The sequence below is a fragment of the Ruminococcus sp. B05 genome (assembly GCF_003628495.1).
GTDB classification, from domain to species: Bacteria; Bacillota; Clostridia; order Lachnospirales; family Lachnospiraceae; genus Schaedlerella; species Schaedlerella hominis.
In genome coordinates, this window is sequence record NZ_RBZR01000003.1 from 1 (window position 1) to 53,761 (window position 53,761).

Annotated in this window: 74 protein-coding genes and 8 pseudogenes; 52 read left to right on the forward strand and 30 right to left on the reverse strand. The window is 37.1% G+C overall.

Going from position 1 to position 53,761, the window contains the following annotated elements:
• Together D8Q48_RS04300 and D8Q48_RS04305 are read right to left on the reverse strand one after the other, a co-directional pair.
• On the reverse strand, positions 1-122 hold a 122-nt coding region (locus D8Q48_RS04300), incomplete at its 3' end, for an rRNA adenine N-6-methyltransferase family protein (RefSeq protein WP_222358137.1).
• Between the two features lie 34 nt (positions 123-156).
• Entirely contained in the window at positions 157-501 is a 345-nt protein-coding gene (locus D8Q48_RS04305; protein WP_198957774.1) for a helix-turn-helix transcriptional regulator, read from the reverse strand.
• A gap of 222 nt (positions 502-723) precedes the next feature.
• Here D8Q48_RS04305 and D8Q48_RS04310 point away from each other — a divergent pair, with 222 nt between their 5' ends.
• Both D8Q48_RS04310 and D8Q48_RS04320 read left to right on the forward strand, forming a co-directional pair.
• Positions 724-1,860 carry a site-specific integrase gene (locus D8Q48_RS04310; protein WP_002304408.1) on the forward strand — a complete coding sequence of 379 codons (1,137 nt, stop codon included), beginning with the start codon at positions 724-726 and terminating at the stop codon, positions 1,858-1,860.
• Between the two features lie 260 nt (positions 1,861-2,120).
• Positions 2,121-2,498 (forward strand): helix-turn-helix transcriptional regulator, encoded by a 378-nt coding sequence (locus tag D8Q48_RS04320; RefSeq protein ID WP_002578940.1) that lies wholly within the window; start codon positions 2,121-2,123, stop codon positions 2,496-2,498.
• 162 nt (positions 2,499-2,660) lie between these two features.
• On the opposite strand, the gene D8Q48_RS04325 is transcribed toward D8Q48_RS04320, so the two are convergent.
• Complete coding sequence (locus tag D8Q48_RS04325) at positions 2,661-3,215, reverse strand: ImmA/IrrE family metallo-endopeptidase (RefSeq protein WP_002304410.1); 555 nt, start codon at positions 3,213-3,215, stop codon at positions 2,661-2,663.
• Between the two features lie 51 nt (positions 3,216-3,266).
• Positions 3,267-3,716, reverse strand: a complete 450-nt coding sequence (locus D8Q48_RS04330) for a helix-turn-helix transcriptional regulator (protein WP_002304411.1) — start codon at positions 3,714-3,716, stop codon at positions 3,267-3,269.
• A 286-nt stretch (positions 3,717-4,002) separates the two neighbouring features.
• Between D8Q48_RS04330 and D8Q48_RS04335 the strand changes: the two genes are divergently transcribed.
• The 7 genes from D8Q48_RS04335 to D8Q48_RS04365 all read left to right on the forward strand — a co-directional run bounded on the left by D8Q48_RS04335 (position 4,003) and on the right by D8Q48_RS04365 (position 8,809).
• Entirely contained in the window at positions 4,003-4,566 is a 564-nt protein-coding gene (locus D8Q48_RS04335; RefSeq protein WP_002304412.1) for a hypothetical protein, read from the forward strand.
• 262 nt (positions 4,567-4,828) lie between these two features.
• The gene (locus D8Q48_RS04340; RefSeq protein WP_002304413.1) at positions 4,829-5,134 is read left to right on the forward strand and encodes a helix-turn-helix transcriptional regulator; all 306 of its coding nucleotides are present in this window, start codon (positions 4,829-4,831) and stop codon (positions 5,132-5,134) included.
• A gap of 514 nt (positions 5,135-5,648) precedes the next feature.
• Entirely contained in the window at positions 5,649-6,056 is a 408-nt protein-coding gene (locus D8Q48_RS04345; RefSeq protein WP_002578938.1) for a type II toxin-antitoxin system PemK/MazF family toxin, read from the forward strand.
• Positions 6,057-6,062: 6 nt separating this feature from the next.
• A complete protein-coding gene (locus D8Q48_RS04350; protein ID WP_002304418.1) occupies positions 6,063-6,299 on the forward strand; it encodes a helix-turn-helix domain-containing protein in 237 nt (78 codons plus the stop codon).
• Positions 6,300-6,416: 117 nt separating this feature from the next.
• Entirely contained in the window at positions 6,417-7,040 is a 624-nt protein-coding gene (locus tag D8Q48_RS04355; protein WP_002304420.1) for a helix-turn-helix domain-containing protein, read from the forward strand.
• A gap of 4 nt (positions 7,041-7,044) precedes the next feature.
• Positions 7,045-8,418, forward strand: a complete 1,374-nt coding sequence (locus D8Q48_RS04360; protein ID WP_002304423.1) for a site-specific integrase — start codon at positions 7,045-7,047, stop codon at positions 8,416-8,418.
• Positions 8,419-8,503: 85 nt separating this feature from the next.
• Positions 8,504-8,809, forward strand: a complete 306-nt coding sequence (locus D8Q48_RS04365; RefSeq protein WP_002304425.1) for a hypothetical protein — start codon at positions 8,504-8,506, stop codon at positions 8,807-8,809.
• Positions 8,810-9,481: 672 nt separating this feature from the next.
• Here the strand turns inward: D8Q48_RS04365 and D8Q48_RS04370 are convergent.
• The 12 genes and pseudogenes from D8Q48_RS04370 to D8Q48_RS17770 all read right to left on the reverse strand — a co-directional run bounded on the left by D8Q48_RS04370 (position 9,482) and on the right by D8Q48_RS17770 (position 15,976).
• On the reverse strand, positions 9,482-10,651 hold the full coding sequence (locus D8Q48_RS04370) for a site-specific integrase (RefSeq protein ID WP_330514367.1): 1,170 nt from the start codon (positions 10,649-10,651) through the stop codon (positions 9,482-9,484).
• Positions 10,566-10,864 (reverse strand): annotated as a pseudogene (locus tag D8Q48_RS17455) (sigma-70 family RNA polymerase sigma factor); the annotation flags it as partial. The pseudogene D8Q48_RS17455 and the gene D8Q48_RS04370, both read right to left, overlap by 86 nt.
• 238 nt (positions 10,865-11,102) lie before the next feature.
• A complete protein-coding gene (locus D8Q48_RS04380; RefSeq protein ID WP_117990328.1) occupies positions 11,103-11,327 on the reverse strand; it encodes a sporulation initiation factor Spo0A C-terminal domain-containing protein in 225 nt (74 codons plus the stop codon).
• Positions 11,328-11,426: 99 nt separating this feature from the next.
• Positions 11,427-11,993 carry a DUF6707 family protein gene (locus tag D8Q48_RS04385; protein ID WP_330514387.1) on the reverse strand — a complete coding sequence of 189 codons (567 nt, stop codon included), beginning with the start codon at positions 11,991-11,993 and terminating at the stop codon, positions 11,427-11,429.
• 40 nt (positions 11,994-12,033) lie between these two features.
• Complete coding sequence (locus D8Q48_RS04390) at positions 12,034-12,753, reverse strand: hypothetical protein (RefSeq protein WP_117990326.1); 720 nt, start codon at positions 12,751-12,753, stop codon at positions 12,034-12,036.
• A 27-nt stretch (positions 12,754-12,780) separates the two neighbouring features.
• A complete protein-coding gene (locus D8Q48_RS04395; protein ID WP_117990325.1) occupies positions 12,781-13,410 on the reverse strand; it encodes a hypothetical protein in 630 nt (209 codons plus the stop codon).
• A 114-nt stretch (positions 13,411-13,524) separates the two neighbouring features.
• Positions 13,525-14,085 (reverse strand): annotated as a pseudogene (locus D8Q48_RS04400) (conjugal transfer protein); the annotation flags it as partial.
• Positions 14,025-14,426, reverse strand: a complete 402-nt coding sequence (locus tag D8Q48_RS04405) for a hypothetical protein (protein ID WP_117990324.1) — start codon at positions 14,424-14,426, stop codon at positions 14,025-14,027. The pseudogene D8Q48_RS04400 and the gene D8Q48_RS04405, both read right to left, overlap by 61 nt.
• Positions 14,427-14,441: 15 nt before the next feature.
• Positions 14,442-14,933: an antirestriction protein ArdA gene (locus D8Q48_RS04410; protein WP_118688778.1), complete on the reverse strand. Its 492-nt coding sequence runs from the start codon at positions 14,931-14,933 to the stop codon at positions 14,442-14,444.
• Between the two features lie 83 nt (positions 14,934-15,016).
• Positions 15,017-15,544, reverse strand: a complete 528-nt coding sequence (locus D8Q48_RS04415) for a YcxB family protein (RefSeq protein WP_121055596.1) — start codon at positions 15,542-15,544, stop codon at positions 15,017-15,019.
• 79 nt (positions 15,545-15,623) lie between these two features.
• Complete coding sequence (locus tag D8Q48_RS04420; protein ID WP_004844214.1) at positions 15,624-15,845, reverse strand: hypothetical protein; 222 nt, start codon at positions 15,843-15,845, stop codon at positions 15,624-15,626.
• Positions 15,842-15,976 (reverse strand): DUF3789 domain-containing protein, encoded by a 135-nt coding sequence (locus tag D8Q48_RS17770; protein WP_121055598.1) that lies wholly within the window; start codon positions 15,974-15,976, stop codon positions 15,842-15,844. The genes D8Q48_RS04420 and D8Q48_RS17770 overlap by 4 nt, the downstream gene beginning before the upstream one ends.
• A gap of 380 nt (positions 15,977-16,356) precedes the next feature.
• On the opposite strand from D8Q48_RS17770, the gene D8Q48_RS17465 reads away from it, so the two are divergent.
• The 4 genes and pseudogenes from D8Q48_RS17465 to D8Q48_RS04450 all read left to right on the forward strand — a co-directional run bounded on the left by D8Q48_RS17465 (position 16,357) and on the right by D8Q48_RS04450 (position 17,981).
• Positions 16,357-16,515, forward strand: a complete 159-nt coding sequence (locus D8Q48_RS17465; protein WP_243116226.1) for a hypothetical protein — start codon at positions 16,357-16,359, stop codon at positions 16,513-16,515.
• Positions 16,503-16,799 (forward strand): annotated as a pseudogene (locus D8Q48_RS17470) (ParA family protein); the annotation flags it as partial. The gene D8Q48_RS17465 and the pseudogene D8Q48_RS17470, both read left to right, overlap by 13 nt.
• Before the next feature lie 300 nt (positions 16,800-17,099).
• Complete coding sequence (locus D8Q48_RS04445; RefSeq protein ID WP_109214829.1) at positions 17,100-17,723, forward strand: hypothetical protein; 624 nt, start codon at positions 17,100-17,102, stop codon at positions 17,721-17,723.
• 30 nt (positions 17,724-17,753) lie between these two features.
• On the forward strand, positions 17,754-17,981 hold the full coding sequence (locus tag D8Q48_RS04450; protein WP_130647815.1) for a hypothetical protein: 228 nt from the start codon (positions 17,754-17,756) through the stop codon (positions 17,979-17,981).
• A gap of 193 nt (positions 17,982-18,174) precedes the next feature.
• On the opposite strand, the gene D8Q48_RS04460 is transcribed toward D8Q48_RS04450, so the two are convergent.
• Complete coding sequence (locus D8Q48_RS04460; protein WP_005602916.1) at positions 18,175-18,507, reverse strand: type II toxin-antitoxin system RelE/ParE family toxin; 333 nt, start codon at positions 18,505-18,507, stop codon at positions 18,175-18,177.
• Complete coding sequence (locus D8Q48_RS04465) at positions 18,504-18,767, reverse strand: type II toxin-antitoxin system prevent-host-death family antitoxin (protein WP_117990320.1); 264 nt, start codon at positions 18,765-18,767, stop codon at positions 18,504-18,506. Before D8Q48_RS04465 ends, D8Q48_RS04460 begins: the two co-directional genes overlap by 4 nt.
• 137 nt (positions 18,768-18,904) lie before the next feature.
• Here D8Q48_RS04465 and D8Q48_RS04470 point away from each other — a divergent pair.
• The 3 genes and pseudogenes from D8Q48_RS04470 to D8Q48_RS04480 all read left to right on the forward strand — a co-directional run.
• Positions 18,905-19,387 (forward strand): annotated as a pseudogene (locus D8Q48_RS04470) (hypothetical protein); the annotation flags it as partial.
• Positions 19,388-19,697: 310 nt separating this feature from the next.
• On the forward strand, positions 19,698-20,462 hold the full coding sequence (locus D8Q48_RS04475) for a methyltransferase domain-containing protein (RefSeq protein WP_023924069.1): 765 nt from the start codon (positions 19,698-19,700) through the stop codon (positions 20,460-20,462).
• Between the two features lie 87 nt (positions 20,463-20,549).
• Positions 20,550-20,759, forward strand: a complete 210-nt coding sequence (locus D8Q48_RS04480) for a DUF6219 family protein (RefSeq protein WP_008392833.1) — start codon at positions 20,550-20,552, stop codon at positions 20,757-20,759.
• A gap of 105 nt (positions 20,760-20,864) precedes the next feature.
• On the opposite strand, the gene D8Q48_RS04485 is transcribed toward D8Q48_RS04480, so the two are convergent.
• Positions 20,865-21,422 (reverse strand): CpXC domain-containing protein, encoded by a 558-nt coding sequence (locus D8Q48_RS04485; RefSeq protein ID WP_117990318.1) that lies wholly within the window; start codon positions 21,420-21,422, stop codon positions 20,865-20,867.
• Between D8Q48_RS04485 and D8Q48_RS17475 the strand changes: the two are divergent.
• From D8Q48_RS17475 to D8Q48_RS04550, 12 genes and pseudogenes are all read left to right on the forward strand, one after another.
• Positions 21,379-21,477, forward strand: a pseudogene (locus tag D8Q48_RS17475) (DUF6017 domain-containing protein); the annotation flags it as partial. The gene D8Q48_RS04485 and the pseudogene D8Q48_RS17475 overlap by 44 nt on opposite strands.
• Before the next feature lie 9 nt (positions 21,478-21,486).
• The gene (locus D8Q48_RS04490; RefSeq protein WP_117990317.1) at positions 21,487-21,690 is read left to right on the forward strand and encodes a hypothetical protein; all 204 of its coding nucleotides are present in this window, start codon (positions 21,487-21,489) and stop codon (positions 21,688-21,690) included.
• A 64-nt stretch (positions 21,691-21,754) separates the two neighbouring features.
• Positions 21,755-22,357: a Type 1 glutamine amidotransferase-like domain-containing protein gene (locus D8Q48_RS04495; protein WP_121055600.1), complete on the forward strand. Its 603-nt coding sequence runs from the start codon at positions 21,755-21,757 to the stop codon at positions 22,355-22,357.
• A 324-nt stretch (positions 22,358-22,681) separates the two neighbouring features.
• Positions 22,682-22,891, forward strand: a complete 210-nt coding sequence (locus D8Q48_RS04500; RefSeq protein ID WP_176815408.1) for a DUF6061 family protein — start codon at positions 22,682-22,684, stop codon at positions 22,889-22,891.
• Positions 22,892-23,388: 497 nt separating this feature from the next.
• The gene (locus tag D8Q48_RS04505) at positions 23,389-24,045 is read left to right on the forward strand and encodes a hypothetical protein (RefSeq protein ID WP_019161966.1); all 657 of its coding nucleotides are present in this window, start codon (positions 23,389-23,391) and stop codon (positions 24,043-24,045) included.
• Between the two features lie 59 nt (positions 24,046-24,104).
• The gene (locus D8Q48_RS04510) at positions 24,105-24,602 is read left to right on the forward strand and encodes a hypothetical protein (RefSeq protein ID WP_121055602.1); all 498 of its coding nucleotides are present in this window, start codon (positions 24,105-24,107) and stop codon (positions 24,600-24,602) included.
• 23 nt (positions 24,603-24,625) lie between these two features.
• Positions 24,626-25,267: a hypothetical protein gene (locus D8Q48_RS17480; RefSeq protein ID WP_029471593.1), complete on the forward strand. Its 642-nt coding sequence runs from the start codon at positions 24,626-24,628 to the stop codon at positions 25,265-25,267.
• Positions 25,257-26,118 (forward strand): annotated as a pseudogene (locus D8Q48_RS17485) (DUF6560 family protein). The gene D8Q48_RS17480 and the pseudogene D8Q48_RS17485 overlap by 11 nt, the downstream one beginning before the upstream one ends.
• 31 nt (positions 26,119-26,149) lie before the next feature.
• Positions 26,150-27,352, forward strand: a complete 1,203-nt coding sequence (locus D8Q48_RS04535; RefSeq protein ID WP_005334774.1) for a hypothetical protein — start codon at positions 26,150-26,152, stop codon at positions 27,350-27,352.
• A 33-nt stretch (positions 27,353-27,385) separates the two neighbouring features.
• Positions 27,386-27,583 (forward strand): hypothetical protein, encoded by a 198-nt coding sequence (locus D8Q48_RS04540; protein WP_005334773.1) that lies wholly within the window; start codon positions 27,386-27,388, stop codon positions 27,581-27,583.
• Positions 27,584-27,602: 19 nt separating this feature from the next.
• Positions 27,603-27,884 carry a hypothetical protein gene (locus tag D8Q48_RS04545; RefSeq protein ID WP_055057068.1) on the forward strand — a complete coding sequence of 94 codons (282 nt, stop codon included), beginning with the start codon at positions 27,603-27,605 and terminating at the stop codon, positions 27,882-27,884.
• 97 nt (positions 27,885-27,981) lie between these two features.
• On the forward strand, positions 27,982-28,713 hold the full coding sequence (locus D8Q48_RS04550) for a hypothetical protein (protein WP_005334769.1): 732 nt from the start codon (positions 27,982-27,984) through the stop codon (positions 28,711-28,713).
• Positions 28,714-28,932: 219 nt separating this feature from the next.
• Here the strand turns inward: D8Q48_RS04550 and D8Q48_RS04560 are convergent, their stop codons facing one another.
• The 4 genes and pseudogenes from D8Q48_RS04560 to D8Q48_RS04575 all read right to left on the reverse strand — a co-directional run bounded on the left by D8Q48_RS04560 (position 28,933) and on the right by D8Q48_RS04575 (position 30,717).
• Positions 28,933-29,643, reverse strand: coding sequence for a DUF6040 family protein (locus D8Q48_RS04560; protein WP_008369915.1), 711 nt, complete (start codon positions 29,641-29,643; stop codon positions 28,933-28,935).
• Positions 29,621-29,950, reverse strand: a pseudogene (locus D8Q48_RS04565) (conjugal transfer protein); the annotation flags it as partial. The gene D8Q48_RS04560 and the pseudogene D8Q48_RS04565, both read right to left, overlap by 23 nt.
• A 132-nt stretch (positions 29,951-30,082) precedes the next feature.
• Entirely contained in the window at positions 30,083-30,412 is a 330-nt protein-coding gene (locus tag D8Q48_RS04570; protein WP_005334765.1) for a type II toxin-antitoxin system RelE/ParE family toxin, read from the reverse strand.
• Positions 30,409-30,717: a type II toxin-antitoxin system RelB/DinJ family antitoxin gene (locus D8Q48_RS04575; protein WP_121055604.1), complete on the reverse strand. Its 309-nt coding sequence runs from the start codon at positions 30,715-30,717 to the stop codon at positions 30,409-30,411. Before D8Q48_RS04575 ends, D8Q48_RS04570 begins: the two co-directional genes overlap by 4 nt.
• Positions 30,718-31,106: 389 nt before the next feature.
• Between D8Q48_RS04575 and D8Q48_RS04580 the strand changes: the two genes are divergently transcribed.
• The 10 genes from D8Q48_RS04580 (at position 31,107) to D8Q48_RS04625 (ending at position 38,504) form a co-directional block, all read left to right on the forward strand.
• On the forward strand, positions 31,107-31,661 hold the full coding sequence (locus D8Q48_RS04580) for an RNA polymerase sigma factor (RefSeq protein ID WP_005334762.1): 555 nt from the start codon (positions 31,107-31,109) through the stop codon (positions 31,659-31,661).
• A complete protein-coding gene (locus tag D8Q48_RS04585) occupies positions 31,651-32,406 on the forward strand; it encodes a hypothetical protein (RefSeq protein ID WP_092073367.1) in 756 nt (251 codons plus the stop codon). Before D8Q48_RS04580 ends, D8Q48_RS04585 begins: the two co-directional genes overlap by 11 nt.
• A complete protein-coding gene (locus tag D8Q48_RS04590) occupies positions 32,397-33,263 on the forward strand; it encodes an ABC transporter ATP-binding protein (protein ID WP_005334760.1) in 867 nt (288 codons plus the stop codon). Before D8Q48_RS04585 ends, D8Q48_RS04590 begins: the two co-directional genes overlap by 10 nt.
• Before the next feature lie 4 nt (positions 33,264-33,267).
• Complete coding sequence (locus tag D8Q48_RS04595) at positions 33,268-34,434, forward strand: ABC transporter permease subunit (protein WP_117990311.1); 1,167 nt, start codon at positions 33,268-33,270, stop codon at positions 34,432-34,434.
• Between the two features lie 244 nt (positions 34,435-34,678).
• A complete protein-coding gene (locus D8Q48_RS04600; protein ID WP_117990310.1) occupies positions 34,679-35,095 on the forward strand; it encodes a YjdF family protein in 417 nt (138 codons plus the stop codon).
• A gap of 45 nt (positions 35,096-35,140) precedes the next feature.
• The gene (locus tag D8Q48_RS04605; RefSeq protein WP_117990309.1) at positions 35,141-35,521 is read left to right on the forward strand and encodes a mannose-1-phosphate guanylyltransferase; all 381 of its coding nucleotides are present in this window, start codon (positions 35,141-35,143) and stop codon (positions 35,519-35,521) included.
• Positions 35,522-35,546: 25 nt separating this feature from the next.
• Positions 35,547-36,362 (forward strand): alpha/beta hydrolase, encoded by an 816-nt coding sequence (locus tag D8Q48_RS04610; protein WP_121055606.1) that lies wholly within the window; start codon positions 35,547-35,549, stop codon positions 36,360-36,362.
• 122 nt (positions 36,363-36,484) lie between these two features.
• On the forward strand, positions 36,485-36,922 hold the full coding sequence (locus D8Q48_RS04615) for a radical SAM mobile pair system MarR family transcriptional regulator (protein WP_117990307.1): 438 nt from the start codon (positions 36,485-36,487) through the stop codon (positions 36,920-36,922).
• On the forward strand, positions 36,919-37,608 hold the full coding sequence (locus D8Q48_RS04620) for a radical SAM mobile pair protein A (protein WP_117495803.1): 690 nt from the start codon (positions 36,919-36,921) through the stop codon (positions 37,606-37,608). Before D8Q48_RS04615 ends, D8Q48_RS04620 begins: the two co-directional genes overlap by 4 nt.
• Positions 37,596-38,504, forward strand: coding sequence for a radical SAM mobile pair protein B (locus D8Q48_RS04625; protein ID WP_117990306.1), 909 nt, complete (start codon positions 37,596-37,598; stop codon positions 38,502-38,504). The genes D8Q48_RS04620 and D8Q48_RS04625 overlap by 13 nt, the downstream gene beginning before the upstream one ends.
• Before the next feature lie 163 nt (positions 38,505-38,667).
• Here the strand turns inward: D8Q48_RS04625 and D8Q48_RS04630 are convergent, their stop codons facing one another.
• Positions 38,668-39,021 (reverse strand): cupin domain-containing protein, encoded by a 354-nt coding sequence (locus D8Q48_RS04630; protein ID WP_117495883.1) that lies wholly within the window; start codon positions 39,019-39,021, stop codon positions 38,668-38,670.
• A gap of 142 nt (positions 39,022-39,163) precedes the next feature.
• Here D8Q48_RS04630 and D8Q48_RS04635 point away from each other — a divergent pair, with 142 nt between their 5' ends.
• Both D8Q48_RS04635 and D8Q48_RS04640 read left to right on the forward strand, forming a co-directional pair.
• Positions 39,164-39,496, forward strand: coding sequence for a helix-turn-helix domain-containing protein (locus D8Q48_RS04635; RefSeq protein WP_072522465.1), 333 nt, complete (start codon positions 39,164-39,166; stop codon positions 39,494-39,496).
• 57 nt (positions 39,497-39,553) lie between these two features.
• Positions 39,554-40,165 (forward strand): class I SAM-dependent methyltransferase, encoded by a 612-nt coding sequence (locus D8Q48_RS04640; protein ID WP_118225700.1) that lies wholly within the window; start codon positions 39,554-39,556, stop codon positions 40,163-40,165.
• A gap of 42 nt (positions 40,166-40,207) precedes the next feature.
• Here D8Q48_RS04640 and D8Q48_RS04645 read toward each other — a convergent pair whose 3' ends face one another.
• Positions 40,208-40,645 carry a MerR family transcriptional regulator gene (locus D8Q48_RS04645; protein ID WP_015541390.1) on the reverse strand — a complete coding sequence of 146 codons (438 nt, stop codon included), beginning with the start codon at positions 40,643-40,645 and terminating at the stop codon, positions 40,208-40,210.
• Between the two features lie 118 nt (positions 40,646-40,763).
• Between D8Q48_RS04645 and D8Q48_RS04650 the strand changes: the two genes are divergently transcribed.
• Positions 40,764-41,762: an alpha/beta hydrolase gene (locus D8Q48_RS04650; RefSeq protein WP_121055608.1), complete on the forward strand. Its 999-nt coding sequence runs from the start codon at positions 40,764-40,766 to the stop codon at positions 41,760-41,762.
• Between the two features lie 2 nt (positions 41,763-41,764).
• Positions 41,765-42,355 carry a sugar O-acetyltransferase gene (locus tag D8Q48_RS04655; RefSeq protein ID WP_117835391.1) on the forward strand — a complete coding sequence of 197 codons (591 nt, stop codon included), beginning with the start codon at positions 41,765-41,767 and terminating at the stop codon, positions 42,353-42,355.
• A 26-nt stretch (positions 42,356-42,381) separates the two neighbouring features.
• On the opposite strand, the gene D8Q48_RS17875 is transcribed toward D8Q48_RS04655, so the two are convergent.
• Entirely contained in the window at positions 42,382-43,167 is a 786-nt protein-coding gene (locus D8Q48_RS17875) for a relaxase/mobilization nuclease domain-containing protein (RefSeq protein WP_330514371.1), read from the reverse strand.
• Positions 43,168-43,536: 369 nt separating this feature from the next.
• Here D8Q48_RS17875 and D8Q48_RS04670 point away from each other — a divergent pair, with 369 nt between their 5' ends.
• The 10 genes and pseudogenes from D8Q48_RS04670 (at position 43,537) to D8Q48_RS04720 (ending at position 48,627) form a co-directional block, all read left to right on the forward strand.
• Positions 43,537-43,962, forward strand: coding sequence for a GNAT family N-acetyltransferase (locus D8Q48_RS04670; protein WP_121055610.1), 426 nt, complete (start codon positions 43,537-43,539; stop codon positions 43,960-43,962).
• A gap of 29 nt (positions 43,963-43,991) precedes the next feature.
• Positions 43,992-44,180 (forward strand): hypothetical protein, encoded by a 189-nt coding sequence (locus tag D8Q48_RS04675; RefSeq protein WP_121055612.1) that lies wholly within the window; start codon positions 43,992-43,994, stop codon positions 44,178-44,180.
• Positions 44,181-44,329: 149 nt separating this feature from the next.
• Complete coding sequence (locus D8Q48_RS04680; RefSeq protein WP_117495659.1) at positions 44,330-45,340, forward strand: helix-turn-helix transcriptional regulator; 1,011 nt, start codon at positions 44,330-44,332, stop codon at positions 45,338-45,340.
• Positions 45,341-45,444: 104 nt separating this feature from the next.
• Entirely contained in the window at positions 45,445-45,654 is a 210-nt protein-coding gene (locus tag D8Q48_RS04685) for a DUF6219 family protein (RefSeq protein ID WP_118198095.1), read from the forward strand.
• A 504-nt stretch (positions 45,655-46,158) separates the two neighbouring features.
• Positions 46,159-46,254: a TnpV protein gene (locus tag D8Q48_RS04695; RefSeq protein WP_279217516.1), complete on the forward strand. Its 96-nt coding sequence runs from the start codon at positions 46,159-46,161 to the stop codon at positions 46,252-46,254.
• 213 nt (positions 46,255-46,467) lie between these two features.
• Positions 46,468-46,797 (forward strand): DUF6442 family protein, encoded by a 330-nt coding sequence (locus D8Q48_RS04700; RefSeq protein ID WP_117525758.1) that lies wholly within the window; start codon positions 46,468-46,470, stop codon positions 46,795-46,797.
• Entirely contained in the window at positions 46,794-47,000 is a 207-nt protein-coding gene (locus D8Q48_RS04705) for a helix-turn-helix transcriptional regulator (RefSeq protein WP_003865061.1), read from the forward strand. The genes D8Q48_RS04700 and D8Q48_RS04705 overlap by 4 nt, the downstream gene beginning before the upstream one ends.
• Before the next feature lie 9 nt (positions 47,001-47,009).
• Complete coding sequence (locus tag D8Q48_RS04710; RefSeq protein ID WP_008121271.1) at positions 47,010-47,312, forward strand: hypothetical protein; 303 nt, start codon at positions 47,010-47,012, stop codon at positions 47,310-47,312.
• Positions 47,278-48,129 (forward strand): YhfC family glutamic-type intramembrane protease, encoded by an 852-nt coding sequence (locus D8Q48_RS04715; protein WP_118198247.1) that lies wholly within the window; start codon positions 47,278-47,280, stop codon positions 48,127-48,129. Before D8Q48_RS04710 ends, D8Q48_RS04715 begins: the two co-directional genes overlap by 35 nt.
• Before the next feature lie 157 nt (positions 48,130-48,286).
• Positions 48,287-48,627 (forward strand): annotated as a pseudogene (locus D8Q48_RS04720) (GNAT family N-acetyltransferase).
• 132 nt (positions 48,628-48,759) lie between these two features.
• Here D8Q48_RS04720 and D8Q48_RS04725 read toward each other — a convergent pair.
• From D8Q48_RS04725 to D8Q48_RS04740, 4 genes are all read right to left on the reverse strand, one after another.
• Complete coding sequence (locus tag D8Q48_RS04725) at positions 48,760-51,087, reverse strand: FtsX-like permease family protein (protein ID WP_121055614.1); 2,328 nt, start codon at positions 51,085-51,087, stop codon at positions 48,760-48,762.
• A 14-nt stretch (positions 51,088-51,101) separates the two neighbouring features.
• A complete protein-coding gene (locus tag D8Q48_RS04730) occupies positions 51,102-51,767 on the reverse strand; it encodes an ABC transporter ATP-binding protein (protein ID WP_008791690.1) in 666 nt (221 codons plus the stop codon).
• A gap of 151 nt (positions 51,768-51,918) precedes the next feature.
• Positions 51,919-52,950: a HAMP domain-containing sensor histidine kinase gene (locus tag D8Q48_RS04735; protein ID WP_118212819.1), complete on the reverse strand. Its 1,032-nt coding sequence runs from the start codon at positions 52,948-52,950 to the stop codon at positions 51,919-51,921.
• The gene (locus D8Q48_RS04740) at positions 52,947-53,636 is read right to left on the reverse strand and encodes a response regulator transcription factor (protein ID WP_019162604.1); all 690 of its coding nucleotides are present in this window, start codon (positions 53,634-53,636) and stop codon (positions 52,947-52,949) included. The genes D8Q48_RS04735 and D8Q48_RS04740 overlap by 4 nt, the downstream gene beginning before the upstream one ends.
• Between the last annotated feature and the right edge of the window lie 125 nt (positions 53,637-53,761).

Genomic DNA, 53,761 nt, shown 5'->3' on the forward strand with positions numbered 1-53,761 from the left:
CCTTTACCTGTTCCAATTTCGTAAACGGTATCGGTTTCTTTTAAATTCAATTGTTTTATTATTTGGTTGAGTACTTTTTCACTCGTTAAAAAGTTTTGAGAATATTTTATATTTTTGTTCATGTAATATCCCTTTTTATTTGCTGTGAATATTCGCTCATTTTTCTTCCTCAATAAAAACTCTACCAGCTAACCAACATTCGTCTAATTCATTTGGGAATAATTCAAGCTGGCGAATCATATAATGTGTACTTGGAATGTAATCAAAATAAAACAATAGTGCTAGATATAAACTCCATGGAATTGGGCGTGTCCGATTTTCGTAGGCACTATAAGTTTGTCGTGAAATACCAACAGCCGAAGCAATTTCTTCTTGTGATGCACCAACTTTTCCTCTGAGTGCGGGTAACTCAATCGCCAATTGAGTGGCCAAGTTCTCTTTCTCATCTTTACTAAAATTCCAAAACTGCTTATAAGCATCTCGCCCTACAAATTGAATCAATAAATCTCCTCCTGGGTATACTCTTTCGTAGAGTACATTACTCCACGAATCGCATTCTTCTCTGTTTTTTTTAGTTTATATCTTTATTTTACAAATTGTCGCACTGTTTGTCAATATGTTAGGGACATAAAACACGAGGTTTTGCACAAAAATCCATCTTAGAAAGTTCCAAAGTCACAATTTGCCGTCAGAATTATAGTCATATTGAAGGAGGTGTACCTTATGGCACGAAAAGGAGAAAATATTTACAAAAGGAAAGACGGCAGATGGGAAGGAAGATACATTAAGTCCCGATCTTCTACAGGCAAAGCCAATTACGGTTATGTTTATGCAAAGTCATATCGAGAAGTCAAGGCAAAACTTATCAGTCAAAGTTCGTGCACGAGTAATTCTGTCACTGTCGATCCAGAAATTAGCTCAGATCAATTTGAACAGGTTGCTATGGAATGGTTTCAAGCTATATGTCCTAAAGTGAAGGAATCTACAAGCAACAAATATAGGAATCTTCTCAGCTCGTATATACTTCCTGTGTTCGGAAGCAAACAATTGCGTGATATAACACACGAGTTTATTGAAACGCAGTGTAATTTTTTCCTTGTTTCTGGTGGATTAAAGGAGAATGGACTTTCCTCTAAAACTGTTTCAGATATTTTATCTCTAATTCGAAATGTCTTACAATTTGCCACCCGAAACGGGAAAGCCATTTCTTGTGACGCACGATCTATACAGATAAAACGTCAAACGAAGGAAATGAGAGTTTTGAGTCGTGCTGAACAGGAAAAATTATGCCAATACTTGTATTCTAATCTTGATTCCTGCAATATTGGTATATTAGTATGTTTATTCACTGGTCTCAGAGTAGGTGAAATTTGTGCGTTACGATGGGAAGATGTTTCATTCTCAGATTACACAATCCACGTGCATCAAACGCTCCAGAGAATCCAAGATAGAACCAACAGTGAATACAAGACAAGGATTGTTGTTACCACACCAAAAAGTGCTTGCTCCATCCGTACTATTCCAGTACCCCATGGCTTAATGACTATTCTTACAGCACACAAAGCTTCTTCTACTGGCTACATCCTAACCAATAGCGATCAGAATCCATTAGAACCAAGAACCATGCAAAATCATTTTAAGAAGGTATTGAAAAACAGCGGAATCACCTCCGCAAATTATCACTCGTTACGTCATACATTTGCTACAAGGTGCATAGAGCTTGGATTCGATGTAAAAAGTCTCAGCGAAATATTGGGTCATGCCAGCGTGAATATTACAATGAATCGCTATGTACACCCATCCATGGATTTAAAAAGAGAAAATATGCAACGGCTTTCTGATTTATTAGCCGTCAAATAAATTGTCAACACCGTCAAATAATGCTGAGTTTTCAGTGTTTGGCGGTGTTTTTTCGTGGAGTAATGTACTCTACGAATTTTTTATTTTAAAGAACCTCAAGATAGCTCATATTGTCGTCTTGGGGTTCTTTTCATTCTATCATTTAATGCAATCTGCCTATAAAATTTTATCATATTGCATTTATAAATGCAACTTGCACCCGATGTTGGTTGTTGAGATTTTTGGTACATTTTATAATGTATAGCAGAATCATACACAGCATGGAGGTGATTGAAACGCAACCGGAAATTGATTACGTTAAGATTGGTCAGCGCATTAGAGCTGCCCGACTGGAAAAGGGTTATAGTCAGGCTGATTTGGGTGCGTTGGTTGGTTGCTCGAACAATCATATGAGCCATGTTGAAGTTGGACAGACGAAAGTTTCTTTGGCAATGCTTCTAAAACTGGCATTCGTCTTGGAAAAGAACTTTGACTATTTTTTACTGGATACCCCATATGCAAAATGCGACAGCATCATTGATAATGAGATTGCTGCAAAACTGAAAAAGTGTAATGTAACAACATTGATAACCGTAGGAAAGTTGATTGATGTCTTGATTGACCAGCAAGAGATGATAAAAAAAGCGGAGCTTGATTGATATAATGAAAAAGAAGCCCATTGACGGTACAGAGTGAACTGCTATGGGGTTCTTTTTTGCAGCACAATATACTGATTCTTTAAGAAGCAAAAAGTCCACCAGTCATGATGCACTACGCATCGTACTGGTGGACTTTTTCTGTAAAGATATAAAAATAGATATTCATATATCGCCATAACCAATGTCGTTATCGTAGGCATGAAGATCTTCTTTCAGGAAATCTGCTTTACGAATATACATCGAATTTACCAGCTCTCCTTTTTCGTGGAGCAGGCTGAATTTGTAGTCTAATAATGCTGCCGGTACATAGAGCATTTTAGCCGTTTCAAAAAATGTGTGTTCCGAAAGGCATTCCAGGACTTTCCCATCTTCTAACAGAAGCTCCGCCGCAAAGAAGTTTGCTTCATTTTCTTCGATTGATCTATCATCAAAAACTTCCATTTCTTGAAAGCCGTGCATCATAGCGATTTTTGTATGCAGGACAGCGTGTCCTAATTCATGTGCGACTAATATACGCTCCAGGATACCGTTCACATTGTGATCTATCACGATATTCTTTTGTCTGGACTGGTAATAGAAGAAGCCCTTCAATTTCTTCTGTAAATCGTAATAGTGGATTTTGATACCTAACAGCTGACATAGCTCGTAAGGGTCTCTGGTGTGATATTTTCGCACAAGCTTATCGACAGTTTCAATGATATGCTCTGCCGTTTTCATTTGCTTCACCTCCGAATCGCACACAGAAAACATATTCTGTGCTTGAGGATTTTACTCTTTATCTTTATGCTTTCTGTATTTCTTCGGAGTGTACTTTTCCCGTGCTGTTTTCTTAGAGTCCATATAAACTGACATAATCGCCTGGAAGAATACATCTTTTGCGTCCTCGTCCAATTCTCCACCGGCAAACAGAGAATTTACACGACCCAACACTTCCTGAGCTTCTTTTGCTCCTTTTGAACCGAAGTTTTCCTTTGCCTCTAAAATAAACATATCCTGATCTATATGGCTCTGGCTATCCGTTTCAGATTCGTCCAAAAGATAGGACACAGAGATATGCAGTGCTTCAGCAAGTTTTCTGATGTTGCTTTTTCTGGGGAGTGTTCCGAGCTGCTCATAGGTGTAAAGGGATCTTTCGGAAATGCCGGTCATCTGGGCAAGCTCCGTTTGAGATAGGTTCATAGCCAAACGAGCTTCTTTAATTTTTTCTCCAAATGTCATGGTAGTATCCTTCCTTTCAAAAAATATTTATTCGTAACTTCCGATTATTTGTTGACAAACTTCTGGAAAATGCTATAATAAGAATCATAACAGAAGTTTTAATTCCACTTAATTATATATCGGAACTTTTATAAAGTCAAGAACTTCCGATTTCACTTCTGTTATTTTAATCAAATATCGGAAGTTATAGTCATTCTTGTCCCATGGTATTTGTTTCCCTTTAGCCAAGTGACAGGAGTTAGAAAGGAATTCTTATTTTATGGATTAGGCTGAAAGGAGATTCTGAATGAGCAGATATAATACACAGGTATTAAGCAGTATTCGAATGCTTTGCCGGATGCAGAACATTGACGAGAAGGTTCTGTATGAAAGAGCAAAGCTGATTTTATCCATATATCGAGAGGTGTGCTGGTCTACCATTGATCGTGCGAATGATGTATGTGATACCCTTATTTGTACTTACGGTGACAGCTTAGATGGTGCATTGATTTATCTGGAGAACTTTGCTCCGGATGAAGCGAGAGAACGATTTGAAGAACGCATTCGCAGCTTATTTGAGACAAAGTGGATCATTGAACTGGTAGATATGGCTATGTTGAAAATCAGAGAATATCCAGATAAAGGCGCTCTGTACTGTGAGATTATCTCAAAGGCATATCTCAACCGCTTCAAGTACAGGGAATCAGAAATGCTGGAGGTTTTGAATATGGAACGCAGCACCTACTATGACCGAAAGAAAGAAGCGATACTGTTATTTGGTCTGTCACTTTGGGGAACAGCCATTCCTAAATTGAAAGATTTCCTGGAAAGTGCCCGGGAGGAAGAAGCATTGTGTTATTGTGAATGCTAAGACAGGATTTTAGTCCGACTAAAATCCGATGAAAATACGACGGTTCCCCTACTGAAAGTCCGACTTGTCCAGTGTTAAAATGGCTATGCTGGGAGATAGCGGCATAAAATTGAATAGAGAGAGTTACGCCTCGTGCCTGTAATGGGTACGGGGCTTTTTTTATACCTGCCTATTTTCCCCCATAATTAACACAAAGGCATGAACGAGAGCTTGGAGTAATTTACTCCGGCTCTTTTTTTATGCCTGCAAGGAGGACAGGCAGATGGCAAAGGGTATTGAGAATCGGGCACGATCTCCTCCCGCTGTTTTTGATTTTGCAACTTCACAAATTCAAAAACACGGAGGAACGAAAATGTATTACGACTTGGTTGAAAGCGGAAAAAGAATTAAAGCCTTGAGAAAGGAACATGGGCTTACACAGGAACAGCTTGCGGAGCAGTTAGGTGTTGCCGCAAACACCATTGCACGAATTGAAACCGGCAACAGAGGTATCTCTATTGATTTGGCAATCGAACTGGTTGTGCGCTTTGAGACAACCCTTGATTACATATTTTTAGGTCGTGAATAACCTCAAAACTATACCTACGAGGCAATAAAAACTTGCATGAGGAACAGGTACAATTTAGATACAGCCAAAGAAAATCGGCTGCTTGATCCTTGAAAACTGAATACACAGTCATCGAATACGTTCCTGTTGCCGGTGCGAGAGCATCAGCCACATCAGCGGTACGCCGAGACGTATCGGATAGAGAAACAGAACGACTTTCTTCTATAAATTAAGCGCTTGTCTCTCTCCCGATGCCAGCGATCAATACTGGCTTGTAAATATTGGGTTGCTCCCAATACGGCCATGAAAGCAACAGGATTAAAGATACTTCTCTACGGAGCTGGCGGAGAACCCGGCAGAGGTTAGATTCCTATGGAACTGATTCGCAATCAGTCGTTCGGTGATTCCCTGAGGGCGTAAGCCCTCTTTCCCAGGGGTGCGTGGCAAATATGGGACACATAGACTTTTGGACTGACTGCCTGATTCCTTTCTGGCAGTCAGTTATTACATAGCCAACGAAAGGAGGTCATGGCACATGATGAAAGAAAATTGGGTATATTGCCGTGGTGATATTTATTGCGCCAAGCTGGACCCGGTAGTTGGGTCGGAACAAGGCGGCATCCGTCCGGTTATCGTCATTCAGAACGATACCGGTAATAAACACGCTCCCACATTGATTGTGGCAACGGTCACCACCAGAATCCATAAGAAAGCGAATATGCCGACGCACTTTGTTATTTACGACAATCCTGCATTCAAAGAAGCGTCCGTTGTTCAGCTGGAACAGATTCGTACCATTGATAAAAGCAGGATTGATAATTACTTAGGTAAGGTAACGCCCCGTGAAATGGTAGCGATTGAGAAAGCCTTATCTGTCAGCCTGGCAATGGAACAGCTGAAAAAGCGTTCCCCAAAACATAAAGCAAAGAGAGCGAAGGAGTGAACATAAATGTTTGAAGAAAGAATCGCTGCCATGAATCAGCGCACCGAAGAAGCGATGGCTGCTAACGCAGTTCAGTTTGATAAGAGAACCTATACGGTTGATGAGATTCAGGATATTCTGGGCATCAGCAGAACCAGCGCATACAACCTTGTGAAAAAGAAAGTTTTCCATAGCGTCCGCATCGGTGGCAGTATCAGAATCTCCAAAAAGAGTTTTGATGAGTGGTTGGATCATCAAATGTAAGATTTGTCAAGGGCGTCGTACAACCCGGCGACAAACTTCAAAACATATTGAGAGTTCGATAAAATGTAGCCATGACAAGAAACACATGGCTACATTTTTTACATAGGAGGTTGTACGATGGCGGAAATGAGAAAACGCACGAGTATGTCTGTTCTGGAAATGGGCAGGATGCTCGGTCTTGGTAAAACGGAGTCATACTGGCTCATTAAGAAGAATTACTTCAAAACCATTCTTGTCGGCAACACCATGAGGGTGATGATCGACAGCTTTGAAGAATGGTATGCCAATCAGTTCAAATACCAGAAGGTCGATGGAACCCCTCCCGGCGAGGAATTGAAGAAAACTACATATTCAATGGAGGAGCTTGGACAGCGCCTTGGGCTGAAAGAAGCGACTGCTTACGAACTGGTTGCCAAAGGGCATTTTGATGTGGTCGATGTCCTGGGCAAGCGCAGAGTGACAAAGGAGAGCTTTGAAAGATGGTATGCTTCTCAAACCGATTACCGCACGGTAGAGGATCAGGAACTGGATGCAGATATTATGGCATCCACCTACGGTCTGCCGGAAATGGCAAGAATGCTTGGGGTACATCGTCAGACCATTTACTATATCGTTGCCAATGAAGATTTTGAGCTTATCAAGGTTGGCAGGTATAAGCGAGCTACCAAAGAGAGCTTTGAAAAATGGTATCACAATCAGACCCGCTACCAGTTAGCGGAAGATAGACAGGAAAGGAGCTGATTACATGGCATCTATCGTTAAGAGAAAAAAGAAGTATTCTGTGGTTTATACATACACCGATGAGAACGGCAACAAGCGTCAGAAGTGGGAAACCTTTGAAACGAATGCCGAAGCAAAGAAAAGGAAGTTGCAGGTTGAATATGAGCAGGAGTCCGGAACCTTTATTCCCCCTTCTGCTAAAACCGTCAATGATCTTTTGGATGAGTATATGTCAATCTATGGTGTGAACACCTGGGCGATGTCTACCTATGAAAGCAGAAAGAGCCTGATTGCAAACTATATTCGTCCCCTCATCGGTGATATGAAGCTGGAGGATGTCACGCCGAGAATCATGGACAAGTATTACCGAGATTTGCTTTCTGTCAAAGCGGTTTCTTCTAAGTATGTAAAAGCCCGTACAGAATATCTGACTCCGCATACTGTCCGAGAGGTTCACAAGACATTGCGAAATGCTTTCAATCAAGCGGTCAAGTGGGAATTGATGACCAGAAACCCTGTGGAGCACGCTACGCTGCCGAAAGAAGAACACAAGACCAGGGATATCTGGACAGCAGAAGTGCTCCAGAAGGCTCTGGAAGCCTGTGACGATGATATTCTTCGTCTGGCTATTAACCTTGCCTTCTCCTGTTCCCTGCGAATGGGCGAGCTTCTGGGGCTTACCTGGGACTGTATTGACATTTCCCCCACCAGTATTGAACTTGGTCAGGCAAGCATCTTCGTTGAAAAGGAGTTGCAGAGAGTAAATCGTGAAGCGATGGCAGATCTGGACGGTAAGGACATCATGTTCAAGTTCCCACCGACCTTCGCCAGTACGCATACCGCATTGGTTCTCAAAACTCCTAAGACCAAAACAAGTGTCCGCAAGGTGTTCTTACCGAAAACCGTAGCGGAAATGTTGGTACAGCGAAAGGCTGACATCGAAGAACTGAAAGACCTTTTCGGTGACGAGTTCGTAGACTTCAATCTGGTTTTCTGTTCTTCCAATGGCAAGCCGATTGAGGGGCAGGTTATCAACCGTGCTTTCAATAAGCTGATTGAGGAGAAGGGACTGCCGAAAGTGGTTTTCCATAGTCTCCGACATTCCAGTATCACTTACAAGCTGAAGCTGAACGGCGGCGATATGAAATCCGTTCAAGGCGATTCCGGTCATGCACAGGTCAAGATGGTAGCGGATGTTTACTCCCATATCATCGACGATGACCGCAGACTGAACGCTGAAAGAATGGAAGCTGCGTTCTACTCAGGCAGACAGGCAACGCCTGAGCCGGTTCAACCAGCCGCAACGGAAAGCTCCGCTGATGATAAAGAACTTCTTCTGAAGCTTCTGCAAAATCCGGAAATGGCAGCACTCCTGAAGTCGCTGGCAAAAACATTATAGTAACTGCAAGGGCAGATCCTTTTACATAGCTACAATAGCTGTAAAAGGGTCTGCCCTTATTTTTTTGTTATGGAGGTCAACGAGTATGGATAGAATCTTTATGGACGAGTATTACGAGCATCTGAGAGCTGACAATATCGAGGCATTTTCCAAGGAAAGGAACGACGAATATGTTGGCAGAGCTGAGGAATACAAAGCAGCAAAGTCGGCATTGCTTGAAGGATTGGGACTTGAGCATTTGTTTGACCATAGCCATGAACTGACTCCGAAAGAGAAAGAAATATGGATGCTGTTCGATAGGGTTGATGTAGCAGAGCTTCTTGCAAGGGATGCTTTTGCCAAGGGTGCTTATATGCTCGGCGCTGAGGATAGAGAGATTATGCTGAAATAAAAAAAGACCTGCTTCGGCGGGTCTAAATTACATAGAATCATTGAGTCTGAAAAACCTTTGAAATTCTTAATAATTCTGGTTGAAAAATTCATTTTGAAATGATATATAAAACAGACTGAAATCTGTGTCTAAGGACACCCGCACCCTCACACGAGAATGAATAGGATTTCCTATCATTTCGCATCACGAGAAGTTACATAGTGACATTTACTTGCACTTGCAACGTCCACCAAAAATCGAAAGACTTGCTAATTTCGAGCCAATCGGACGGTGTAAAATCCCTCTGAATTAGCTATCACAGCGTAGTATCAGATGGGATTTGAAATGCTGAAAAACCTTGTATTTCCAAGCATTTTTAAGCATTAGATGCCACTTCCCGATGTCGTATCGGGTCTACTCCTAAGCGAAACGTCGCAGGTTCGATTCCTGTCTGGGACGCCAGCAAACAACGTTGAAAGCCTTGATTTATCGAGGTTTTCAGCTTCTTTTGTTTTTGGCTTATAACCTGTCGGATAAGAACATATTCAATTTATATTTTGCAATTTCTTTTGATTTTCAGAATTTGTAATTCGATATTTTTATGACTGTTTGAGTAGAAGAGTTTGCTAACACTTTTTTTATTTTGAAAAAATATCAGCAGATTTTTGAAGATTTGCTAACACTTTTGAAAAATTACTTTGAAGCTGATTGTTTCAAAAGCATTGCTTTCATCTCTGGCGTAAGTGATTTTAAAAGCTGTAAAAGCTCCATATCACTGTCTGATAAGCCGTTGTTTTCTGGCTGAACTTCCTCATTTTGTGGTTGCATTTCTGAATCATGGTTTAGAGTGGAATAAAATTGTTCGTCCATCTTTTGAGCATTGTAACGTCTATCTTCATCTATGATTTCTGAATAAACGTCTGTAACCATTTCTGATTCTGCATGACCTGTATCGCCTTGTACTGATTTTACATCGCCGTTGGTCATTTTCAATTTGTATCCTGTTGATAAATGACGCAGACTGTGGAAAACAACTTTTTCATAGCCATTTTGTTCGCATAACTTTTGAAATCTGTCTCTCACAATTCTACTCTCAACGGGATTTCCATTTTCCAGAGCTATAACAAGGTTGTAATTGTTATAAGCGTCTCCCAGAAATTCCTGTAATTCCTTTTGGTCTTTTTGATATTGCACCAGTAATTCTGCAACCGTCTTTGGCAACCATACGGTACGATTACTTGTTTCTGTCTTTGGTGTTTTTAATACAAGCCTTGTTGTGCAATGCGGTTTCTGTGTCGGAAAAATCTTGATAATATCTTTTTTCTTTAATTTCTGCATAGCTTGTGCATTTACTCTGGAAAGCTCTTTATTGATGATTACCCTTGCGTTATTCGTTGCAATGGATTGTTCATCAATAACTACATCTTCCCATGTAAGACCTGTAATTTCTCCAATACGCATTGAGCAGGAAAACGCCAAATGCATACAGATGGTTAATAAATCGTCGTCTGACTGCTGAATTGCTTCACGGAATGTATCTACACTCCATACTTTTCTTTTTACCTTAGGAACTTTAGGAAGCGTTGCTAATGAAGCAGGGTTACGCTTGTTGGTATCAATATATTCCCAACGGATTGCTTGATTTAATGCACAGCGTATAATGTCGTGTATTTTCTTGATATTGGCAGGTTGTACGCAACGTCCAGTAGCTTTTCTGTTAGCTCTGGGTACTTCTGGAACACTCAATAAATCGTTGTAGTAGGTAGATAATTTCTTTGTGGTACATAAGTACATTTTCACGGTAACGGTCAGATAATTGTTTAATAACTTTTGCCAGCTCATCGTCATATACATAAATGTCATGTCCACATATATTGAAAGTAGTGTAATCCGTTTTATATGTATCCCATATAGCAACTTTATCTATGATAATGTCGGGAAGCTCACAAAAGGGGATAGCTTCTGCTTGATTCTTTTTCAACTCTTTGTAGTAATCTTTTACAACTCCGAAAACAGTTTTTTTAAACAACTATCAAAACGACACATTACAGTTTTCTGGAAGTCAGATGGTTTCACGTTCTCACCTCCTCCCTGTGCTGTTTTGTATCTATCCCTCTTTCCACTCCATATAAGAAAAAAACAGGGCAGTTGCTAAGTGATTTGAAAAAATAATCGCTATTTTAGATAAAATTTATATTTGCCCTCAATATATAAGCCGATGAGAAAGGTAAAAATTATTCAATTCGATAAAAAAAGACAAAAAAAGACCTGCACAGTTAATGTACAGGTTAAAGAAGTGATGATTTTTCATAAATCAGTATTTAATTTTTGTTGCCATCGTATAAACGTATTCTTCTGGTGTAGGACGTTTCTTTCCAAAATAATTTGAAAATTCAGCTTGCACAACTGGGTCATCGCTGTAATACATTTCATCAATGGTTGACTGAATACGTTCTTTTACTTCTGACACGGAAACACCCTGTTGATGTGCAATCGCTTTAAACACTTGTTTTGTATCACGTTTTTTGATACCCAACATCTAACCACAACCTTTCTGAATAAATTTATTTCCATTCGATAATATCACAAAAATGCGAAAGAAAGCACAAAGGAATATTTTTGTTTCAAATATGATTTTTTATAGTATATTTTTTAATTTCATTTCCATTTCAACTATTTCTTTATCTAATTGTATTTTATCTATAGGAAATTTAGGGTTTTCAAAACATTTTATCATTATTTTATATTTTACGAGCATCCAGCCAATCATACTTTGCTTTGCTTTTAAATCTCTTGCATTTCTAATATGTTCATCATATAATTTTAACCCTGCTTTACGATTATCATATAGTGCTTCATTTTCATACTCCATCACTGAGTTTAATAGCTGTTCATATTTTTCTGTTTGATTTGTTTCTCTATATATTCTTACAATAGTCCATTTGGCATATAATATTTCATCGTAAATCGTATAATTACCAGTAAATTCTACTTTTTCAATAATATGATAAAGTTCAACAGCCATTTCAAAATCTTGGTATATATACATTAAATCAATTAACTCAACCAATGTATTCATATCTCTTGATGATTTAGCACTACACTTTTTCATAAGTGCTTTACAATCTCTCTTTATCCGTTTATTCTCATATTTTTCTGAAATTTTTTCAAATAGTTCCATATTATCTCCATCTCCCTCAATTATTGTTTAATAAATTGGAAACACTAATGAATTATTTTATCCATCACACATTATAATTTGATATTAAATATGGTTCTTTACTCATTTTTTTATAAGACGGTTTCTCATAAAAATATTTTCGTCTTCGGTTAATCATATCTACAACCATCTGTTGTGCAGATTCCTTTGAAGATAAGTGACATAGAATGTTTTCAATACAATGGTTATAAAATTGTTCATGCCATTCAATATAACAATCCCCAGAATAAAAACTGTCTTTTAATATTTGCATATAATGTTCAAATATGTCTTTTCCTTCTTCAAAATCCCCCTTTAGAAAACAAAGCATTGCCAGATTGTATAACTCCCAAAATCGTCTATATTCTGGAAGTTTATCAACTTGCTCCTGCAAACAAGATTTTGCATAGTCCATATCTGAAAATTTTCGATATTCGTCTACTTTTTCTAAAGCTTTTTTTGCCAGTTTCTCTATGCCATTCTGAAACGCCTCATCATCATTTTTATATTCCACATAACTCGTTATAACTTGACATTCGTAATCATATGATAACATTTCATTTAGGCTTTCCGTAGATTCCCATAGAAACGAAACTCCTGCATTCAAGCTTGCCCCTTTTGAATAACCACTTGATGCAAATTCAACAAGAATCATATAATACCCTTGATCGTCTAACCAGCTTCTTGAGCTTCCTATTTGAAAAAGTTTTTCCGGCTCTAAAAATTTCTTAACTGTTGTTTTGATAATTTTATTATGCGGTAACATATAAATTCAGCTCCTTTTATGACATTGCTAATATTCTATATTTTCAAAAAAATCGAAAACTTCTTTATACTGTTTTCGCAATCCTTTTTTTCCGAATCGTTTTTCAATCACTTGACTTGCTTCTTTAAGTCTATGTTCATTAAAATATGCACTTGCAACATATAAAAACTGGTTATTATCCCATATAATTCGTTTATCCTTATTTTCATAAAGAGTTAAATAATCTTTTTCACAAGTTAATTCTTCAAGCAACGGCATAGTATATTCTTCAAAAAAACCAAGTAATTCTTCTTTTAAGCACTCATAATCACTAACATCTTTTAGATAAAAATCTTCTGAATTTGAATATATTTGTATAGGCTGTCTAATTGTAAATTTATTTAACCATTTAATGGGAATTAAATTACTAGCAAAAATTTTAGCTGTATTATTCACTCTTGGAAAAAGTATCTGTACATGAGGATATAAGTGTGCTAATACATTCTGATGATATGATGGATTAGAAAAGAATACCATTTCAATTTTTTGAATAGTAGTATCAATTTTTCGGGTATAAATAAGTCCGTTTTTTCTTCTTTTAAATCCTCTTTCTTCAAAATAAAAATCTAACTCAGAAGCAAAAGAACAGATTACTTGTTTTATGTCATTTCGTAACATATCCTTTTTATCCTCCCCTTCAAGTTGAATCTTTCTTAATTCATACTATATCATAATAAAATGCAGAATAGTATAGATAAAGCAACAAATTACCATACTATTCTGCTGTAATATTTATTCTACAATCTTCCAGTTATCGTCCTTATGAAGCACAAGCTCATACTGCGAAATTTGTGTCATTTTCGACTTGTTATCCAGATATTTCACAGACACACTGACATTAAGATTGTCGCCGTTTTTAGTAAAGACAGGATTTACCAGTTCTGAAAATACATAGTCGCCGGATACAGGAGCAAGCACACCGTCTTTGACATAGTAGGCAAGTTCTTTCTCCGTAGCGGTAGGGTACAGTTTGAAGAATGTTTCCAAGAAAGCGGTAACGTCCTTAACTGTGTCAGAGCTAACACTGACATCTGCTTCCTGTACTTTCGGCTCATACTTTGATTTCTGTACTGCCGGAGCAAGGGTAGGATTTTGGGTAATGACCATTGCACCGTCCTTATCCACATGAACCGTCACAGTGTAGTTTTCTGCAACTGCCTGTGTCTGTTCTCCCTCTTTTACCTGCTGATCTACTTCGTAGGCAACGGTAAAATCGTTCGTTCCAGACTGCTTTACATTCCAGACCAGCACATTTGTAACGGTCGCACTGGTTGGTATGTCCGTTCTGATGGTTCTTCCATATCCGAACAGTTCCGATGGTATGTAACATTGCAAAGTCCGGCTTCCAGCTCTTGCAGGTTTGGAAACCATTCTCTTTGAATTGCAGGTATATCTTCGGGTGGAATTTCACTCTCCGAAATCGCAAGGCAGATATTGTTTAACAGGTCAAGGTCTGTATCTTGCAGGATTTCAAAAGGGAAATCATAATCACTGATAAGATAACGGTCACTGTCCGGCGGTAAGCCAATGGATTGTTTTAATGCTTCTATGTTGTAGGGAAGTGTAAACCATGCACAGCCTGTATCTTTTTCCTGTTCATCAAGATTGATAACAAATACTTTCATTTCTGCCATAAGCAATACCACCTGTCAAAGTTTGAACATACCATTGTTGCAGAGAGCATAACGTCCTTTTTCTTCCAACTCATGGGCGTAGGCTTCCAGATTAAAATATTTCTTTCCCTTTTCGGATAGTGCAGAAAATTCAATGTTATGCTCCAAGTGGTAACGGGCAACGTCCATGATGTTGTGGCATTCTGGATAAAACAGAAATTCTTCCGACTTCTGCAATAAATCCTCAACACCGCCACAATACGGAATCAACTCTTTATAAGCCTGCTGAACCTCTGGCGATAAATCCGTGTAAGCAAAGTACAGCTTGTTTAATCGTCTGACAGATGTTGTCCTTACAATGTCGCCAGCAAAGGGGAGCTTCATACCAATAATTTGATAATCATTGCTGTCAGCTTCCACGCCGAGCAGGTCACGGAACAGCTCATAATCAATGGGTAAATCAAACCAGCAAGAGGTTTTATCCTCTGCTGATTTGGTCGTTTCAATCAATACGCTACATTCTTCCATCGTAATTCAGTCCTTTCTTCTAATTTTGAGTATGAAAAAAGCAGTCGATCATAACTGAAAGACTGCTTAACTCTAAAACAATATTAAAGCGTTTCTTCTTTTAAATTCTGACTCAAAAGGGATTTTAACTCTTTTACATCATTTTCAGACAAATCATTTTGATTAACAAGAACCATTTCATTTTTTATTGTTCTGATATATATGTAATTTCTGAAAATCCCCCAACATTTAAAGGCGTTCCAATGATTAGTCCCGTTACCGATATCAGAACTAACTGTAATACCATCGGTATCAAAACAATATTCACGTTTTCCCGAAGTCAATTTATTATCCATCTTTGAATGAACAATATTTATTACTTTTTTCTGAAATGTGTTAGCTCCGTTTATGATAATCCAGATAAAGAAAACCGAAAATAATAATCCAATAATACCATAACCAATACGACTATTCATAAAACAAAGAATCGTATATATTAATATTATGACAGCCATCACAGACGATAACCCTGTTGCAAATTTACGTTTCTTTACATTTTTATCACTGGCTAAAACGATTTCTTTTAAAATATCTTGTTCTTGCTGTCCGATTTCAATACTGTATCTAACCATAATAAGAATCTCCTTTAAACATTTTAATGATATTAGTATATTACCACAAGTTTGTGTTCAAAATGTGGGATTCTTAATTTTACGCTCCAATAATCTTATTGAATAACTGTAACAATACGTCTTTTACGCCGGACGCATTGAATACAAGACCAACGGCTACTAAGGCAACTACCAAGAATCCGATGAGTTTGGAAAACTCACGCTTAAATCCCAAGTAGATACCGATAACAACAATCGCCATCAGCACAAGGCTCTGTGCATTGCTTAAAAACCAGTTATAAAGGTTCTGTCCAAAATTCATACTTTCTTTTCTCCTTTCAGTTCCATCATTTTTCGGTCAGACTGTCTGCCAGCCTGTAAAATACACATGGCAAAGTTTCTGTGGCGACGGGCTTCAAAGCGTTCGAAAATGTTAGCTGGATTAGCTGACAACGAACGCTTTTGTTATTTTCAAATCACGTTCGTGACACAAAATTCCATTCAAAATGATCAATTTACAGCTAACGCAATCCGATTTTTGTTAGCTGACAGCTAATCAAAATTACCGGTTTGCAAACATGGGTTTTAAGAAGTCCAGCTAACATTTGGGTTCCGCTCCGTTGTCACCCCTTATTCGGGAATGTAAATCAGAGAAAAGGCGGGAAAAGAAACAATCTCTCCCAAACTTGCAAACATGAATTAGCTGAAACAGTATTCAATTCTATTAGCTACAGCTAATGGTCAAACAGCAATGCCTGTTTGGAACTTTACTATCTATAAAAGTTCCAGGCAGGCATTTTTTATTTCCTGAATCCTGGAGGAAAGGAGTCAAGATGACTGAGCCAAACAGACAATCAGGAGAAAACGAAGAAAGAATCATAGAAATTGAGATTGAGCGTCTTCGTCCGTTCAAAGAGCACCCGTTTCAGGTAAAAGATGATAAGGAAATGTTTCTTTTGCAGGAAAGCATTGAGAAGTATCGCTTGGAATGATGACAATAAATGCACTTGCATGTGTTGATTCAGGTTTAATACCGGTGCAGGCTGCATATTTACTGGTAAAAGGATTACAGCAGCTTATTAAGACAATAGGCAGGGTGAAGAAACAGCTTAATCCAAAGCTTAAGATAGAAGGAATTCTACTAACTATGGTGGATAACAGAACCAATTATGCAAGAGATATATCGCTGATGGTTTATGATACATACTCTTCAAGCATAAAGGTATTCGGAACAGAGATTCCAATGTCGGTGCGTGCATCTGAAGTCAGTGTTGAGAGGGAAAAGCCTAAGTGGGATGATACTATCACAAACCGAATGCTGCACTGGTCATATACGCCGGAGCAGAAAGAAGAGGTGAAGAAAGCACTTGCTGCCGGAGTTCCGAAAGCAACGATTCTTACTTATTTCTATCCGGAGGTTACTGTGGAGAAAATGAGATCGTACCGCAAGAAGCAGTAAATGTTATCGCATAGGCACAGGAGGTGTGGTATACTGTGCTTATACGAAACGAACGTGTTTTGTTATTCGGTATTAAGAATACAGTAATTCATATTAACCAGATTAGGAGGATGTTTAATGAGTAAAATGAAAAGCTGGAATGATGAACCAGCAATACAGCAAAAAGAATATTCACAGGAAAAATATAATAAAAAGAAAAAGAGATCTCTTCGGGTTGCTAAACTGTCTTGTTATTCAGGAGAGCTGGCAGCAGTTTTCGGTTGGAACAGTATGTTGTCTCTTATTCTGTTTTTAGTATTAATGTTAGGCACATCAGCACTTCCATATATTCTGGATGTTAATATCGATTTCGGACCTGAAACATTTTGGTGCAGAGGCGGTATCTTTGTTAATATATGTTTAGTATTACTTATTCTGTTTTCAATTGCAGCATTTACGTATGCTATTAGCTATAAAGTAGCGGAAGTCATGTGTATACTTCTGGATGGTGGATTGGATGGAGCTATAGAGGTAAATGATGCTGCCATGAGAGCTAACTTTAAAGGACAGGTAGCAAAGGCAGCTGGGGTGGCTTATGTCGATACAGAAGCACTTGCAGGACCGATGAATATTCTGACCAGATACTGTACTCAAAATAATACAACAATGCTAACGTCGCGTTTCTTTACAGTTTTGCACAGAATATTAGTTGTTGCGCAGATTCTCCTTGCATGTATTAGTATATTTGAATTGTTTCATTAAGTATTAGTAGAAAATAGGTTGCGTTGTGTAATGATTATATTATCTACTTTGATAAATATTCCGTTGTACCATAGTGATAAGGATACGATTGGATTTGTAGGGTTGATTCTTATGGCGATTCAATGTTTTCTTATGGTTGTATCTATTTATCTGACAGGGAAAGCTCTGAAAAAACATTTTAATGATGATGAAACTGTAGGTAATTCATATTTGTCTGATTCACAACAATTTGATACCAAACCAATACAAGCACTTTAGCCAATAAGGTTAAGGTGCTTTTTTTGCACCTTGAAAGGGAGGAAAGACAATGGTAATCGAAGTAAACAAGGATATAGACCGCTATCAGGAATCAGTTGCGATGGGACTGGCAGCCGTGTTTGTGCTGGCGGTAGCGGGTGTGGCTGCTTATAAAGCAAGGCACTAAAAAGGAACCTGCACAAAAACAGATTCCTTAAATGAGGGAAAATCCCTGTCGAAGAATGGAAGTCCAGTTACTTTTCTGATAGAGAAATCGGACTATGATTACAGTCTGCTTTTCTTCATCAATCGTATAAAAGGCAAGGTAATTATTGATTATTACAAAACGAATGCCCCAGCTTGCCAGTACCGGATCATCTACCAGACGAAACTTCTGTGGCAGGTCGGCTAGTGAGCCTATCTGCTCAGTCGCAGCATCTAACAGATTATCTGCGGCATCAGGATTTTTGAGGGTAAATTCGATATAATCCGCAGCACGCATAATATCGTGTTCTGCGGTGGAAGTGATATGAACCTGATAGCTCATCGACTGCGGCGGCTCCTGATATCAGCCATAGCTTCGGAAAATGGTCTGGTGTTGCCTGTGGAAATATCGTCCATTCCTTCCTTGATCTGGCTGTAAAGTTCAAAGCGGCTGGTCAGTTCTTCGTAGGCTTCAATGCTCATAACGGCAAGGTCGCCTTTTCCATTCTTCGTGATGAAAACTGGTTCAGGATAATTATGACAAAATGTAGAAATTTCATTGTAATTATTCCTTAAATCAGCACTTGATTTGATTGCTGGCATAAAAACACCTCCTTATTTGATAACAAAATTATACACAAATTTTGTTATGGAGTCAATGGATATACCATTAGTGTTAGCAGGATAAACACAACTATTCATATGTATCTGACCGCAAGGTCGGGAACACAGTCCGCAGGGTGAAGTTCCCGGCGGGCTTTCATTATAAGAAAGCGAGTGAGCCTTTGTATAAGACACCTAAATCCATTCAGGAAACCATAGAGATTATGGCGGTGGCTGAAAACGGCATTTTTGAAGTAAGCAAAAATAAGTATTCCAAATGCTACCGCTTTCAGGACATCAATTACACGACAGCAACCGAGGATGAGCAGATCGGCATTTTCGAGAGGTATTGCAAGTTCTTAAATTCGCTGGACTGTAATTATAAAATTACGATCAACAATAAGAACAAAAACATGGATGAACTCCGTGACAAGGTTCTGATTGCTGAGAAAAATGATGGCTTCAATAATTACAGAAGAATCTACAATGACATTATTGAAGAGAAGATTATTGAGGGCAGACAGGGGATTGAGCAGGAGAGATACCTGACAATCACGATTGAGAGAAAGAACTTCGAGGAGGCAAAGGTACAGTTTGCGACTCTTGAGGCAACGATACACAATCCGGATATCGGCTGGGAGACAGCAGACGAGTATCTTTCCGGAAATGTGAGAGACAAGCTGAAACTGAGTGGCGGTGATATAAAGGCGGTCCAGGGCGATTCCGGTCATGCGCAGGCAGACATGGTAACAGAGGTATATGGACATATTCTGGACGAGGACCGCAAAAAGAATGCCCAGCTTATAAAACTTATAAACCGTCAGCTCTTTTTTCCTTTTTTATAATAGTATCATTATGGTATAATAGAGACATTAAAATCGAAGTTTGTAAGGAACAGAAACTTTGAAGTTTACAGCGAGGTAAAAGTTTATGAATAACTATAATGAAGTGAAAAAATCATTTGGTACACAAGCAGAAAAATTTGCTTCATATCATATGTCTAAGGCAGAATATACCGATTATTTAATTCGTAGTATTCAGGCAAAGGGCAATGAACATGCATTGGAGGTTGCTGCTGGAACCTGTATATGTGGAAGAGCAGTGGCTCCTTATGTTAAGGACATTACTTGTTTGGATTTGACAGAAGCAATGTTGGAGCAGGGAAAAAAACTGGCAAAGCAAGAAGGTATTCAGAACATATCATTTGTATCGGGGAATGCGGAATGCTTACCTTTTGAAGATGAAACATTTGACCTTGTGATTACAAGACTTTCATTGCACCATTTTGTTGAGCCTGAAAAGCCTTTTCGGGAGATGCAACGAGTTTTGAAAAAAGGTGGAAAACTTGTTATTTGGGATATGGTAGCGACTACAGAAGAATTGCGTGAAACTAATGACGCTATTGAAACGATGCGTGATAACTCACATACAAGAATACTTAGCAGAGAAGAATTTGAAGCATTGTTTGAGGATGCTTTTGAGCTTCAGCTTGAAGAAACAACACTTGTTCCTGTAAATCTACAAAGTTGGATGGATTTGACAAGTACACCAGAGGATATTCAAAAAGATATTATTGATAAAATGGAATACGATTTGAATGGTGGAGATAAAACAGGTTTTAATCCCTATATCAAGGAGGGACAAATATGCTTTGACCATAGGTGGTTATTGCTGATTGGAAAAAAGGAAAACTAATCCCCATTTATCAAGAAAAAGAAACTTTCAGTTTGTATATATCTTTTAAAAGGTATATGATTAAGAAAAACGGCAGGAGGTATCTGAATGAAATCACATAAATATTGGTCTATCGGTGCACTGATTACAATGCTTGGAACTTTTTATACAGGTTATAAGGGATCAAAAGAAGGCCATAAGTACTTTGCAGCAAGTTCTTTGCTTTGCATGATTATGGCTATTTATACAGGACACAAGATGATTTCTGGTAAAAGTAGGAAGAAAAAAGAAGTTTCAGTAGAGAGTGTTGAAGATTAAAAAACAAAATATTTTAATAAATAACGCCGGTGCGGGATTTTTGATATCCAGTACTGGCGTTATTTATTCTACAGGGGCTTGGGGGTGTAGCCACCAAATATATTATTAATTTTCTTCTTCGGTAAGTTTGTTAAGGATCCACTCCCTATTGATAACAATATCCTCATCATCACGGAGATCTTTGAAATCAGTGCAGTGTGAAGAAGCAAATTCATACATATTGTCAATGTCAACTGCACCAGTGATCTCACCCTTATTAATGATTATAAGAATATTTGTTCCGTCGTCGACAGCAAAGCGCAGTTCATCAAATTTTTTATCAGGATTATTTTTGAGAATAGAATCTGCCGCAAGTAATTTAACAAGTTCTATTATCCTGTCATCCTTACCAGCATCAAAGATTTTGATCTTTTCAACGAGCTGATTTGCTGATGTCACAATCCGGTTTAAGTACTTTTCGGTACGAAAATCAGCCAAAGCATTTTCTCCATAAAACATTTCATATGTCTTCTCTACTTCTGATTCAGGAACCAGATAAATCATGATAAGATCTTCCATCTGGTGATAGAGCGTAGGATAGTTTAAGCGAAAGGTCTCTCCACAGTTCGGGCAGGTATAAAGGAAAAATTTATTAGCAGCCCTGTTTAATGCACCTTCTACGATGAACGGGTATTATCAGGCAGAAGTGAACCATGATATGCCAGGACTGGTAAGATAGGAGGTGCACATGTTTATTTTAAAACTTGCTGGGAAGATATTATTACTGCCGGTATGGCTGATCCTTTTTGTGATCGGCTTGGCAGTAAAGATGACAGTACAGACTTATGCAGTTGTCAGAGGGATCCTTGAGATGATGCAAGAATGGTCAGGCGCAAGCAAGCTCATCCTTGCTATGGATACTTGGTTTGAAAGACTGATGGCGGATCAATAGAAGTTGTGATAGAATGAAGAAAACGATTTGATGTGCAAATCGGAATTTATAAAGGAGAATATTGATGAAACTATTTTTATGTTCGCACTTTTCAAGTGTGGGAAGTCTGATAAAGGAAGAAATTGAAAATAAGAAAGTCGCATTTATTCCAACAGCTTCACTGCGTGAAGGCTACACCGGTTATGTCGACTCGGCTCGAAAATTATTCAATAAGTTGGGAGCAATCGTAACTGAAATTGATATTTCAACGGAGGCTTATTCAACGATACAGTCTGTTTTTGAAGAAGCAGATGTGATATATTTTACCGGCGGAAATTCTTTCTTTCTTATGGACCAGCTCCGTAAAACGGGAGCTGATGGGCTACTGAAAAAGGAATTGGCAAATGGAAAATTGATGATCGGCGAGTCGGCAGGCGCAATTATATGCGCTCCAAGCATCCAATATATCGAGCAAATGGATAAAAAGCCAGAGGACTACTCACAAGAAGATGATGCAGGGCTTGATTTGATTGATTTCTATGTTCTTCCGCATTATCTTACAGCACCATTTAAGAAAGTTACCGAGAAAATAATGACTGAGTTTTCGGATTTGAATCTATGCCCAATTAACAACCGTCAGGGAATTGTAATTGATGGTGAAGGTTCAAAGGTTATTTGCAAAGACTAATTTGAAAATTCAAGTTGATATTGCACTTATTTTAGGAAATTTAATAACTGTTATATTTGATTATCAAATTCTTCGCAAACCCTTGAAAATACTAAGTTTGTAGCAAGTGAGCTTTCCCTTACTCTTTCCTTTGTGTTATATTCTCCCATTAGCTTTCATGAATCTTAATATGGGAAAAAATAAGGGAAAGAAAATTTCATAACACAGTATAACAATAACGACATGGTGAACTGATTGAAATGTTTTCGATATTTAACTCTATAACTGATTATTAAAAGAAAATAGAGATAAGATACGATGAGAACAATTTATGCATAATACAACATAAAACACGATAGTATTGATGTTTACACAAGTGTTGGATATATGCTTCGCATTGATTGCTGGGGAGCTGAAAAAGATTTAAAAACCACATATGGATCAGAATGTGCGCTTACTTCATTGGCTGTGGATGAGCCTTTAGAATATGCAAGATTATATCTCGATGGCAATTTACAGATGTGGATAGATTCAGAAGATTCACTTGAATTATAGAACAAGAATAACGGGTAGAAAACTTCTGATGCCCATTTTACAAGGGGTTCGAGTTTTTTATGTCTGCTGGCGCTATTTCTCTGCTGGAGTACTATTTTCGGGATAATGGCGAAAGGCTTTAGCGGTATAGTTAGAAGCACCGTTTCCATATTTTGTATTGGTTATGGTTTTTATATAATCGCTGGAATAATAGTCAATTGTAGAGCAAATGAAATAGACACAGGGGATTAAGGAAGAGTTGAAGGCAGATAAACAGATGGAATGGGTAGCAAATAAATACTATACAAGAGTGTGAAAAGGGAATTTTGAATAAGGAGATGATTTGGCAATAAGGTGCAGTAATCTGGTGGAAAGCAAGTCTGAAAATGGCTTGCTTTTTGCTTTACAATGTGGTTAGTTGATGTATATAATTATGATAAAGAGATAAAATTGATTTTTATATTTTGGTTCGATATTGTGATGCAGTTTTTCTATATTAAAAAATATACGAGGTTATAATGAAGAATAAAAGTTATGATTATATCTTTGGAAATGGAAAATTTAATACTTGGTTCAACATTATAGTTAGTATTATTAGTTGTTCAGCAATATCGTTTTGTTTAACCGAACTTTTGTTTTCCTTTGATTTTAAAGTGAGTTTTCAAAAAGCACTGATTTTTACCATACTTTTTGTGATTTTTTTATTATTGTTTTATTACTTTATAAAACAACGTACTTATAAACTATTCGATCAAAAAATAACATATGGATTTAGGGAACGAAAAATTTTGTATGCGGATATCCATTCATTAGTTTTTACACTATCCTCCAGACCTAAAGGAATATATGATATTGGACTGGGAGAACCATACCTATACATAAAAGAAAATGGGAAGAAAAAATATATATGCAATATTACAATTTATTTGGCATATCCAAGTGTTATACAAAAAAGATATGATATCAATATAAGCAATGGGCAGATAGGAATGTCTCCTGCCTACAGTTTTAACTGTTATGATATAAAAAGTATTTTCAATTTAATACATCATTCAAAAGCAAATATTTATGTGACGAAGAGTTTTCTTCTCTTTAATAATTGGACAATAAACAGATTTTGCAAAGAATACAATATCTCTATGGAAATGGTTCAGCTTATAAATGATGGAAACTAATGTAAAAAATTTGTATTGTATTGAACTTTAGAAAACCTTTTTATGAGAAAGGAAAGCATATGCAAGAATATTATAAAATATATTTTCCTTATTCCAAAGAATATTTATTGGAACAGATTAAGAAGACTACAAAACCATTATGTATTTCAAACCAGGCTTATAGAGATATGGCACTTGCAGCCTACAAAGAAGAGGATAATACCTTATGTATCGGATATGCAGCAGGAAGTATGACAGGCGGTGGCTGGGAAATGCTCCAGACACATATAAAAAGCTATGGGGGAGATGTAATGCTGGAAGGTACGTTTGTGCTTTTGCTATACATAAAAAAAGCTGCACTATTTTTTCTGCTCATAGTGATTTTATTTGCATTGTTTTTTTCTCAGGGAGATTTATTGATTTTAACAGAATGTCTGATTTTATTTATGTTTCCATTATATCTGCTGTATAGGAATATTTCTAAGATAGGAAAATGTGAAGAAGGGCGACGGCTTGTTTTATTATATCTGGAAAAGGTGCTTCATGCAAATGTGGAAATATCCGTAGAGGAAGAATAAAGAAATGATAGGGGAAAACGAGAATGAAAAAGATTAATGAACAAACAAAAAGTTTTTTACTATACGGTATAGAAGATGTGATTAAGCCGAAAGAAATCTACAAATTAGATGGAGCAATCTTGTTTCTAGTATTTTTATTTTTCTTTTTATCTGAATCAGCTCCATCACCGTTTTTTTCAAAAGTATTTTTAGTTATTGTTTATCTTGGATTCGTGATTCTTAGTTTTTCAAGAACAGAAGTGACAGGGAAAAAGGTTTTTTGGATCATTGGAATACAAAGTCTGACGTTTTCTATTTTGTTCTGTTGGGCAGCAACTATCCTCATGCTGACAACTATGAAAGAAGAATATTATAAGAGGTATCTAACCATACTCGTTATCATTTACATACTGGTAATCGCTGCATACATTTTTCTTATAATAACTTTGATTAAAAAAGATATCTACAATCCATCTTCTTCCAAAAAGCTGGCTGGAGGATGGTGTATTACTAGTTTTGTATTGCTTGGAATGGGTGTCGCAAAAGTACTTAGTAGCAGCGTTGAATATACAGCCATGATTAGAATTGCAAGCCTTTGTTCCTATTTTTGTTCTTTGGGTTCTATCTTAGGAGTTTTTCACCTGGTAAAGTATTTTGCTGTCAAAAAATGGGAGGTTGAAAAATGAATATTTTTATGAAAAGAATATAGATGAAAATAATTATAGCATCCAGGAAGAAGGATGGCTGGGAATTTTATTTTTGGTTGGAACTATATTTTTCTCAGGATTACTTTTGTATGGTTTTATAGACGGACAGGCGGATTTTTCAGTTATAGTGGCGTATGGAATATTGATTGCTTTTTCTGGAATCTGTACCCTGCATTTGTTCCTGTGGAGAGTCAAGGTAAATCATGATGTAATTGAATACCGGTCGTTTTTTGGAAAAAAAATATTATAAATTTTCAGATATAACAAGAAGTGTACATAAAGAAAATGGTACATTGGAAATATATGCAGGGGACAAAATAATATTCAAATTTGATGAAAACATAAGCGCATCATTGTTTGCAAATAGTCTGTCTAAGCATAAAATTTCACAAGAAACATGGTTGAGTTGTAGAGATAAAAAGTGCATCATAAGACCAAAAGAAAGCCACTATGTTCTGCCAGGCATTTTCTTTTTATATTTGGTTTACAATAGTGTGATACTTGTATTCAATGCAAAAGAAACAGCTTTTGTTTTCCTTTTATTCTCTCTTGTACCGGGAGGTATATTTTTCTATTTTTTAATGGACAAAACAATTGTCAAGGATGGATGGCTATATAGAAATGGATTTTTAAGGAAGAACTGTAAAATAAGATTAACGGATATTACCCAGATGAAAAGAAAAAAGAATTTATTTGGAGAAGCTCTTATTTTATATAAAAATCAGAAAAAAATCGCTAAAATTTCTGCCCGAAATAGAAATGTGGACTGGCTGCAAGTAAAGATTGCAGAAATAAAAAAGGATAAGAAGAAATTAGAACGTAAAAAATGAAAAATGTGAATCATATAGGGAGATTGAGTTTATGGATAATGTCATTAGATTAAGTAAATTTGTAAAAAATTTAGGAATAGTAACAACAGTTCTTTTTTTAATAATCGTACTGGTAACATTTGTTACAGGAAATATGGGGGTTGCGATATGTTTTATGCCTTTTGTATTTTTAGGTATTGCTTTAATTTTGGCATACAAGAAACAAATAATTGTAGTAAATGAAGATGAAATTGTATTTAGCTATCTGGTTAAGAAAACTCAGCATATAAAATATAATGATATTCGTTGTATTTTAATGATTCCATTAAATGGTAGAACAGATGTCATATTAATTGATAAGATGTACAATAGACTTGTTACTCTGGAGCAAGTGTATGTAAATTATGATATTTTATATGATACACTTATAAAACATGAAATAGATCTTGTGGATTTTGGTGAGTTAGTTGAACAGAACAAAGATGTATCAAAGTATGTACCTGCTTTAAACTGGATAGAAAAGAATTTCTATAAATCTATATGTAATGAGAATACAACTATCAAAAATATGTCAAAAACAATAGAAAAAGAAAAGCGTAAAAAAACAAAGCAATTTTTAAAAGCTTTAGGTTGGATTCTAATAATTGCTGATGCGGTAGCATTTTTTATTGGTGGCAAAACAATGTTAGTTATATTTATAATGGTTTTGATGATTACATATGCAGTGTATATAAAATATTATCCATATATATTTATAGAAGTCACCACAAAAAAAGGACAAGAACTGGCGTATCAATTACCATTTATGGGTGCAGCAATAGCAATGCTTTTATCCCTGAATACGAGTAAACTCTTTAATTATGAATTTGGAAACTATATGAAGATTACGGCAATTATTACTGCTTTACTTGCACTGCCATTTATTATTAAATCTTTAAAAACAGATGTACCACAGAAATTTGGACGTAAACTTTCAGTTGTATTTGCTGCTTTTATAATCGCATTTACAATTAGCTTCCCAATAAATTTTTTATTTACATTTGATGGGGCAACTCATGAAATTGCAATTGTAACAGACAAAAAGATTAGCAGTGGTAAAACTAGAGATAGAGAGTTATATGTAAGTTGTAATGGTAAAAGAGAAATATATACTGTTTCAAACAGTGAATATGAAAATACATCAATAGGCGATAGTAAAAGAATTTGTAGAAGAAAAAGTGCATTAGGATTGGAATATAGTACGATACATGATTAATATTTATTTAAAGATAAGGAAGGAATATATAAGATGAAAATATTGTTAGCAGTAGTTGGAGGATTATTATTACTGATATTCCCTTTTATAGTTATGAAAAAAGCAAAAGTAACAAAAGAAGAAAATACTGATGAAGCAAGGAAAAAATTTAATGTGTTTCTCATTTGTATGATACCTGTTCCTCTAATAGGCTTCATATTTCTTTTAATAGGGCTTAGAAGTTTTTTATAAAATTAAATAAAGGAGAAAAATGTTAAAAAACAATGATATATCAATACCAGAAGCCTGCTATGCAGATTTATGTAAGGTGGGTTTTTTTGAAAGAAAACAGGTTAAATTAACAATTATATGGAATGAAAAAATAAGCAGAAATAAACAAATACTTACACTTAAGAAGTTATATCCTGAATTAAATAAAGTGTCTACAGTTGAAAGCTATAAAATTACAAAAAAACGAAGAAATGGCAATTTGCAGAGATGGGATGGGGATTTGCTGTTGACTTTTCGCATAAAGCAGAAAAAGCGGGGATAAAAATATTGTTAGAAGAATAACTAAAAATCTTGCTAATGTATAAGTTAAGTAAAAAATAGAATGAAAAATAATCATATAGCAGAGGAGATTGGGTAATATGAAGGAACAAAAGAAATCTTCTTGGGGAGCGGTTCTGGTGTCATTTTTAAAGGAATTTCTATTAAACTCATTCGAAGCCCCAGGTCATCTTTATTATGATGAAAATTTAACTAATGAAGGAAAAAGAAAGAAAAATTATATTTGGAGGGTGCTTCTACTGGTGACTGCGGTAGGAGTAGCTTTGCTTCCTGTTATAGCTTGGAACATGTTTGTTCCAGATGTGCTATGGGCAAAAATAGTTACCGTTGTAGTGTGTGAAGGCTATGTTGTTTTTATAGTAAGTATGGAGATTATCCAAATAAAGGATGAGCTAAAGGAAGATATGTTAAAAATAGGGGGATATAAAATTACTCCCAAAGGAAGTATTTCCCTATTTAAAGAAATTGATTTTAAGATTGCTCAAACAGAGTATTCTTATACAATATTGATTTCTAAGAAACCTTTAAAATGGCTTTATAAGAAGTTTTATGTTACAATCTATGGAAGACATGGAAAAGTAAAAAAGATTGAATTGGTTCGAGCAGACAAAAAGTATTCTACGAAATATGAGACAATGAATGGTACAGTCTTAGAAAAGTTGCAAGAAGAAAATAATAGGTTTTTAAGGAAATGCTTAGGTACTCCCAGTAAAAAGAGTATGACAGGCGTCGAATATTATTATGAGTGGGGACAAATACAATCCTTCTATGATGATCGTTCTTGTCAAACAGGAATTGTAATTATGTTTTAAAATAAGGAATATTGTATCTCTTGCTTCCGTATGCAGAAAGATTACATCGGTACAGAGAAATGTGGTAGTGATACACCAAAGAACACAGGCGAAACCTTATATCTCGGTTCCACAAGTAGCGAATCTTTCAAAAAAGAGAGATGGGTAAAACTTCGCTGTTTATATAATAGTAGGGGACGATGTTTTATCCCCTGCTATTATACGTTTTTTAGCATGTTTTCACCAATATTGCTTGGTACCTAACCGATTTTTCAAATAACATCTGATTCCAAGATATACTCCCTGAGAAAGTACGAAAAGCAATAGAAGATTTACGGAAAGTGCTTTTTTAATTGCTTCTCCAAAATAAATGATGACAGCAGTACTTGTCAGTATCATCAGTAGAGTAATAACATCCCAACAGTTTTTCTTATATAATTCTATAACCTTTATTTCTATCAGTATCGCCAGTATCCCTGTCCCTGCCACACATATTCCGACAACCAATATCAGAAATAACCAATATACCATTCCGGCTATAAAAGGATTTGGAATTTTTGTGCTAATCTGTGCCACAGATTGCCCGGCATCAATTGTCCAACCGATAAAAGTTTGTAGGAATGACGCTGCATCATGGAAGAATGATTTACAATCGGAAAGGAACACATCGGACTGTACTGCCTGAAAAAGAGTGGTTGTCAGCGAATACCATGCAAGAAGGAACAAGGTTGTTTGGAACATTACCGTTTTTGCTTTATACTGTCCGGCAAGTCGCTCTTTTTGTGTTCCGTATTTCGCTTTTTCATTCTGATAGGCTGTCCGGTCACAGGATTCACATTTTTCATAGAGTACCGGCTTTTCTACCGGTATCTCTACGATTTTCTGATGTGTCCGGGCATAATCCCGTTGTTGTGTTAAACAGCGTATTTTATTTTGATATTCCCCGATCATGACGTTTGCGCTTCGCAGCTTCTCTTTCTCGTTCCGCAATGCTCTGTCTGCCAGCTTCAAGTCGTTCTTTAATGCTTGAATATTCCCGGCTCTGTTCTCTTTGTTTAATTTCTCGTTCAAGATCAGAGATTCGTTGAGCTGCGTCTTCAGTTCCACGCTAAGCTGGTCTTTCTGTTCCAGTTCTTCTTGTATCTCCTCGGTCAGGAGCAGAAGCTCTTCCAACTGTTCGGCGTTCTTTAATTCTCTGGATTCGTTCATCTATATCACGTCCTTTCTCTATCTGCTGTTCCAGTTCAGCAATTCGGTGTTATCCTCTGCTGATTTGGTCGTTTCAATCAATACGCTACATTCTTCCATCGTAATTCAGCCCTTTCTTTTTAATTTTGAATATGAAAAAAGCAGTCGATCATAAATGAAAGGCTGCTTTAAATCATATCCTTTATTGCTTTGTGTGGAGATTTAACTGATTGTCTATGTCCCGTCCGGCATACATTACTCTAAGTATTGTTACAACTTTTTTATCGCTGTCTGGAATATAAAGTACCACATAATTGTCTACTGGTAATACACGAAGTCCACGACTTTTCCACGGTTCTTTTTCATATTTTCGATAACGCTCCGGCATCGTATCCAGACTTAATATCTGTTCTTCCAGACGGTCAAGCTGTCCGCTTGCATTTTCCGGCGATTGTAATTCAAAAGAAATATATTCAAAAATCCCTCTCAAATCACTGTCAGCCTGTTCGGATAATTCTACTTCATATATCATAAGCCATAATCCTTGCGAATGTCAGCAAATGCTTTCTTCGCATTTTTTGTCCGTCCAGCCTGCATATCCGCATATCCTTTCTCCAATTCTTCATTGAACACTGCTTCTGATAATGTGCTGATATCAACAGGTCTGTCAGATGGTATTTTTACTTCAAACGGAAGTCCTCTCTGTAAGATAATCTGTTTATAAAACATATTGATAGCACTGGAAGCAGGGATACCAAGTGTAGACAGGATACTTTCTGCTTTTTCTTTGACATCTGGTTCAATCCTTGCATATAAATTTGCTGATTTTGTAGCCATATAAAACATCTCCTTTCGTGAGTAGTATTTCCATCTATCTTTATTATATGCAAATGTCCGCACAATAGCAATACTAATTTTATGCTCCAATAATCTTATTGAATAACTGTAACAATACATCTTTTACGCCGGACGCATTGAATACAAGACCAACGGCTACTAAGGCAACTACCAAGAATCCGATAAGTTTGGAAAACTCACGCTTACAGGATAATCGAACTACTGCATACTAACCGCCACAGGGAACTCCTAATCCCTTGCTCATGAGGGGAAGAATAGTTTATCATATTGTAAAAAAATATAAAAAAATATAAAAAGTTTTTGTGTTTTTAAATGATTTGTTAAGGTTAGTTGTTTATATATAGAGAAGAATAATTAAGAGAAAAGTGATGGATATGATACAAGACTGGATGATAATAAACAAAATTAAGATGGGAGATCCTGATGCATGGGATATTTTAGTACATAAATATTATGATAGTGTGTATTTTTATTGTGTTCGCAGATGTTATGGAGACTGCGATATAGCTTCTGATTTAACACAGGATATTTTTTTAAAATTGGTAGAAAGTTTACCTAGATACCGATTCATAGGAAAATTTCAAAATTATCTATACACTATGGCTGTCAATACTTGCAATAATTATTTGAAAAAAAGACATATTGAGCAAATAGAACTCACAGATAATTTTACAACTGATTTAGACACTTCATTGATTGATGAAATATTACATGATGAGAGAAAAGAAACGGTTCAAAAAGCACTTGATTTACTTCCTGAAATACAACGAGAGGTTGTGATACTACGGTATTATCACGATTTAAAGGTAAAAGATATTGCGACAATTACTGGCGTGGGGGTATCTACTGTACAGTCACGTATTTATCAAGGCCTTAGAAAATTAGAAAAAGTTTTAGAAAGAGAGGAATTTTATGATGGATAAAAAAGATATTATATCGAAATTGGCTGGTTATAAATTAGAAGGTGATATAGAAGGACGTGAAAAAACCATCGAATTAGGATATGAAATAATGATTAGACTTGGAATGAGTCGACATTCTTACTTTGAGCTATTCCTGTCAACTTTTCGCTTCATACATGTTCATACTTGGATAATTCAATTATTCATCTTTCTATCAGGGATAACTATGGCATTAAATTTTAAAAATTTACAGCCGATAAGTGAAATAATGTTATGCATCACAGGTGTAATATTCATTTCGGCTTTATTTTTTTTAGATGAATTATTCAAAAGTTTTACTACAGGAATGTGGGAATTGGAACAGACATTCAAATATGATTTGCGACAACATATTATGATGAAATTATTGATTTTTGGCATTATTGATATGGTAATTGTTATTTTGCTTTCTCTTATGACTAAATCTATAGTATCTTTGCCTTTGTATCAGATATTAGTCTATGTACTTGTTCCATACAATATTGTTTGCATTATTTTATTTTCGCTTATAACTATATGGAGAAAGCAATTACATAATTATTTCCTATGGTGTATATCGGGAAGTATTTGTGTCGCAGTTATTTTAATTGCAAATATCTTTAAAATATATGAAATCCGAATGCTTTATTGGGGAATAGCATATTTCATTACAACGACAATATTAGGGATTATCTTATATTCTCAAACTAAAATAATCAAATGGGAGGTAGCTTCAGTATGGAATTAACTATTAATAATATAACAAAACAATATGGGAATGTAACTGTGCTTGATGATGTGTCGTATCGATTTACTCCTGGAATTTACGGAATATTAGGTGCTAATGGGGCGGGTAAAACAACTTTATTTCGTATTATTTGTGGACTGATGAGAGCAAATTGTGGAAATATACAATATGACCATAAAGATATTGCTCTGCAAGCAGAATATTATCGCTCGATTCTTGGATTCTTACCACAAGATTTTCGATACTATCCTGATTTTACAGGATTAAATTTTATGATGTATATCGCTTCATTGAAAGGCTTAAATGGGAAAATAGCAAAAAAGAGATGTTTAGATTTATTGATTCAGGTTGGCTTAGATGATGTGAAAAATAAAAAAATCAGAAAGTATTCTGGCGGAATGAAACAGAGACTAGGTATCGCTCAAGCAATGATCAATAATCCGGAAATTTTAATATTAGATGAACCTACGGTAGGGCTCGATCCCAAAGAGCGAGTTAAATTTAGAAAACTGATAAGTTCGTTTGCATCAGAAAAAATAGTATTATTGTCTACACATATTGTATCAGATATAGAATATATAGCAGATGAAATCATTATTCTAAAAAAAGGTAGAATTGAAAATACAGGCACAATAAGATATTTGTTGAAAGATATTAACAAGTGTGTATGGGAATGCCTGGTTCCAGAAAAAGAAGTAAATCGAATTGAGCAAGTATATACAGTAAGTAATCGTAAATATGGAGAAGACGGAGTTGTTCTTCGACTTATTTCAAGGGAAAAACCTTTTGCAAATGCGAAACAAGTTGATCCGGTTTTAGAAGATTTGTATTTGTTTTATTTTAGAGAGGGGGAATGAGAGTATGACATCGCTAATTAAGTTTGAACTTGGGAAAATATTGAGAAACCGAACTGTATTTGGTGGGATTGTTGTAGGATGCTTAGTCCTTCTGGGGATTTTTTTTGTTGGGTATCACTATTCACAGCTATCAATGAGTGAAGCGAGTAATAAGAAAAAGGGGTTTGAAAAGAGCCTCGATGTAATAATAGATGAAAAATATTCTGGAGAGTTTACAGATGAAAAAGTTAAAATGATTCTGTCTGATTCTATGAATAATTTCCAAGAGAATGAAAAGCAAAAAGTTGTTAATAAGCCTTTTTATCCATTTTATTGGGAAATGGGAGATACTTTTTTTTCAAAAGATGCCGAAAATGTTTATTCAGAAATGATTGAACAGGTTAATAAAGGCCAAAGATTAACAATAGAAGACGTGGATTTATATTCATTGGACGAGGTTGGATTTAAAAAATTTGATACTCCTTTGACATTAGGAAATTATGTTCCATGGACAGACTTATATCGAGTACTTGGATATATATATGCTCTTTTGTCCATAATTACAATATTGGTATCTTCCATAGTGTTTTCAGATGATAATTCTAAAAATATCAATCAGATTCTGTTAGTTACAAAATATGGAAGAAACAAAATGATATTTGCTAAATTGATTGCGACAAGTATTATTACAGTGAGTTTATTTATTATTTTTCAATTGGTCAACATAGGTGTTTTCTCTACAATGTATGATATGAGCGGATGGAATTCAGACATACAAACAAATTTGTCGTTGGGATTATTTGACTTCCCTTTGCAATATAACCATATTCAAATATACTTTTTAATTCTTGTCATGCAATTAGTTGGTATTGGATTTGTTGAGAGTGTAACATTGTTAATATCAGCTCTTATGCATTCATCTATGTCAGTATTAGCTGTTTCATTAGGGGTATATATATTACCATTATTGCTGGTGCAAATGATAAAAACAGGGGTAGGTAACAAAATTTTGTATTTGTTTCCAATAAATAATTTGAATGTACAAAATATATTAGGTATTCTATATTCAAAAGATGCTTTTTTCTTCCATTCCTTCTTCATTAATATAGGATTTATATTTATTTTTCAGCTCTTAATACGAGTAGGGATGCAACTATATTGCTTTATTTATATTAAACATTGGAAGTTTTAATGATTTTTTCAATGAAAATGCAATTGAAGAAAAAATATGATATCATGTGAGTAACAAATCGGAATTGACCGAATAAGTTAATCGTGCCATATGGCTTGATTATAAATACAAAGATAAAAACGCAATGTACATTAAAAATGTACTAGAGCTGGTAGGTAGCCCAGCCGTCCTATGCAAATAGGGTAAGTAACCTGCCCCTCCGGGTTGTCCATTCTTTGTTCAATTCATTTTAGGAGGGATTCTTATGGACAAAGCAAGTGGAAAACTGACGGTATATTTTGAAGAACCATTTTGGGTAGGCGTATTTGAACGTATTGAAGATGGTAAACTATCTGTGGCGAAGGTAACATTTGGTGCAGAACCAAAGGATTACGAAGTGCAGGAATATATTCAAAAATACTATTTTAGTTTGAAATTCAGTCCGGCTGTTGAAACTGTTGTTAAGGATATAAAAAGAAATCCAAAGCGTATGCAACGAGAAGCAAAAAAGCAGACGATGGAAACAGGCATCGGCACAAAATCGCAGCAGGCATTAAAATTACAACAGGAACAGAACAATCAGGAGCGTAAAGAGAGAAACCGCAAGAAAAAAGAGGCGGAAGAACAGCGAATGTTTGAGTTGAAACAGCAAAAGAAAAGAGAAAAGCATAAGGGGCATTAAAGTCCCTTGGGCTTTTGCACAATTCGGAATTTAGGAGTGATATAAATGATTAAAGATTTAATGTATATTGAACTAAAAACAGGATATTCTGATGATGGTCCAGCATGGATTGGATATGTGAGAACTTCAAAAACCAAGAAAACCATTTACTTTAATGACCATGCTTTTCAAAAATATAATGGTGGTTATTCTAACTATGTAGATATTGAAAACGGCGATGAATATTGGATTTCTGGCTTGAAAAAGAGAGAGAGCAATCGTCATTGGGCCGGTCATGGGAAAATTATGATTGACCGCAGAGCTGTTAATGAATATCTTACTCTGATTGGAGAGAAAGAATTACCCCTAAATTTATTTGAAATAATTGACATTGAAGACAGATTTCCAGTTGAAAGAGTAAATAAACTTTTGAACGACAAAGAATAAATTGAACTTTGTGGAGGGGAGCCCAATGAAAGAAAAAACTTATCATACTCGATGCGGAACGATTCACTATTGGGCAAGCGTGTCAAACCCGGATACAATTACGCTTGTTCTTCTACCGGGGTTGACGGCAGACCATAGATTGTTTGATAAGCAGATTCAGTATTTCGAGAACAGGTATAATGTTATCGTCTGGGATGCACCGGCACACGCTTCCTCATGGCCGTTTCGGTTTGATTTTGATTTGTTCGACAAGGCAAAATGGCTGGATGATATCTTAAACCAAGAAGGACTTACAAAGCCTGTTATTGTCGGGCAGTCTATGGGTGGATATGTGGGACAGGCTTATGCGCAGCTTTACCCAGACAAAATGACAGGCTTTGTCTCCATTGACTCTGCACCGCTGCAACGAAGCTATGTGACGGCAGTTGAGATCTGGCTTTTGAAACGGATGGAGCCGGTATATGCTCATTATCCGTGGAAATGGCTCCTGAAATCGGGGTCAGAAGGCGTTGCCAAGACTGACTATGGTAGAAGCCTCATGCGTGAAATGATGCTGACTTATGACGGAAACCAGAAACGCTATGCACAAATTGCTGGACATGGCTATCGTATTTTGGCAGCGGCCATGGAAAAGAATCTGCCGTATGAAATCAAGTGTCCCGCATTATTGATGTGTGGCACACAAGATCACGCTGGTTCGTGTATACGGTACAACAAAGCATGGCATCGCAATGCGAAAATTCCTTTGACGTGGATCGAAGGAGCAGGACACAATTCCAATACAGACAAACCCGAACAGGTGAATCGTTTGATAGAGGAATTTATTGCTGATATTTTATAACAGACAACTTCCTGTTTGGAGAATTGAAAAAAACGGAATTTACCTATTAAGACATATAAACTGTTGACAATAAAGCTCCTATATAGTATGTTTTTAATAAACTACTATATAGGAGCTTTTGTATGGAAATGAATGGCGGATTTCTTGTTACCAAAATAAAACAACTTGGAGATCGAATCTTTGAGAAGATTCTCAGCGAAAAGAATATTGATGCGTTTAACGGAGCCCAGGGGCGTATTCTTTATGTACTGTGGCAGGAAGATGGAATCTCAATCAGGTCACTCTCGATTAAATGTGGATTAGCGATAACTTCTCTTACTACGATGCTGGAAAGAATGGAAAATCAAGGGCTGCTAAGACGCGTTCAGTCTGAAACGGACAAAAGGAAAACACTTCTGTTTCTGACTGAAAAAGCACATGCCTTAAAGGACGAATACGATTCTGTATCTGATAAAATGGGCAGTATTTACTACAAAGGTTTTTCGGAGGAAGAAATTACCCAGTTTGAGGAATGCCTCGACCGTATCAGAAAGAATCTTGAGGAGTGGCAGAAATCATGAGTATTTGTATCAAAGATCAGATTCAAAACATGAATATCGTCATCGGATGTACAGTGGGGTGTGCATATTGCTATGCCCGCAATAATGTGAAACGCTGGCATATGATTGATGACTTTGCTGACCCTGAATTCTTTCCGGGTAAGCTCAAGATGATGGAAAAGAAACGTCCGCAGAACTTTCTTCTTACCGGCATGAGCGATCTTTCCGGCTGGAAGTCAGAATGGAGAGACGAGGTATTTGAAAAAATCCGTGAAAATCCACAGCATCAGTTCCTGTTCCTTACAAAGCGACCAGATCTGCTGGATTTTGATACAGATTTGGAAAACGCATGGTTTGGTGTTACGGTGACGAGAAAAGCAGAACTGTGGCGTATTGACGCACTACGGGAAAATGTCAGAGCAAAACACTATCATGTTACCTTCGAGCCGCTATTCGACAATCCAGGTTCAGTTGATCTTTCCGGGATCAACTGGATCGTTGTCGGCACCATGACTGGAGTTCAGAGCAGGAAGGTTCATACGGAGCCGGAGTGGGCATGGTCTTTGACAGATCAGGCGCATATGCTTGACATTCCGGTATTTATGAAGGAAGATCTTGTCCCTATCATAGGGAATGAAAATATGATTCAGGAAATGCCGGATGAATTCAATAAAGTGTTGGAGGTACAGAGATCATGGCAGAAGTAATAAATGGAATCCTCATTAATGAGACGGAAACAAAGAACATCATGACCAAGTCCAGTCTGCCTGTAGGCGGTTACTCGGTCAATCCATATGTAGGCTGTACACACGCCTGCAAGTATTGCTATGCTTCTTTTATGAAGCGCTTTACCGGACACAAGGAGGAATGGGGCACTTTCCTTGATGTGAAGCATTGGCCGGAAATTAAGAATCCGAAGAAATATGCCGGACAGCGGGTGGTCATCGGTTCTGTGACAGATGGCTACAATCCACAGGAGGAGCAATTCGGGAATACCAGAAAACTTCTGGAGCAGCTGATCGGCAGTGACGCAGATATTCTGATCTGCACAAAGTCGGATCTTGTGGTACGAGATATTGATCTGCTGAAGAAGCTTGGACGAGTAACCGTTTCATGGTCGATCAACACACTAGATGAAAATTTCAAGAACGATATGGACTCTGCTTCTAGCATTGAGCGCCGTATCGCTGCTATGAAGCAGGTATATGAAGCAGGTATCCGTACAGTCTGTTTCGTATCTCCGGTGTTTCCCGGTATCACGAATTTTGAAGCAATCTTTGAGCGGGTAAAGGATCAGTGCGATCTGTTCTGGCTCGAAAATCTCAATCTTCGAGGCGGTTTCAAAAAGACAATTATGGATTATATCGCCGGAAAATATCCTGATCTTGTACCACTTTACGACGAGATCTATAACAAGCATAACCGCAGCTACTTTGAAGCACTTGAAGTAAAAGCTGAGGAAATGGCTAAGAAGTATGATTGCCCATTTGTGGATAATGAAATGCCTTATGGCAGAGTCCCGCAGGGGCATCCGGTGATCGTAGATTATTTCTATCATGAGGAAATCCGAGGGACAGAGAATACAGGAAAAAGAAATCGTTAATCTAAACGAAAATTAAACTGATGATGGTGGAGAGATTTATTTATCGCCATTTGAAATCGAGAAGTTCTTGTTTGAAAAATAGAGAAATTGTAAAATTGAAGAAAAAAATGCACAGTTCTTAGCTTATCAGGAGCTGTGCATTTTTGTAAATAAATACTTTTAATTAGCCGATTACGGCGTCCTCTGCTGTAAAATGTTCCAGAGAATTTTCTTTTACCTGAATGCAGATATAAGTAATTCCGGAAATATCGGATGCAAAAAACTGACGCTTTGCAGCAGGTGCGATTTTTAGCCAGTCTCCAGTTGAAAGGCTGATTTCTTCTCCATCAATTATGGCTTTGCCGTTACCTGAAAGAATTCCATAGATTTCCTCATTTTCTTTATGAGAATGAACAAATGGGACATTTGCTCCTGCAGGTAGTTCGTTTAAACTGATTTCTGCACCTGTTAAAGACAACTTTTCATGCAGTTCAATTCGGTTTTCCTTTCCAATAGTTGTTTTTGTGTAATTTGTCATAATAATACCTCCATAGTTGATTTGTAGTTTCTGGTTGCTTGGTATTAGTATAGTGTGAGACACATACAAAAACAAGTACGCACCTTTTTGTAACTGTACACTCAAAATTGAATGTGTTACAATAGACTCGGAGGTGAGAATTATGCGAGCAAAAGAAGAATTACCGGAATGCCCAGTTGCAACAGCAGTATCGCTCATCGGAGGAAAATGGAAACTGCTGATTTTGCGTAACTTGAAAGAGCGTCCATGGAGATTCAATGAGCTACAACGAAGTATAGATGGTATTTCACAAAAGGTTTTGACGGATAGTTTAAGGCAAATGATGAGTGATGGACTGGCATATCGCCACGATTACCATGAACAGCCACCGAGAGTTGAATACGGATTAACGGAACTCGGAACAAAAATGCTTCCAATTGTTAATTCACTTGCTGACTTTGGTAACTACTATAAATCACTTATTGAACAGAATTAAGTACGTTAGTATTTGAAAAGCTCGAACAATCGGAAGTTAGAGAGGAGGAATTCTGTAATGAGATTTTTTGAAAATACCCGTAAGCCACAAGGCTTCGGCGGAAAATTGATGACGAAGATGATGAACAGCGGTCACGCCAAATTATCGCAATGGGGATTCTCAAATATCTCCGCGAAGTCTGATGCTGAAGTTTTGGACGTCGGCTGTGGCGGCGGAGCAAATATTGCGGTCTGGCTTGATAGATGTAGAAATGGCCACGTGACAGGAATGGATTATTCTGAGGTTAGTGTGGCAGAATCTCAAAAATTGAACGCCCTCGCCATTAAACAAGGGAAATGTAATGTAGTTCAAGGAGATGTATCTGCTATACCCTTTTCTGACGCGACTTTTGATTATGTTTCTGCCTTCGAAACAGTTTACTTTTGGCCAGGATTAGTAAAATGCTTTTCCGAGGTCAACCGTGTGCTGAAAAGCGAAGGCATATTCCTGATTTGTAATGAGAGTGACGGAACGAATACCGCAGATGAAAAATGGACAAAGATGATCAATGGTATGAAGATTTACACATCTAAACAACTTGTTGCCGCTTTGAAAGAAGCGGGTTTTACAGAGATTAAAACGTATTCAAATGCAAAAAATCATTGGATAAGTATTGTTGCAACGAAATAGCCAACTTCCAGCTTGAAGAAGAACTTGAAGAAGAAACAAAAATCATTCATGTCCTTTGTCATATAGTTTCTGTATATTTTTTGGAAGTTTATCAGGTAACATGGCATTTATCGTATCTTCATTACCATCTTTCATTGCTGTTTCATAATACCAGCACTTAAATTTTAAGAGGGAGAGAGTTTTTTGAAGTTCCTGGATTTCAGTTTCAACAGCTGATTTTCTGGCTTCAAATAATTCTTTCCTTTTTTCATAGCTGGCGCTGCCTTCAGATACCCAGATAAAAAATTGCTTTATATCTTTGATCTCAAGCCCAGATTTCTTCAGACATTCAATGATACGAAGCGCTTCCAACTCATTATCGCTGAAATAACGGATGTTTCCTTTACGTTCTAGATTAGGGAAAAAACCTTCCTTGTCATAATATCTTAAGGTAGAAACAGGAAGACTAAACATTGCAGAGACCTGACCGATTGTATACATAAAAAACCTTCTTTCAAAATATGCTTGACCTAAAGTTAACTTTAGGTTGCATGATATTTATATCATATACTATTGTTAGTATAATTACAAGAAATTTTGCATATGGAGGATGTTAAATATGTTAAAAACAGAAGAATTAAAGTTGGTATCTGAATGGGATAAAACTTTTCCACAGAGTGAAAAAGTAGACCATAAGAAAGTGACATTTGTAAATCGTTATGGAATCACACTTGCTGCAGATCTGTATAAGCCGAAAAATGTGTCAGGGAAATATCCTGCGATTGCCGTAAGCGGACCATTTGGTGCAGTCAAAGAACAGTGTTCTGGATTATATGCGCAGACGATGGCTGAAAAAGGATATTTAACGATTGCATTTGATCCTTCTTTTACGGGGGAAAGTGGAGGAAATCCAAGATTCATGGCCTCTCCGGATATTAATACAGAAGATTTCATGGCTGCTGTTGATTTTCTTTCTGTTCAGGAAGATGTGGATACGGATAAAATAGGAATCATTGGAATTTGCGGATGGGGTGGAATGGCTCTTAACGCAGCTGCATTGGATACAAGAATAAAAGCAACTGTTGCATCTACCATGTATGATATGACAAGGGCAAATGCAAATGGGTACTTTGATTCTGAGGACAGTGAAGAAGCACGTTATGCAAAGAAACAGTTACTGAATGCCCTCAGAACACAAGAATACCGTAAAGGCGAGTATTCCAGAGGCGGTGGTTGTGTGCCACTTCCGGTTCCGGAAGATGCCCCTTTCTTCGTAAAAGATTATAGTGAGTATTATAAAGGCAGATGTTATCATAAAAGGAGCCTGAATTCCAATGATGGCTGGAACAGTATTGGATGTATGTCATTTATGAATCAGCCAATATTAAAGTACAGTAATGAAATCAGAAGTGCAGTCCTTATTGTTCACGGAGAAAAAGCACACAGCTATTATTTTGGAAAAGATGCTTATGAAAATATGATCAAGGACAGCAAGTACACATCCAATAAAGAGCTGCTGACAATTCCAGGGGCTGTTCATACAGATCTTTACGATAATCTGGATGTAATCCCATTTGATAAAATCCAGAAATTTTTTAAAGAAAACGGGGTTGGTTAATCATGACATTTGAAGAATATTTGAGTAATATGAAGCCCGGATATACTGTAGATGGTGGAAGTGAAGACCATCTGATCATGCATGAGCTGTCTCAAAGGGCATTAAAAATAACGATGGAGCTGAATAACAAATATCATACAAAAGAAGAAATTGTACAGCTTATGTCAGAACTTACCGGGCAGAAAATAGATGAGAGTTTTGGAATGTTTCCTCCGTTTTATACGGATTGTGGGCGAAATATCCATATAGGTAATAATGTTTTTATTAATGCAGGATGTAAGTTTCAGGATCAGGGTGGTATTTATATAGAGGATGGAGTCCTGATTGGACATAATGCAGTACTGGCAACAATCAATCATATGGAAGATCCTGAGAAAAGAGCTGGTATGATATTTCAGCCGATTCATATTGAAAAAAATGTATGGATTGGAGCAAATGTAACGGTTCTTCCAGGGGTTACGATTGGTAAAGGTTCGATCATTGCAGCCGGAGCAGTTGTAACAAAAGATGTTCCGGCCAATATGATTGCGGCAGGAGTGCCTGCGAAAGTTATACGTAAGGTTAAAAAAGACGCTGAAAAAGGAGAAATTTAATTGTGGAAAAAAAGTATTGATCATATCTACAAGTTTTCGAGGAGGCAGCAATTCTGATGTACTCGCAAAGGAGTGTGCAAAGGGAGCAAAAGAAGCTGGGCATGTTTCTGTGTCATATACTCTTTCTGAGTGATTTTTCTTTCAGCCGGAGCAAGAAGATCTATCTGGTGAAGTCCTTCCTGTTGACACCGTTCCATGACTGTTTTCTTGAATGCGTTCATGAATTTATCGGTGGAACGATGCTTGTAACCGGCAGCTTCTTCATGTGGTTTATCCATATAGGGCTGCCTTTCTACTGCAGATTTTCTCACACTGTTTATTACGATATGGGTATGAATATTTCCAGATTCATTGTGGCCGTCAGTATGAGTAACCACCAGTGCCTGATATCCGGGAAACATCTGCTTTGCAAGTTCCAAACTGATTGCCTGTGCCTCCTCTCCGGTAAGTCCGTTTTCTGTAACATCGGTTGGATCGTAGCTGATAATGTAGTGGTGACTTTTGATATCTTCACGTTTCTTATTCTTGTGAAAATGAGCATTTGTTAGTTCACATTCCTTGTCAAAAGACATCGGATCACAGTTCAGCCCATCCATATAAAATTCTTTTCGAAGGATGCTTCTTCCAGATTCATCCAGAATCTTTTTTCCAGTTTTCTCATCGTGTTCAAGCAGAAGTTTTCTTAGATATTCAGATCGTGAGATTGAAAAACAAGTAGCTCCTTGATCCAGCAAATTGAGTTCGACATCTGTCAGTCGTACTGCAACAAAATGTCTGTGATTTAATTCTTTTTCTTTGTTTACTATTCTCATAATCCTCCTTCCTTTGCGATGAGGGAGTCCACGTATTTCAAAATCGGCTGTCTCTTCCGATATTAGAAATAGTGCTGTGAACACCTTTAGGTGGAACCAACAGACGAGTGAAACGTCTGTTATGAAGGGGGTATGGGGAGATCCCCATCAAGATAAAACCCATAGGTTGACGGGAGGCCAAATGGCAATACCGTTAAACATGGGTGGATCTTGCTCTTATTTGTTCTCCTCTATATAACGAAACGCTCAGAGGCTGTTTTACAGTGGGGGAAAAGAAAAAATATCAAAAATTGATGATTAATGGTGAGCTTGTGATAGAATGGAAAAAAGAGAAAAGCATAAAGGACGTAGTTGTGGAGAATATTTGTTATGATTAGAAAGTTGCTGAGCGAAGATATTGATAGAGTTGCTGACATATGGTTAAAGACAAATCTGAAAGCACATTATTTTATTTCCAATCAATACTGGAAAAGTAATTATGAATTAGTGAAAGAAATGATGTTACAATCCGAAGTCTATGTGTATGAAGATGATAAAATGATTCAAGGATTTGTAGGATTAAATGATGAATATATCGAAGGTATTTTTGTCTCTGATGAAATGCAGTCGTGCGGCATCGGTAAGCTTTTATTGGATTATATTAAGGATAAAAAAGTTAGATTACAATTAAATGTATACCAGAAGAATGCCAGAGCAATTTCTTTTTACCAAAGAGAAGGGTTCATTATTCAATGTGAAGGTTTGGATGAAGCTACTGGTGAAAAAGAATACACCATGCTATGGAAACAAAAATAGAAATCGGGATTTGGAGGAGATTCTTATTTATGAAAAAAGGAATAAATAAATCAATCTTATTTTATATTGCATCAGTTCTGTTTCTCGTAGCCTCAGCTATAGACTTTACGAGTGGAAATGAAAATTCTATGGCTATAGTATGGTTATGTCTTGGTTCTTCGTTTCTTTGCTTGGGTTCGATTCATAAGAAAAAGGAAAACAATACAGATGATAAATAATTTCCTGCTTGTATTGCTGGAAAATCGGGATTCATAGAGTCCTTTTGTGATTTGCAACTGCTGGTTGACAGATTTACAGTCTGAAATGGTGGAATGCAAACAGCAAAACTGTTATATTTAGCTCATAAAATCTGCAAAAGGAGGAAAAAATGATTTTAGCTGATAAGATTACAGAGGAAAGAAAAAAGAATGGATGGTCACAGGAAGAACTAGCCAATCAGTTGGGCGTATCCAGACAGGCAGTATCTAAGTGGGAAAGTGCAGGAGCTGTTCCAGATTTGCAAAGAATTTTACAGATGTCGGAGCTATTTGGTGTTAGTACAGATTACCTATTAAAAGATGAAATGCAAGCAGAAAATATCACCTATCACGAAAGTACTGAAAGCTATGCAGAACCGTTGAAAAAAGTAACTATGGAGAATGCAAATGAATTTCTTGACATGAAAAGAAATGGATCCAAAGTAGTAGCAAACGCAACAAGTATGTGTATCTTAAGTCCAATATTATTGATTGTTCTTGTGACAATGGCAGAAGATAGCGTATTTCATGTTTCGGAATCTCTGGCAACAGTATTTGGATGTGTTTTTTTGCTTGGAATGGTTGCGGCAGCCGTCTTTTTGTTTATTACATATGGAATGAGTGAATCACATATGGAACATTTTGAAAAAGAATGCTTTGAAACAGAGTATGGTGTATCTGGAATGGTACGAGAAAAAAAAGATTCCTATGAACCAATTTTTATCAGAGGAACAGCTGTTGGGGTAGTGCTTTGTATACTGGCAGTGATTCCGACAATTATTGCCGAATCTATGGAAGCGTCCGACTATTACTGTGGTCTTTCCGTTGGATTACTGCTATTCATACTTGCAATAGGAGTGAATCTGTTGGTTCGTGTTGGGATGGTAAAAAGCAGTTACGATACCCTTCTTCAGGAAGGCGAATATACAAAAGAAGAAAAACTGTTTAAGAAAAAGACTGACACGTTTTCTGGTGTATATTGGTGCTTGACTACAGCGATTTACCTTGCATGGAGCTTCTGGACGATGAGCTGGGATATTACATGGATTGTATGGCCGGTTGCAGGTGTTTTGTTTGCAGCATTGCTTGGTGTGGTGAAAATGGTGTTAAAGAATGGCAGTGAAACTCAGCACTATATTTAAGATGAAGTTAAGTTTTTTTCGCATATTATACGCATCCAGAAATTCCAGTTTGTATATATCTTTTAAAAGGTATATGATTAAGAAAAACGGCAGGAGGTATCTGAATGAAATCACATAAATATTGGTCTATCGGTGCACTGATTACAATGCTTGGAACTTTTTATACAGGTTATAAGGGATTAAAAGAAGGTCATAAGTACTTTGCAGCAAGTTCTTTGCTTTGCATGATTATGGCTATTTATACAGGACACAAGATGATTTCTGGTAAAAGTAGGAAGAAAAAAGAAGTTTCAGTAGAGAGTGTTGAAGATTAAAAAACAAAATATTTTAATAAATAACGCCGGTGCGGGATTTTTGATATCCAGTACTGGCGTTATTTATTCTACAGGGGCTTGGGGGGTGTAGCCACCAAATATACTATTCATTTTCTGTTTCGGCAAGTTTGTTAAGGATCCACTCCCGATTGATAACAATGTCCTTATCATTGCGGAGATCCTTGAAATCATTGTAGTGTGAAGAAGCAAATTCATACATATTGTCAATGTCAACTGCACCAGTGATCTCACCCTTATTAATGATTAGCAGCAACAATCGGTTACGGGTCTTTTCTGTGAAGTATCCGGATGATTGCTGGTTGAAAGGATCTTCGGAGGATGGAAGTGAAACGTATATGATCAAAAAGGGACGGTTGTCATTGAATTTAAGACCACCCTATTCCAAGGATAGGATCCATAAAGCGACAGAACGAATTATTGAAGAACAGAAAGAACAATCTGAGGATTCATAGAATGCGATTTAAGAGATGACCATGAGGAAAACTGAAAGCAACGGATATGATGAGATGGATAGGATTGAAGAATAACATTCGAGCCTGTGCCGATGAGATTGTATTGAATGATATTGTGTATTCCTAACGGATACCAACCGAAGAAGAACTGCTGTCAAACCGATGGCAGTTTTTCTGTTTCGGCAAGTATTCAAGAAGTCATTAAGTCGTGAGTATAATCGAAGTGGTAGAAAAGTTATCTCTTATATCGGTTGTAACTTTTTTATGACTCTATTGACAAGAAAACTTGGTATGTGTATAATTAAAATATGCAAAGAAAACTTGGCACGGAGGTGTTTTTATGAAAAAAGACGAAATATTAAATGCAAGCAGAAAAGAACATCGCAATAAGGACTTGGCTGAAATGGAAGTGGTATATCAAGCCGGAAGTCACGCAAGCAGAGTTGGTGCTTTAGTGTGTTGTTTGCTTTCGCTGTTATCTTCTGTGCTTGCTCATACTATGATTTACAGTCCGTGGGTTATATACTTCAGCATTATTGCAACACAATGGTTAGTTCGTTTTATCAAAATGAAGCGAAAGAGCGATTTGGTCTTGACAGTTCTGTTTTTTGTGCTTTCCATTTTGGCATTTGTTGGATTTGTTAGCCAGCTTTTAGAGGTGAGAATATGAAAGAACAATTACAACTGAAAAATCACTTAAAGGAAGTTCGCACAGAAGCAAATCTTTCTCAAGCTCAGCTTGCAGAAATGGTAGGGGTATCAAGAAATACCATTAGTTCTATTGAAACAGGACAGTTTAATCCAACTGCAAAATTGGCTTTAATTCTTTGTATTGCATTGGACAAAAAATTTGAGGAACTATTCTATTTTTAGGAGGTTATTATGGAAAATATTATAATGTTGATTTTGGGAGTGTTCATATCTGTTGTGGGAATTGTAAATATCAAAGGCAATATCAGCACAATTCACTCTTATAACAGGCGAAAAGTAAAGGAAGAAGATATACCAAAGTATGGAAAAACAGTCGGCACAGGAACGCTGATTATAGGAATATCTCTTGTATTAGGTTTTATTGTTTCGTTTTGGAGTGAAATAATTATAGATTATATCATTCTTCCAGCAGTTATTGTCGGATTAGGCTTTATATTGTATGGACAGTTCAAATACAATAAAGGAATTTTTTGAGAATCAGGGAGGTATAAAGATGGAATTGAACACAATATCAGGTCTGGCGATAGCGGGAGTTATCTGCTCCGTTGTCCTCTCGATGGGGGTACCGATTGCTTTGTTCATTGCAGGAAGGGTGAAGCTTAAGGCAAGGATTTCCTCGTTCTTTATCGGAGCAGGAACCTATCTGCTGTTTGCCATGCTGTTGGAGCAGCTGCTGCATGTTCTTGTCATTCAGTTCTGCGGACTGAACGCACAGAGCAGGCCATGGCTTTACTATGTGTACGCGGCTTTGGCTGCAGCGGTTTTTGAAGAGACCGGAAGACTGATTGCCATGAAGTTCTGGATGAAGAAATGGCTGGATTTTCCAAATGCACTGATGTATGGAATCGGGCATGGCGGTGTGGAGGCCATTCTGCTCGGAGGACTCTCCGGAATCAGCAATCTTGTGTCCATGCTGATGATCAACAGCGGAGCCATGCAGAATACGCTGGAGGCACTTCCTGCTGAGTCTGCAAACCAGACCGTGTCACAGCTGTCGGCCCTATGGACAACACCGGCACCACTCTTTTTTGTAAGCGGAATCGAAAGAATCAGTGCCATCATTCTGCATATCGGGTTGTCACTGCTGATCTACCGGGCGGTAAAGGAAGGCAAATGCAGAACAGCGGCTTTTACAGCGGTTCTTGCATATGGGATTCATTTTATCGTGGACTTCTTTGCCGTGGCAGGCCCGGCGCTTCTTCCCATCTATGTGATTGAAATTGGTGTCTTTGTGATGGCAGCCGGAACTCTTGTTATGGCGCTGAAGATGGGAAGGATGGAAGAACTGTGAATTCCAGTTTTCTGCTATCATAAAACAGAATATATCTGACAGAACGCACCGTAGAAATACGGTGTTTTTTGTTACCCAATAGGAATACTTTCAGAAAGTGCCAAAGGTTGGAAAAAAGAGAAAAGCATAAAGGATGTAGTTGTGGAGAAAATTTGTTATGATTAGAAAGTTGCTGAACGGAGATATCGATAGAGTTGCTGACATATGGTTAAAGACAAATCTGAAAGCACATTATTTTATTTCCAATCAATACTGGAAAAGTAATTATGAATTAGTAAAAGAAATGATGTCACAATACGAAGTTTATGTGTTTGAAGCAGATAAAATGATACAAGGATTTGTAGGACTAAATGATAAATATATAGAAGGTATTTTGTCTCCGATGAAATGCAGTCATGTGGCATAGGTAAGCTTTTATTAGATTATGTTAAGGATAAAAAAGTTAGCTTACGATTAAATGTATACCAGAAGAATGCCAGAGCAATTTCTTTTTACTAAAGAGAAGGGTTCATTGCAGAGAAAAAAGGCTGTAAAAACAGGAACAGCCAGCCCGAAAGAATTTACGGACTGGCTGTATCAGCAGAGTAATGTAATTGTTGAGCTGACCGAGATATGAAAAACTTTCTATCGTCAATTTCGCATTATTGCAATAACAGATTGCTTCTTCCATGAATGAATAAGCAATATTGTCATCAAACTTTCAAGCATAAACATAGCAACAGCAAAAAGAGTAAAAGCAACAACCGGAAATACAAATCCCGTAGACATGCCTGCATTTTTCAAAAATATACCGATTGCATATCCGCCGGGGATTCCAACAACAGCAGTTATAAGCAATGCAATCAAAGTAGTAAAAAGACCTTCCATCATAAATGCTTGCTCCAACTGCTTATTTGTCATACCAATAGATTTTAGTGTGCCCATTTCCTGTTTCTGTGATAAAAGATTTGTCACAGTAAGATTGATTTGATTGATGACCGCAAATATCCACAAGATGGCTGCAATCGCATAAGCTAATGTAAAACCTGCACGATTGTCTGATTGGTGTTCTACAATAAAATCTTGAAGGGTTTGTAAGCGAACATCCCTATTGTCAGAAACGAGTAATTTGAGTTCTTGCTCGATTATCTCCTGATATTCAGCTTCTGCTTGTATTTCGATTGCGTATGTACAGTCATAACCTGCAAGTTCTTTGAGCATATTTTCCGGCATTCTGAAAATATAGCCACCCATTCCATCATTGCTGGAAGTGATTGCACCAATTTTGAATGCTTTTGTTATTGTTTTACCACTATGATTTTTGAAATTAAAGGTCACAGTATCCCCAATTTGAGGTTTCCAATGGTAAACATCATAAATACGTTCGGGATCACTTACAACTAATTCTGTATCATCAGTAATATTTCCAGACAAAACCGCTGCATTTAGCGACGCCAAATCCTTTTCATTATAGCCGAGCATCAAGGTGCTATCTGAAATATCATTGTCTGTTGAGAAATCAACTGGTACGGTAGCATAAGTAAATATATTGCTAACTCCCTCTATATCTCCAACACGCTTTACATAATCAGAAAAATATTCTTTCTGCAAGAGAGCATCCAAATTTTCACTTTCGTTTTCTAAATCAATGCTGATTTTGAAATCTCCGTACTTCATATCCCAATAACGAGCCATACTCTCGGCATTAAAAGAACTCTGATAACTTGCTGCAAGGAAAAATATAACTCCGCACAGTCCCAATGATAAAATGGTCAATAGAGATTTTTTTCTGTTTCTGGAAAAGCTGATTTTCGCTAAATATACAGGCGTAATACGATGTCTTTTGTGAGTGCGGTAATTTACAATTCCCACTGGATTTTTCAGGGCGGAAATTGGAGAAGTATTCGCTGCAATTTTTGCTGGTTTACGAACACTAATATAAACAAGCAGTATTCCAAAAAGGCATGCGCCACATAGAGAAACAATAAATGCAAATATTGACCAGCCTTTTGATTGCAGACAATAGCTGATGATCGTTCCCATGATACTACCAATTAAAATCCCCGGAACTGCAAGCATATAACCCTGTTTAAGAACTATTTTATAAATTTGCTTTTTACTTGCCCCTATTGTCCGAAGCTGTCCGAACTCAGCAACTTTTTGTCCAACCGAAATATAGAAAATGCTGTAAATTACAAGTGCGGCAGCTAAAAACAAAATGGCAGCAACTACACCATATACCGCATAATTACTGAAGGACAAAGTTGTATTTACATAATCATAGTAACTGCTGACTGTCCAATTATTCAGTCCAGTCTCCTCTGAAATTTGAGATAATATTTCTGTTGCTTCGTCTTTTGTAAGGGTATCTGCATTTTCAAGCCAAACATATCCAGTAAGCAGGTTATTTCCACGTAATTCCCGGCATTTTTCAAGTGAAACAAAAACAGGATAAGCGGTAGAAGTTTTATCATGATAAATACCAACAATAGTATAATTCTTCAAAGTACCATCCAGATTCAACTGAACTATGGCGTTGATTTCCGGAGACTTATTTTCACTGGCAAAAAAGGCATCTGTAACAGCAATTTCACTTGCTTTCTCTGGATATTTTCCGTCAAAGGCAGGAATCAAACTAAGCATGTCATCATCATAATAAATCAGAGACAGTTCTTTAGAATTTTCTTTCACTGTTTTGATATTACAGGAAAGTCCTACACTTTTTACTTCTTCGTTTGCTAACAACTTTTCTTTACTGTCCTGCGTAATGTCAAAGAAAATCCCTTGATGTAATCCTTCGATTTCTTTCTGATTTTGATAAATGATATTTTGCACTGTGAGCAACGACATCATTATCATAGCAACGGCTACAATAATTGCCGAAAGGCAAAATAAGTTTTTCTTCTTATCAAAACGCACACTTTTTCGTGCTAATTTTTTAATTACTGCACTGGTATCATTTTCAAAAGGATAATTCATAATTCCCACCTCCTTTAGCCAACAATTTTACCATCTTCAATCCGTACAATGCGGTCTGCGAGTTGAGCGATCTCGTTGTTGTGAGTAATCATTACAATGGTCTGATTAAATTCTCCGCTGGTACGCTTCAAAAGCCCTAACACATCTGCACTGGTCTTGCTATCAAGATTTCCGGTCGGTTCATCAGCAAGGATAATCGCAGGCTTCGTAATTAAAGCTCGTGCAATCGCTACACGTTGCTGTTGACCGCCTGAAAGATTGTTCGGCATATTTTCCAGTTTATCTTCTAAAGCCAACATATACACAACTTCGTCCATAAATTTCTGGTCTACTGTATCGCCATCCAGTTCCACAGGCAGGACGATATTTTCATATACATTCAAAATCGGAACCAGATTATAATTTTGGAAGATAAATCCGATGTTACGACGGCGGAAAATTGTCAATTCATCATCATTCTTTTTTGCGAGTTCTTCTCCCCGTACAATCACGCTGCCGGAAGTGGGGGTATCAAGTCCTCCCATCATGTGAAGCAATGTAGACTTACCGCTGCCGGAAGTTCCAACTACGGCAACAAATTCTCCCTGTTCCACAGTAAAATTTACACCATTAAGGGCACGAGTAATATTTGGTTCTGTGCCGTAATACTTCTTTAAGTCGATTGTTTGTAAAATGCTCATATTCAAATGCTCCTTTCAAGGCTTTCTATCTGTTGATAAAGCCATTGTAAACCACAAATGTTACACAAATGTCCGAGATAGAAAAAATTTTTATCGAAAATCAGGGTGAAATGTTACAACGCTCGGACATTTCAAAAAAAGTGGTTATATCTTACCTTACAGGAAGCATAATAGAAAATTCTGAGCCTTGCCCCAGCTCTGAAACGACCTTGATATATCCCCCTTGCCTTGTTACAATCTCACGAGCCAAATACAAACCTATTCCTACACCCTGTTGATCGTGTACTTCTTCCTCACGATAGAAGCGCCGGAAGATGGCAGCCTGATTGCTTTCTGAAATGCCCTTGCCGGTGTCGGTCACTTTGACCTCTACGTACATTTCCCACTGAACCACTGATACAGAAATCTTTCCACCTGACGGAGTGTATTTTACTGCATTGTCCAGCAAATTGAAAAGGGCTTCGCTTGTCCACTTGCTATCATGGGAGATTATCAAATTTTCCGGGCAATCCACGGATACAGCAATTTCTTTTTTCTCTGCGGCATATACTATACTGCTCATGGCTTGTGCAAGCGTATGGAATAAGCTGCTGTCTTTCTTTTCTAATCGTATCGCTCCGGTTTCCAACCGGGATGTTTTAACCAGTGCTTGGAACAGAAAATCTAGTTTATCAGTCTGACTGCGTATGCCTTGTAAAAAGTCCATCCGTTCTTCTTCTGAAACAGGTTTTGTTAAAAGTGTGTCCGTTACCATTTGCAAATTGCTGACAGGCGTTTTTACTTGATGCGAAATATCAGAAATCAGCATTTGAAGCTCCTGTCGTTCCATGTCTATCTTGTGTCGGTTTTTCTGCATAATCTCATACAACCGGATTAAGCGGTGGTTGATACGGGCAAAAAGAGTTTCACTATCATTTGACTTTTGTAATTCCTCGTTTCCATCAATCATGTTGTCCAGCGTCCGGCACAAATTAGAAGTAAGATGAGAAAGGCGTTTTCCAAAAAACAGCACCAATAGCCAAATCCAGAAAAATGCACAGAGTGTCAATGTTCCACCCGCTATGAAAATTCGTGTATCCTGCATTATACCGCCGAAAATACCAGTAATTACCAGCATAGAGAAAACCATGCCAGCACTAATCAGTCTACAAATTTTCTTAGCAGAAAGGTTATTCAGTTTCATTTCTTTTCGCCTCCTGTCCATTGATAACCCATACCGTAAACCGTTTTGATATATGTGTCGCCATCCGCTTCAATCTTACTGCGAATGCGGCTGATAGAAGTAGTAAGGGTATGTTCATCTACATATTTTTCATCAATGTCCCACAGCCTTTCCAAAAGTTGTTGGCGGGTAAGTACCTGCTTCGGATTTTTAAGAAATAGGTTCAGCATTTTATATTCCATCGCAGAAAGCGCTAATGGTTTCCCGTTCAAACTTGCAAATTGTTCCGAAAAATCCAGAAACAGGCTACCATCCTCGTAAATATCCTTAGCTGGTTTGTGATGTTCCAACATAGCGAACATGGCTTTGATCTTTCGCTGCAAAGCACTAATTGAAAAAGGTTTCGTGATATAATCCACTGCACCAGCTTCATATCCTCGTATCTGATCGCTTTCCTGATCGTTGGCAGTTAGAAATATAACTACTGTATCAGGATGCTCTGGCTTGATAAGACGGCATAGGTCATAACCATTTCCGTCTGGTAAATTTATATCCAGCAATACCAAATCAAAAATGTTTGTTTTTAATGATTCAGCGGCTGTCCTTGCATTCAGAACAGAAGTTATTGTGTAACCGTCCAATTCCAAATTATAAGTAAGCGTTTTATTCAAAAGATTATCGTCTTCGACAATTAAAATCTGCTTCATATTGTCACTTCCTTTTCTTTTTGCAGATAGTATAACAGGCAAATGTCCGAGAATTGTTACAAGGACAAATATATTTTTCATTTTACAGCTTTTTTCTGTGTACTGCAATTTTATAAAAGAAAGGA

Coding starts and splice junctions, on each gene's coding strand:
- D8Q48_RS04310 (WP_002304408.1), top strand. CDS start 724: ATGGCACGAAAAGGAGAAAATATTTACAAAAGGAAAGACGGCAGATGG.
- D8Q48_RS04320 (WP_002578940.1), top strand. CDS start 2,121: ATGGAGGTGATTGAAACGCAACCGGAAATTGATTACGTTAAGATTGGT.
- D8Q48_RS04325 (WP_002304410.1), bottom strand. CDS start 3,215: ATGAAAACGGCAGAGCATATCATTGAAACTGTCGATAAGCTTGTGCGA.
- D8Q48_RS04330 (WP_002304411.1), bottom strand. CDS start 3,716: ATGACATTTGGAGAAAAAATTAAAGAAGCTCGTTTGGCTATGAACCTA.
- D8Q48_RS04335 (WP_002304412.1), top strand. CDS start 4,003: ATGAGCAGATATAATACACAGGTATTAAGCAGTATTCGAATGCTTTGC.
- D8Q48_RS04340 (WP_002304413.1), top strand. CDS start 4,829: ATGGCAAAGGGTATTGAGAATCGGGCACGATCTCCTCCCGCTGTTTTT.
- D8Q48_RS04345 (WP_002578938.1), top strand. CDS start 5,649: ATGATGAAAGAAAATTGGGTATATTGCCGTGGTGATATTTATTGCGCC.
- D8Q48_RS04350 (WP_002304418.1), top strand. CDS start 6,063: ATGTTTGAAGAAAGAATCGCTGCCATGAATCAGCGCACCGAAGAAGCG.
- D8Q48_RS04355 (WP_002304420.1), top strand. CDS start 6,417: ATGGCGGAAATGAGAAAACGCACGAGTATGTCTGTTCTGGAAATGGGC.
- D8Q48_RS04360 (WP_002304423.1), top strand. CDS start 7,045: ATGGCATCTATCGTTAAGAGAAAAAAGAAGTATTCTGTGGTTTATACA.
- D8Q48_RS04365 (WP_002304425.1), top strand. CDS start 8,504: ATGGATAGAATCTTTATGGACGAGTATTACGAGCATCTGAGAGCTGAC.
- D8Q48_RS04370 (WP_330514367.1), bottom strand. CDS start 10,651: ATGACATTTATGTATATGACGATGAGCTGGCAAAAGTTATTAAACAAT.
- D8Q48_RS04380 (WP_117990328.1), bottom strand. CDS start 11,327: ATGTTGGGTATCAAAAAACGTGATACAAAACAAGTGTTTAAAGCGATT.
- D8Q48_RS04390 (WP_117990326.1), bottom strand. CDS start 12,753: ATGTTACCGCATAATAAAATTATCAAAACAACAGTTAAGAAATTTTTA.
- D8Q48_RS04395 (WP_117990325.1), bottom strand. CDS start 13,410: ATGTTACGAAATGACATAAAACAAGTAATCTGTTCTTTTGCTTCTGAG.
- D8Q48_RS04405 (WP_117990324.1), bottom strand. CDS start 14,426: ATGGCAGAAATGAAAGTATTTGTTATCAATCTTGATGAACAGGAAAAA.
- D8Q48_RS04410 (WP_118688778.1), bottom strand. CDS start 14,933: ATGGAAGAATGTAGCGTATTGATTGAAACGACCAAATCAGCAGAGGAT.
- D8Q48_RS04415 (WP_121055596.1), bottom strand. CDS start 15,544: ATGGTTAGATACAGTATTGAAATCGGACAGCAAGAACAAGATATTTTA.
- D8Q48_RS04420 (WP_004844214.1), bottom strand. CDS start 15,845: ATGAATTTTGGACAGAACCTTTATAACTGGTTTTTAAGCAATGCACAG.
- D8Q48_RS17465 (WP_243116226.1), top strand. CDS start 16,357: ATGACTGAGCCAAACAGACAATCAGGAGAAAACGAAGAAAGAATCATA.
- D8Q48_RS04445 (WP_109214829.1), top strand. CDS start 17,100: ATGAGTAAAATGAAAAGCTGGAATGATGAACCAGCAATACAGCAAAAA.
- D8Q48_RS04450 (WP_130647815.1), top strand. CDS start 17,754: ATGATTATATTATCTACTTTGATAAATATTCCGTTGTACCATAGTGAT.
- D8Q48_RS04460 (WP_005602916.1), bottom strand. CDS start 18,507: ATGAGCTATCAGGTTCATATCACTTCCACCGCAGAACACGATATTATG.
- D8Q48_RS04465 (WP_117990320.1), bottom strand. CDS start 18,767: ATGCCAGCAATCAAATCAAGTGCTGATTTAAGGAATAATTACAATGAA.
- D8Q48_RS04475 (WP_023924069.1), top strand. CDS start 19,698: ATGAATAACTATAATGAAGTGAAAAAATCATTTGGTACACAAGCAGAA.
- D8Q48_RS04480 (WP_008392833.1), top strand. CDS start 20,550: ATGAAATCACATAAATATTGGTCTATCGGTGCACTGATTACAATGCTT.
- D8Q48_RS04490 (WP_117990317.1), top strand. CDS start 21,487: ATGTTTATTTTAAAACTTGCTGGGAAGATATTATTACTGCCGGTATGG.
- D8Q48_RS04495 (WP_121055600.1), top strand. CDS start 21,755: ATGAAACTATTTTTATGTTCGCACTTTTCAAGTGTGGGAAGTCTGATA.
- D8Q48_RS04505 (WP_019161966.1), top strand. CDS start 23,389: ATGAAGAATAAAAGTTATGATTATATCTTTGGAAATGGAAAATTTAAT.
- D8Q48_RS04510 (WP_121055602.1), top strand. CDS start 24,105: ATGCAAGAATATTATAAAATATATTTTCCTTATTCCAAAGAATATTTA.
- D8Q48_RS17480 (WP_029471593.1), top strand. CDS start 24,626: ATGAAAAAGATTAATGAACAAACAAAAAGTTTTTTACTATACGGTATA.
- D8Q48_RS04535 (WP_005334774.1), top strand. CDS start 26,150: ATGGATAATGTCATTAGATTAAGTAAATTTGTAAAAAATTTAGGAATA.
- D8Q48_RS04540 (WP_005334773.1), top strand. CDS start 27,386: ATGAAAATATTGTTAGCAGTAGTTGGAGGATTATTATTACTGATATTC.
- D8Q48_RS04545 (WP_055057068.1), top strand. CDS start 27,603: ATGTTAAAAAACAATGATATATCAATACCAGAAGCCTGCTATGCAGAT.
- D8Q48_RS04550 (WP_005334769.1), top strand. CDS start 27,982: ATGAAGGAACAAAAGAAATCTTCTTGGGGAGCGGTTCTGGTGTCATTT.
- D8Q48_RS04560 (WP_008369915.1), bottom strand. CDS start 29,643: ATGATCGGGGAATATCAAAATAAAATACGCTGTTTAACACAACAACGG.
- D8Q48_RS04570 (WP_005334765.1), bottom strand. CDS start 30,412: ATGATATATGAAGTAGAATTATCCGAACAGGCTGACAGTGATTTGAGA.
- D8Q48_RS04575 (WP_121055604.1), bottom strand. CDS start 30,717: ATGGCTACAAAATCAGCAAATTTATATGCAAGGATTGAACCAGATGTC.
- D8Q48_RS04580 (WP_005334762.1), top strand. CDS start 31,107: ATGGATATGATACAAGACTGGATGATAATAAACAAAATTAAGATGGGA.
- D8Q48_RS04585 (WP_092073367.1), top strand. CDS start 31,651: ATGATGGATAAAAAAGATATTATATCGAAATTGGCTGGTTATAAATTA.
- D8Q48_RS04590 (WP_005334760.1), top strand. CDS start 32,397: ATGGAATTAACTATTAATAATATAACAAAACAATATGGGAATGTAACT.
- D8Q48_RS04595 (WP_117990311.1), top strand. CDS start 33,268: ATGACATCGCTAATTAAGTTTGAACTTGGGAAAATATTGAGAAACCGA.
- D8Q48_RS04600 (WP_117990310.1), top strand. CDS start 34,679: ATGGACAAAGCAAGTGGAAAACTGACGGTATATTTTGAAGAACCATTT.
- D8Q48_RS04605 (WP_117990309.1), top strand. CDS start 35,141: ATGATTAAAGATTTAATGTATATTGAACTAAAAACAGGATATTCTGAT.
- D8Q48_RS04610 (WP_121055606.1), top strand. CDS start 35,547: ATGAAAGAAAAAACTTATCATACTCGATGCGGAACGATTCACTATTGG.
- D8Q48_RS04615 (WP_117990307.1), top strand. CDS start 36,485: ATGGAAATGAATGGCGGATTTCTTGTTACCAAAATAAAACAACTTGGA.
- D8Q48_RS04620 (WP_117495803.1), top strand. CDS start 36,919: ATGAGTATTTGTATCAAAGATCAGATTCAAAACATGAATATCGTCATC.
- D8Q48_RS04625 (WP_117990306.1), top strand. CDS start 37,596: ATGGCAGAAGTAATAAATGGAATCCTCATTAATGAGACGGAAACAAAG.
- D8Q48_RS04630 (WP_117495883.1), bottom strand. CDS start 39,021: ATGACAAATTACACAAAAACAACTATTGGAAAGGAAAACCGAATTGAA.
- D8Q48_RS04635 (WP_072522465.1), top strand. CDS start 39,164: ATGCGAGCAAAAGAAGAATTACCGGAATGCCCAGTTGCAACAGCAGTA.
- D8Q48_RS04640 (WP_118225700.1), top strand. CDS start 39,554: ATGAGATTTTTTGAAAATACCCGTAAGCCACAAGGCTTCGGCGGAAAA.
- D8Q48_RS04645 (WP_015541390.1), bottom strand. CDS start 40,645: ATGTATACAATCGGTCAGGTCTCTGCAATGTTTAGTCTTCCTGTTTCT.
- D8Q48_RS04650 (WP_121055608.1), top strand. CDS start 40,764: ATGTTAAAAACAGAAGAATTAAAGTTGGTATCTGAATGGGATAAAACT.
- D8Q48_RS04655 (WP_117835391.1), top strand. CDS start 41,765: ATGACATTTGAAGAATATTTGAGTAATATGAAGCCCGGATATACTGTA.
- D8Q48_RS17875 (WP_330514371.1), bottom strand. CDS start 43,167: ATGAGAATAGTAAACAAAGAAAAAGAATTAAATCACAGACATTTTGTT.
- D8Q48_RS04670 (WP_121055610.1), top strand. CDS start 43,537: ATGATTAGAAAGTTGCTGAGCGAAGATATTGATAGAGTTGCTGACATA.
- D8Q48_RS04675 (WP_121055612.1), top strand. CDS start 43,992: ATGAAAAAAGGAATAAATAAATCAATCTTATTTTATATTGCATCAGTT.
- D8Q48_RS04680 (WP_117495659.1), top strand. CDS start 44,330: ATGATTTTAGCTGATAAGATTACAGAGGAAAGAAAAAAGAATGGATGG.
- D8Q48_RS04685 (WP_118198095.1), top strand. CDS start 45,445: ATGAAATCACATAAATATTGGTCTATCGGTGCACTGATTACAATGCTT.
- D8Q48_RS04700 (WP_117525758.1), top strand. CDS start 46,468: ATGAAAAAAGACGAAATATTAAATGCAAGCAGAAAAGAACATCGCAAT.
- D8Q48_RS04705 (WP_003865061.1), top strand. CDS start 46,794: ATGAAAGAACAATTACAACTGAAAAATCACTTAAAGGAAGTTCGCACA.
- D8Q48_RS04710 (WP_008121271.1), top strand. CDS start 47,010: ATGGAAAATATTATAATGTTGATTTTGGGAGTGTTCATATCTGTTGTG.
- D8Q48_RS04715 (WP_118198247.1), top strand. CDS start 47,278: ATGGACAGTTCAAATACAATAAAGGAATTTTTTGAGAATCAGGGAGGT.
- D8Q48_RS04725 (WP_121055614.1), bottom strand. CDS start 51,087: ATGAATTATCCTTTTGAAAATGATACCAGTGCAGTAATTAAAAAATTA.
- D8Q48_RS04730 (WP_008791690.1), bottom strand. CDS start 51,767: ATGAGCATTTTACAAACAATCGACTTAAAGAAGTATTACGGCACAGAA.
- D8Q48_RS04735 (WP_118212819.1), bottom strand. CDS start 52,950: ATGAAACTGAATAACCTTTCTGCTAAGAAAATTTGTAGACTGATTAGT.
- D8Q48_RS04740 (WP_019162604.1), bottom strand. CDS start 53,636: ATGAAGCAGATTTTAATTGTCGAAGACGATAATCTTTTGAATAAAACG.